The organism is Phormidesmis sp. 146-20, from assembly GCF_052939475.1.
The window spans coordinates 114136-170966 of sequence record NZ_JBJPHT010000001.1; the positions used below are offsets into that span (position 1 = coordinate 114136).

Annotated in this window: 57 protein-coding genes and 1 tRNA gene (2 of these 58 only partly in view); 23 read left to right on the top strand and 35 right to left on the bottom strand. The window is 49.2% G+C overall.

What is annotated here, in order from left to right:
* Both ACKFKH_RS00540 and ACKFKH_RS00545 read right to left on the bottom strand, forming a co-directional pair.
* Positions 1-1390: the 5' portion of a type I secretion system permease/ATPase gene (locus ACKFKH_RS00540; protein ID WP_446856263.1), read on the bottom strand. It extends 1145 nt beyond the left edge of the window; 1390 of the gene's 2535 nt are visible here — the first part of the coding sequence; it begins with the start codon at positions 1388-1390; the stop codon falls past the left edge of the window.
* Positions 1391-1642: 252 nt separating this feature from the next.
* On the bottom strand, positions 1643-2401 hold the full coding sequence (locus tag ACKFKH_RS00545; protein ID WP_446856264.1) for a peptidylprolyl isomerase: 759 nt from the start codon (positions 2399-2401) through the stop codon (positions 1643-1645).
* Between the two features lie 352 nt (positions 2402-2753).
* On the opposite strand from ACKFKH_RS00545, the gene ACKFKH_RS00550 reads away from it, so the two are divergent.
* From ACKFKH_RS00550 to ACKFKH_RS00565, 4 genes are all read left to right on the top strand, one after another.
* Positions 2754-3389 (top strand): peroxiredoxin, encoded by a 636-nt coding sequence (locus ACKFKH_RS00550; protein WP_446856265.1) that lies wholly within the window; start codon positions 2754-2756, stop codon positions 3387-3389.
* 183 nt (positions 3390-3572) lie between these two features.
* The gene (locus tag ACKFKH_RS00555) at positions 3573-4109 is read left to right on the top strand and encodes a hypothetical protein (protein WP_446856266.1); all 537 of its coding nucleotides are present in this window, start codon (positions 3573-3575) and stop codon (positions 4107-4109) included.
* An 845-nt stretch (positions 4110-4954) separates the two neighbouring features.
* Positions 4955-5935 (top strand): cysteine synthase A, encoded by a 981-nt coding sequence (locus ACKFKH_RS00560; RefSeq protein WP_446856267.1) that lies wholly within the window; start codon positions 4955-4957, stop codon positions 5933-5935.
* The gene (locus tag ACKFKH_RS00565; protein ID WP_446856268.1) at positions 5932-6339 is read left to right on the top strand and encodes a (2Fe-2S) ferredoxin domain-containing protein; all 408 of its coding nucleotides are present in this window, start codon (positions 5932-5934) and stop codon (positions 6337-6339) included. Before ACKFKH_RS00560 ends, ACKFKH_RS00565 begins: the two co-directional genes overlap by 4 nt.
* Before the next feature lie 22 nt (positions 6340-6361).
* Here ACKFKH_RS00565 and ACKFKH_RS00570 read toward each other — a convergent pair whose 3' ends face one another.
* The 5 genes from ACKFKH_RS00570 to ACKFKH_RS00590 all read right to left on the bottom strand — a co-directional run bounded on the left by ACKFKH_RS00570 (position 6362) and on the right by ACKFKH_RS00590 (position 9846).
* Complete coding sequence (locus ACKFKH_RS00570) at positions 6362-6772, bottom strand: hypothetical protein (protein ID WP_446856269.1); 411 nt, start codon at positions 6770-6772, stop codon at positions 6362-6364.
* A gap of 221 nt (positions 6773-6993) precedes the next feature.
* Positions 6994-8886, bottom strand: coding sequence for a 1-deoxy-D-xylulose-5-phosphate synthase (gene dxs / locus ACKFKH_RS00575; protein WP_446856270.1), 1893 nt, complete (start codon positions 8884-8886; stop codon positions 6994-6996).
* A gap of 284 nt (positions 8887-9170) precedes the next feature.
* A complete protein-coding gene (locus ACKFKH_RS00580) occupies positions 9171-9356 on the bottom strand; it encodes a type II toxin-antitoxin system RelE family toxin (protein ID WP_446856575.1) in 186 nt (61 codons plus the stop codon).
* A gap of 74 nt (positions 9357-9430) precedes the next feature.
* Positions 9431-9646, bottom strand: a complete 216-nt coding sequence (locus ACKFKH_RS00585; protein WP_446856271.1) for a hypothetical protein — start codon at positions 9644-9646, stop codon at positions 9431-9433.
* A complete protein-coding gene (locus tag ACKFKH_RS00590; RefSeq protein ID WP_446856272.1) occupies positions 9628-9846 on the bottom strand; it encodes a type II toxin-antitoxin system Phd/YefM family antitoxin in 219 nt (72 codons plus the stop codon). Before ACKFKH_RS00590 ends, ACKFKH_RS00585 begins: the two co-directional genes overlap by 19 nt.
* Before the next feature lie 157 nt (positions 9847-10003).
* On the opposite strand from ACKFKH_RS00590, the gene ACKFKH_RS00595 reads away from it, so the two are divergent.
* The 4 genes from ACKFKH_RS00595 to ACKFKH_RS00610 all read left to right on the top strand — a co-directional run bounded on the left by ACKFKH_RS00595 (position 10004) and on the right by ACKFKH_RS00610 (position 11491).
* Positions 10004-10315 carry a hypothetical protein gene (locus ACKFKH_RS00595; protein ID WP_446856273.1) on the top strand — a complete coding sequence of 104 codons (312 nt, stop codon included), beginning with the start codon at positions 10004-10006 and terminating at the stop codon, positions 10313-10315.
* Positions 10305-10667, top strand: a complete 363-nt coding sequence (locus ACKFKH_RS00600) for a type II toxin-antitoxin system PemK/MazF family toxin (protein WP_446856274.1) — start codon at positions 10305-10307, stop codon at positions 10665-10667. Before ACKFKH_RS00595 ends, ACKFKH_RS00600 begins: the two co-directional genes overlap by 11 nt.
* 268 nt (positions 10668-10935) lie before the next feature.
* Complete coding sequence (locus tag ACKFKH_RS00605) at positions 10936-11229, top strand: type II toxin-antitoxin system Phd/YefM family antitoxin (RefSeq protein WP_446856275.1); 294 nt, start codon at positions 10936-10938, stop codon at positions 11227-11229.
* Complete coding sequence (locus ACKFKH_RS00610) at positions 11222-11491, top strand: type II toxin-antitoxin system RelE family toxin (protein ID WP_446856276.1); 270 nt, start codon at positions 11222-11224, stop codon at positions 11489-11491. Before ACKFKH_RS00605 ends, ACKFKH_RS00610 begins: the two co-directional genes overlap by 8 nt.
* A gap of 251 nt (positions 11492-11742) precedes the next feature.
* Here the strand turns inward: ACKFKH_RS00610 and ACKFKH_RS00615 are convergent, their stop codons facing one another.
* The 8 genes from ACKFKH_RS00615 to ACKFKH_RS00650 form a co-directional block, all read right to left on the bottom strand.
* Positions 11743-12210 (bottom strand): hypothetical protein, encoded by a 468-nt coding sequence (locus ACKFKH_RS00615; RefSeq protein WP_446856277.1) that lies wholly within the window; start codon positions 12208-12210, stop codon positions 11743-11745.
* The gene (locus ACKFKH_RS00620) at positions 12207-12524 is read right to left on the bottom strand and encodes a hypothetical protein (protein ID WP_446856278.1); all 318 of its coding nucleotides are present in this window, start codon (positions 12522-12524) and stop codon (positions 12207-12209) included. The genes ACKFKH_RS00615 and ACKFKH_RS00620 overlap by 4 nt, the downstream gene beginning before the upstream one ends.
* Before the next feature lie 28 nt (positions 12525-12552).
* A complete protein-coding gene (locus tag ACKFKH_RS00625; protein WP_446856279.1) occupies positions 12553-13008 on the bottom strand; it encodes a hypothetical protein in 456 nt (151 codons plus the stop codon).
* Positions 13009-13155: 147 nt separating this feature from the next.
* Complete coding sequence (locus tag ACKFKH_RS00630; RefSeq protein ID WP_446856280.1) at positions 13156-14589, bottom strand: NACHT domain-containing protein; 1434 nt, start codon at positions 14587-14589, stop codon at positions 13156-13158.
* Positions 14590-14973, bottom strand: a complete 384-nt coding sequence (locus ACKFKH_RS00635) for a hypothetical protein (RefSeq protein ID WP_446856281.1) — start codon at positions 14971-14973, stop codon at positions 14590-14592. It lies immediately after the preceding gene.
* 323 nt (positions 14974-15296) lie between these two features.
* Positions 15297-15680: a DUF4346 domain-containing protein gene (locus ACKFKH_RS00640; RefSeq protein ID WP_446856282.1), complete on the bottom strand. Its 384-nt coding sequence runs from the start codon at positions 15678-15680 to the stop codon at positions 15297-15299.
* A 50-nt stretch (positions 15681-15730) separates the two neighbouring features.
* Positions 15731-16942, bottom strand: coding sequence for a GNAT family N-acetyltransferase (locus ACKFKH_RS00645; protein WP_446856283.1), 1212 nt, complete (start codon positions 16940-16942; stop codon positions 15731-15733).
* A gap of 360 nt (positions 16943-17302) precedes the next feature.
* A complete protein-coding gene (locus ACKFKH_RS00650; RefSeq protein ID WP_446856284.1) occupies positions 17303-18049 on the bottom strand; it encodes a RibD family protein in 747 nt (248 codons plus the stop codon).
* Between the two features lie 319 nt (positions 18050-18368).
* On the opposite strand from ACKFKH_RS00650, the gene ACKFKH_RS00655 reads away from it, so the two are divergent.
* Positions 18369-20366: a sensor histidine kinase gene (locus tag ACKFKH_RS00655; protein WP_446856285.1), complete on the top strand. Its 1998-nt coding sequence runs from the start codon at positions 18369-18371 to the stop codon at positions 20364-20366.
* A 148-nt stretch (positions 20367-20514) separates the two neighbouring features.
* Here ACKFKH_RS00655 and ACKFKH_RS00660 read toward each other — a convergent pair.
* Together ACKFKH_RS00660 and waaF are read right to left on the bottom strand one after the other, a co-directional pair.
* Positions 20515-20599 (bottom strand) — tRNA-Ser (locus ACKFKH_RS00660).
* 12 nt (positions 20600-20611) lie between these two features.
* A complete protein-coding gene (waaF, locus tag ACKFKH_RS00665) occupies positions 20612-21718 on the bottom strand; it encodes a lipopolysaccharide heptosyltransferase II (protein ID WP_446856286.1) in 1107 nt (368 codons plus the stop codon).
* Between the two features lie 561 nt (positions 21719-22279).
* On the opposite strand from waaF, the gene tatC reads away from it, so the two are divergent.
* Positions 22280-23101 (top strand): twin-arginine translocase subunit TatC, encoded by an 822-nt coding sequence (gene tatC / locus ACKFKH_RS00670; protein ID WP_446856287.1) that lies wholly within the window; start codon positions 22280-22282, stop codon positions 23099-23101.
* Between the two features lie 70 nt (positions 23102-23171).
* Here tatC and hemJ read toward each other — a convergent pair whose 3' ends face one another.
* The 3 genes from hemJ to ispE all read right to left on the bottom strand — a co-directional run bounded on the left by hemJ (position 23172) and on the right by ispE (position 25564).
* A complete protein-coding gene (gene hemJ / locus ACKFKH_RS00675; RefSeq protein ID WP_446856288.1) occupies positions 23172-23765 on the bottom strand; it encodes a protoporphyrinogen oxidase HemJ in 594 nt (197 codons plus the stop codon).
* 513 nt (positions 23766-24278) lie between these two features.
* The gene (locus ACKFKH_RS00680; protein ID WP_446856289.1) at positions 24279-24590 is read right to left on the bottom strand and encodes a DUF3082 domain-containing protein; all 312 of its coding nucleotides are present in this window, start codon (positions 24588-24590) and stop codon (positions 24279-24281) included.
* A gap of 32 nt (positions 24591-24622) precedes the next feature.
* Positions 24623-25564, bottom strand: coding sequence for a 4-(cytidine 5'-diphospho)-2-C-methyl-D-erythritol kinase (gene ispE / locus ACKFKH_RS00685; RefSeq protein WP_446856290.1), 942 nt, complete (start codon positions 25562-25564; stop codon positions 24623-24625).
* A 144-nt stretch (positions 25565-25708) separates the two neighbouring features.
* On the opposite strand from ispE, the gene ACKFKH_RS00690 reads away from it, so the two are divergent.
* Positions 25709-26353: a Uma2 family endonuclease gene (locus ACKFKH_RS00690; RefSeq protein WP_446856291.1), complete on the top strand. Its 645-nt coding sequence runs from the start codon at positions 25709-25711 to the stop codon at positions 26351-26353.
* Here the strand turns inward: ACKFKH_RS00690 and rsmA are convergent.
* Entirely contained in the window at positions 26334-27176 is an 843-nt protein-coding gene (rsmA, locus tag ACKFKH_RS00695) for a 16S rRNA (adenine(1518)-N(6)/adenine(1519)-N(6))-dimethyltransferase RsmA (protein WP_446856292.1), read from the bottom strand. The genes ACKFKH_RS00690 and rsmA overlap by 20 nt on opposite strands.
* A gap of 4 nt (positions 27177-27180) precedes the next feature.
* Positions 27181-28257: a phosphoribosylformylglycinamidine cyclo-ligase gene (purM, locus tag ACKFKH_RS00700; RefSeq protein WP_446856293.1), complete on the bottom strand. Its 1077-nt coding sequence runs from the start codon at positions 28255-28257 to the stop codon at positions 27181-27183.
* Between the two features lie 385 nt (positions 28258-28642).
* Between purM and ACKFKH_RS00705 the strand changes: the two genes are divergently transcribed.
* Entirely contained in the window at positions 28643-29707 is a 1065-nt protein-coding gene (locus ACKFKH_RS00705; RefSeq protein WP_446856294.1) for a septal ring lytic transglycosylase RlpA family protein, read from the top strand.
* Between the two features lie 461 nt (positions 29708-30168).
* On the opposite strand, the gene ACKFKH_RS00710 is transcribed toward ACKFKH_RS00705, so the two are convergent.
* The 3 genes from ACKFKH_RS00710 to ACKFKH_RS00720 all read right to left on the bottom strand — a co-directional run bounded on the left by ACKFKH_RS00710 (position 30169) and on the right by ACKFKH_RS00720 (position 34000).
* Positions 30169-31347, bottom strand: coding sequence for a class I SAM-dependent methyltransferase (locus ACKFKH_RS00710; RefSeq protein ID WP_446856295.1), 1179 nt, complete (start codon positions 31345-31347; stop codon positions 30169-30171).
* Positions 31348-31639: 292 nt separating this feature from the next.
* Positions 31640-31834, bottom strand: coding sequence for a hypothetical protein (locus ACKFKH_RS00715; protein WP_446856296.1), 195 nt, complete (start codon positions 31832-31834; stop codon positions 31640-31642).
* A 981-nt stretch (positions 31835-32815) separates the two neighbouring features.
* Complete coding sequence (locus ACKFKH_RS00720) at positions 32816-34000, bottom strand: NAD(P)H-quinone oxidoreductase subunit H (RefSeq protein WP_446856297.1); 1185 nt, start codon at positions 33998-34000, stop codon at positions 32816-32818.
* 230 nt (positions 34001-34230) lie between these two features.
* Here ACKFKH_RS00720 and ACKFKH_RS00725 point away from each other — a divergent pair, with 230 nt between their 5' ends.
* Positions 34231-36111 (top strand): M48 family metalloprotease, encoded by a 1881-nt coding sequence (locus ACKFKH_RS00725; protein ID WP_446856298.1) that lies wholly within the window; start codon positions 34231-34233, stop codon positions 36109-36111.
* The gene (gene rsmH, locus ACKFKH_RS00730; RefSeq protein ID WP_446856299.1) at positions 36108-36986 is read left to right on the top strand and encodes a 16S rRNA (cytosine(1402)-N(4))-methyltransferase RsmH; all 879 of its coding nucleotides are present in this window, start codon (positions 36108-36110) and stop codon (positions 36984-36986) included. The genes ACKFKH_RS00725 and rsmH overlap by 4 nt, the downstream gene beginning before the upstream one ends.
* 3 nt (positions 36987-36989) lie before the next feature.
* Here rsmH and ACKFKH_RS00735 read toward each other — a convergent pair whose 3' ends face one another.
* The 5 genes from ACKFKH_RS00735 to ACKFKH_RS00755 form a co-directional block, all read right to left on the bottom strand.
* Positions 36990-37214, bottom strand: a complete 225-nt coding sequence (locus ACKFKH_RS00735; RefSeq protein ID WP_446856300.1) for a DUF6887 family protein — start codon at positions 37212-37214, stop codon at positions 36990-36992.
* Complete coding sequence (locus ACKFKH_RS00740; RefSeq protein WP_446856576.1) at positions 37183-37386, bottom strand: DUF6888 family protein; 204 nt, start codon at positions 37384-37386, stop codon at positions 37183-37185. The genes ACKFKH_RS00735 and ACKFKH_RS00740 overlap by 32 nt, the downstream gene beginning before the upstream one ends.
* A gap of 65 nt (positions 37387-37451) precedes the next feature.
* On the bottom strand, positions 37452-40595 hold the full coding sequence (locus tag ACKFKH_RS00745) for an ATP-binding protein (protein WP_446856301.1): 3144 nt from the start codon (positions 40593-40595) through the stop codon (positions 37452-37454).
* A 120-nt stretch (positions 40596-40715) separates the two neighbouring features.
* Positions 40716-41126, bottom strand: a complete 411-nt coding sequence (locus ACKFKH_RS00750; RefSeq protein ID WP_446856302.1) for a response regulator — start codon at positions 41124-41126, stop codon at positions 40716-40718.
* A 147-nt stretch (positions 41127-41273) separates the two neighbouring features.
* The gene (locus ACKFKH_RS00755) at positions 41274-42842 is read right to left on the bottom strand and encodes a sensor histidine kinase (RefSeq protein WP_446856303.1); all 1569 of its coding nucleotides are present in this window, start codon (positions 42840-42842) and stop codon (positions 41274-41276) included.
* 539 nt (positions 42843-43381) lie between these two features.
* On the opposite strand from ACKFKH_RS00755, the gene ACKFKH_RS00760 reads away from it, so the two are divergent.
* From ACKFKH_RS00760 to ftsZ, 5 genes are all read left to right on the top strand, one after another.
* Positions 43382-44101, top strand: coding sequence for a response regulator (locus ACKFKH_RS00760; protein ID WP_446856304.1), 720 nt, complete (start codon positions 43382-43384; stop codon positions 44099-44101).
* A gap of 80 nt (positions 44102-44181) precedes the next feature.
* Positions 44182-45852 carry a phospholipase D-like domain-containing protein gene (locus ACKFKH_RS00765; RefSeq protein ID WP_446856305.1) on the top strand — a complete coding sequence of 557 codons (1671 nt, stop codon included), beginning with the start codon at positions 44182-44184 and terminating at the stop codon, positions 45850-45852.
* A 265-nt stretch (positions 45853-46117) separates the two neighbouring features.
* Positions 46118-46453 (top strand): DUF4168 domain-containing protein, encoded by a 336-nt coding sequence (locus ACKFKH_RS00770; protein WP_446856306.1) that lies wholly within the window; start codon positions 46118-46120, stop codon positions 46451-46453.
* A gap of 923 nt (positions 46454-47376) precedes the next feature.
* A complete protein-coding gene (locus tag ACKFKH_RS00775) occupies positions 47377-48213 on the top strand; it encodes a cell division protein FtsQ/DivIB (protein WP_446856307.1) in 837 nt (278 codons plus the stop codon).
* Positions 48214-48425: 212 nt separating this feature from the next.
* On the top strand, positions 48426-49724 hold the full coding sequence (gene ftsZ / locus ACKFKH_RS00780) for a cell division protein FtsZ (protein ID WP_446856308.1): 1299 nt from the start codon (positions 48426-48428) through the stop codon (positions 49722-49724).
* A gap of 6 nt (positions 49725-49730) precedes the next feature.
* Here the strand turns inward: ftsZ and ACKFKH_RS00785 are convergent, their stop codons facing one another.
* From ACKFKH_RS00785 to ACKFKH_RS00805, 5 genes are all read right to left on the bottom strand, one after another.
* Positions 49731-50984: a molybdopterin molybdotransferase MoeA gene (locus ACKFKH_RS00785; RefSeq protein ID WP_446856309.1), complete on the bottom strand. Its 1254-nt coding sequence runs from the start codon at positions 50982-50984 to the stop codon at positions 49731-49733.
* A gap of 65 nt (positions 50985-51049) precedes the next feature.
* A complete protein-coding gene (locus ACKFKH_RS00790; protein WP_446856310.1) occupies positions 51050-51730 on the bottom strand; it encodes an SAM-dependent methyltransferase in 681 nt (226 codons plus the stop codon).
* A gap of 68 nt (positions 51731-51798) precedes the next feature.
* Positions 51799-52020 carry a type II toxin-antitoxin system HicB family antitoxin gene (locus tag ACKFKH_RS00795; RefSeq protein WP_446856311.1) on the bottom strand — a complete coding sequence of 74 codons (222 nt, stop codon included), beginning with the start codon at positions 52018-52020 and terminating at the stop codon, positions 51799-51801.
* Positions 52017-53138 carry a type II toxin-antitoxin system HicA family toxin gene (locus ACKFKH_RS00800; RefSeq protein WP_446856312.1) on the bottom strand — a complete coding sequence of 374 codons (1122 nt, stop codon included), beginning with the start codon at positions 53136-53138 and terminating at the stop codon, positions 52017-52019. The genes ACKFKH_RS00795 and ACKFKH_RS00800 overlap by 4 nt, the downstream gene beginning before the upstream one ends.
* Positions 53139-53256: 118 nt before the next feature.
* A complete protein-coding gene (locus ACKFKH_RS00805) occupies positions 53257-53496 on the bottom strand; it encodes a helix-turn-helix domain-containing protein (RefSeq protein ID WP_446856313.1) in 240 nt (79 codons plus the stop codon).
* A gap of 351 nt (positions 53497-53847) precedes the next feature.
* Between ACKFKH_RS00805 and ACKFKH_RS00810 the strand changes: the two genes are divergently transcribed.
* The 4 genes from ACKFKH_RS00810 to ACKFKH_RS00825 form a co-directional block, all read left to right on the top strand.
* Positions 53848-54084: a hypothetical protein gene (locus tag ACKFKH_RS00810; RefSeq protein WP_446856314.1), complete on the top strand. Its 237-nt coding sequence runs from the start codon at positions 53848-53850 to the stop codon at positions 54082-54084.
* Between the two features lie 181 nt (positions 54085-54265).
* Positions 54266-54460: a 50S ribosomal protein L33 gene (rpmG, locus tag ACKFKH_RS00815; RefSeq protein ID WP_446856315.1), complete on the top strand. Its 195-nt coding sequence runs from the start codon at positions 54266-54268 to the stop codon at positions 54458-54460.
* An 86-nt stretch (positions 54461-54546) separates the two neighbouring features.
* Positions 54547-54762, top strand: coding sequence for a 30S ribosomal protein S18 (gene rpsR / locus ACKFKH_RS00820; RefSeq protein WP_446856316.1), 216 nt, complete (start codon positions 54547-54549; stop codon positions 54760-54762).
* 98 nt (positions 54763-54860) lie between these two features.
* Positions 54861-56831, top strand: partial view of a ribonuclease catalytic domain-containing protein gene (locus tag ACKFKH_RS00825; protein ID WP_446856317.1) — the 5' portion only. Its footprint extends 54 nt past the window's final position; only the first 1971 of its 2025 coding nucleotides appear in the window; its start codon is at positions 54861-54863; its stop codon lies beyond the right edge, outside the window.

Below are 56831 nucleotides of genomic sequence, written 5' to 3' on the forward strand. Positions count from 1 at the left end.
TATCGGCACTGCGATTAAACGTCTCATTTAGCAGGTTTCGCAAAATTGGAGTAACGAAAAGCGTCAAGATTGCGTAGAAAGGCAAGACGGCCAACGCCACACCCGTCAGCGGAACGCTGTAGAAAAACATCAGCGCCAGGTAGACGACTGCAAAGATGCTGTCCAAAATCACTGTCAGCGCCGTCCCCGTCAGGAATTGCCGAATATTTTCTAACTCCTGAACTCGCGCCACCGTATCGCCCACGCGCCGAGACTCAAAATAAGCCAGAGGCAGCCGCATCAGGTGACGAAATAGCTGGGCCGAGAGGCTGAGATCCAACCGTCGTGCCGTGTGCGTAAAAATAAACAGCCGCAAAATTCCCAGCAGCGCTTCAAACACAGCCACACTTAGCAGTGCGATCGCCATCACATCCAGCGTGGCAATGCTGCCCTGTACCATCACCTTATCGATGACGACTTGAGTAATCAGCGGTGTCGCCAGACCTAACAGTTGCAGCGTAAATGAGGCAAACAGCACTTCGCCCAGCAGTCCGCGATAGTTCCAAACAGCCGGGAGAAACCAGCTTAGATTAAATCGCTCCTGTTTTTGAATCGCTTCGGCTTGCCAGAGTTGACCATCCCAGGCTTGCTGGACAGTCGATCGATGTACGCTTTCGCAATTCATCGTCGGGTTGAGCGGATCAGAGAGAATCAGGCGATCGCCCCGTACGCCATACGCCACAACCCAGTGAGGTTCCCCTGTGCCTCCCGGCTGCCAGAGCATCAGAGCCGGAAATCCTAACAGCCGCAGACTTTGCCAATTGGTTTCGATGCGGCGGAGTTGCAGTCCCAATTTCTCAGCCATATCGATGAGATCAGTTGGGCGCTGTCCTCTTATTTGCCGCTGTACCCACTCCAATTGGACGGAATTTTGCAGATGATTGGCCACCATCGTTAGAGCAGCCGCTCCTGTATTGACGGCCGAGACAAAGGGAAAGCCCGTCACAACCTGGGGAGAATTGTCCGTTTGAGGTTGATAGCGGCTGCGCTGAATCGCCCAAAAGCGATCGATCTCCGGCGACGATAAAGAAGCCCAACTGGTCGCACTCCACTGCACCACCTCAACATCATTACTGGCGGCTCTGGCCTTCCAACCTGGCAGTTCTAGCAAATCGCCCACCCATTCTCCAGGCTGCAAGAGGAGCGATCGTCCTTCGTCCGCTACTAATCTGACTTTCCCCGCCAGAACGATTAGTTGAATATCAGGCGTTTCTTCTGACCACAAAAGTTCTCCCAGCTTACAGCGACGAATTTCAGCCTTGGTCTTAAACTGAACCTGCTGTTCGGGGTTGAGAAAGCTCAGGGGCGGAGTTTCCCAGGGTAAATTGGCGGCAACATCGTTGGTAATCATTTGGCAAGGAGGGGGGCTGGGGGAAGTGAGGAGGGAGGAGGGAGGAGGGAGGAGTGAAAAGGGTTTGAGAGTTAGGTTTCAGATTTTGACATTTCAGCTTTGGGGTGAGTTGCAGGCTTTAAGAGGTGGAGTTTTGAGAATTGGGGTGCTGAATGAAGATTGAGTTTTGAGAGTTAGGTCTGGATTGGGTTCAGAGAATTGAATTCTGAAAGATAACATTCATCTCTTCTCCTCACTCCTCACCCCTCACCTCTACTCAACTTGAAGCTTGACGGCCATTTTTTGGATTTTTTCTGCCAGCCAGCGCTCAAACAGTTCGTTTTGCAAAACTTGCTTGAGTTGGGCGTTGTCTAAAGTGGCGGGTAACACTTGCTCAACTCTAAACAGGGCCCATCGGTTCTCGATCGCAATTGGCCCCACCAAGTCACCAGGATTAGAAGAATCGATCGCCGCTCGAATATTGTCAGGCATTGTGCCGCGACTGACCGGCCCCATCATGCCATTAGACACGCGATCGTCGGCGATCGAGTGTTCTTGGGCGAGTTGCTCAAAGCTGGTGCCTTCTTGAATCTGGATCTTTAGCTCATCGGCTAACTCTTGATTTTCGACAATGATGCGAGAGAGAACGACGCGATCGAGAAACACTTTGCGTTCGATAAAATATTCCTGGAGTTTTGGCTCTGTGATGACGCTTTTAAGCTTTTCTGACTTAAAATTTGAGGTAATTTGATTGTGAAATGTAGAATAGTCAGACCCGTTGCGGTTGAGCCACTCTTGAAACACACCAGGGTCAGTCAATTGCTGCTGAATCCGAAAATCAATCACCGCTTGCTCAACCACTGCCGGATTAATTTCTAAATCTTCTCGGTTGGCAAGTTCTTGCTCTAGCACGTATTGCCGCAAGATGTCTCCCAAAAATCCCTGAAGTTTGCCAGAAGTCTGAAGATATTTCAAACATTCTCTCAGGCTTATCGGTTGCTCATCAACGGTGAGAAAGGCTTTGGCATCCATGAATTTTTACTACGCAGTTTCCAAGTCTGATAATATCTTGACCGAGATCTCCGCTTCCTTTATCAGGTTTTTGTGAATCTCTCTGAGAATTAACGTAAACCTCTGTGATTAAACTTGAAAATGGTTGGTTTCGATTCAGCATTTTCAATGAATTCGCACAGGCGTTCAGGCTAGTCTAGCGATTTCTACGGGGACGATCGGCTAAGTTTTGCTTAACAGTTTCATATTTCCCTAGTTCTTGAGTTAAATTACGGAGTCAGGAATTTTGGATAATTGATCTGCACTCCGACCGGAAAACCGGGGTTTTGTGGCATGATCTTTAAGTAACTTGCGATCATTAGGAACATCAGTTATGGCTCTGCGACTAGGGGACACCGTTCCCAATTTCACACAAGACTCTTCTCAAGGTACGATCGACTTCTACGGCTGGGCGGGCGATAGCTGGGTGATTCTCTTTTCTCACCCCAAAGACTACACCCCTGTTTGCACGACTGAATTGGGCGTTGTAGCTAATCTCAAACCCGAATTCGACAAGCGGAATGTCAAAGCGATCGCCCTGAGCGTTGATGATGTTGAATCCCACAAAGGCTGGATTGGCGATATCGAAGACACCCAAAGCGCTCAACTCAACTACCCGATTTTGGCTGACCCCGATCGTAAAGTGTCTGACCTCTACGACATGATCCACCCTAACGCTAACAACACGCTGACGGTGCGATCGGTCTTCATCATCGATCCTCAAAAGAAACTGCGCCTCACCTTCACCTACCCTGCTAGCACTGGTCGCAACTTTGCCGAAATTTTGCGCGTGATCGATTCGCTGCAACTAACGGACAATCACAGTGTGGCGACCCCTGCAAACTGGACAGATGGCGGCGACTGCGTAGTGGTGCCTTCGATCCCCACCGAAGAAGCCAGACAAAAGTTCCCTAAAGGAGTCACGGAAGTCAGACCTTATTTGCGGATGACTCCTCAGCCCAACAAGTAGGCTAAAAGTAGGCTGAACAGTCTGCAAATCATTTCTGCGATCAAAAAGTAACGATTTGTTTACAGGGTGGCGTTGTCCATCCTGTTTTTGTGTGGCTGTTCTGTAAAGAGTGATTACGTCGATCGTGTTGCTTTTGGGAATTTTAATCAGTCCGCCTATCCAATCTTCTGCAAACTCAGGCTCATGAAAAAATTTCTCGTTTTGCTCTATCTTCTCTCTTTAGGATTCTTAACGACTGCCTGTGGAGCGGGGGTCAAATCTGAAGAATTTAAATCTCAGACGGGTAAATTCTCTGTTACGTCGCCGATCGCTCTCAAAGAGGAAACCAAAACCCTCGATACAATGGCGGGCAAAATCAACCTGCACATGTTCACCGCGACTGAAAAAAACAAAGCCTATTTTGTGGCCTACGCCGACTATCCCGAACAGCTTCTCAAAGTGAGCAATCCTGAAAAGATGCTGGATGGGGCTAGAGATGGGGCAGTCAGTAACGTCAATGGCAAACTGGTTGATGAGAAAAAAGTGTCGATCGATGGCTCTCCTGGCCGAGAATTAACGATCGAAGCCAAAGGCAGCAATGGGCAAGATGGCACCGTCAAAGCGCGGGTATTTTTGGTCAAAAATCGCCTTTATCAAGCGATGGTCGTCGCTCCCAAAGAGGAAGTGAATGCAACGGAGATGGATGCGTTTTTACAATCCTTTAAGCTGTCTCAAAAGTAGGATGGTCTTTTGACGGCTCCCCGTCCTGAAGTTCGGGGATTCTTGGATCATCGGGAGTCCTGCGACTTTACCCTCACCAAAATTCACTGCGATGCGCCCCACCGCTGTATCGATAGAGAAAATTCTTGCTGCTCCCTAGGAGCCAAAACTTTCTCAGGCATCACCACCCCTTGCGAGACAGGTTCCTCCGCTCAAGGCGCGAGCCTCTGCCTGTGTTGTGGACTAGCACAAGCATACCAAAGTCGCCCTAAAAGTGCGAGGCTTGTATCCCATTTTCTTGGTCAGTTGCCTGAAGACCTTGGTGGTGAAATCTGGCACGAAAAAATAAACCAGGATTGGTACATCGAATGGCAAGATTGGAACTAAAGCTCGGTTGGATCAATGCCAAGCTGCCGTAGTCGCTCCTTAAGTTGTTCGACTTGCTGTTCTGCTTGTTGTCTTGCCAAAGTTTCTTGTCGTAAAGCTTGAGCAAGTTCGCTGGGAATTAGTAATTTTTCGTGGGTATCTTCTCGGTAGAAGGCGATTAAATGCCCGTCTACTTCTAATCGAAGTTGTAGCGGTTTGCTGCGACCGTCTGTGATGGGTGCGTATTGTTCTTGTTAGCCGATAGCCTCTTAATCTTTCTTCGATCCATTCACCTTTGGGGTCATCGTGGTTTTCTGTCCGAATAGGAAGAATCGCTGGTGACTTCTGTTTTACGATCGAGCGATCGCATCCAACCCACTCCCTGATTCTCAGAACAATTACGAAAATCAAATTTATTCATCCCTCATCCCTCCTCGCGAAGCGGAACAAGTTCTCCCTCATCCCTCGTAAAATGAGATAACAAGCAGGAAGCGATCGAAATGGATATCAAACAAGGATTTGTCGGTGCGGTGGGCAATACGCCTCTGATTCGGATTAACAGCTTTAGCGATGAAACAGGCTGCGAAATTTTGGGCAAGGCTGAATTTCTCAATCCGGGCGGCTCGGTGAAGGATCGCGCTGCACTTTACATCATTAAGGATGCTGAGGAAAAAGGCTTGCTCAAACCAGGTGGCACCGTGGTCGAAGGCACAGCGGGCAATACGGGCATCGGACTCACTCACATCTGTAACGCTAGAGGCTACAAATGTCTGATTATCATTCCTGAAACTCAGTCTCAAGAAAAAATTGATCTGCTGCGAACGCTGGGAGCCGAAGTGAGAACTGTTCCCGCAGTGCCCTACAAAGATCCCAACAACTACGTCAAACTGTCCGGCAGAATCGCATCCGAACTGGAGAACGCCATCTGGGCCAATCAGTTTGAAAATCTAGCCAATCGTCGCGCTCACTACGAAACCACGGGGCCAGAAATTTGGGCGCAAACGGGCGGCAAGCTGAATGCCTGGGTGTCTTCAACGGGGACGGGCGGCACTTATGCAGGTGTTTCTACCTTCTTGAAAGAACAGAATCCCGACGTGAAGTGCATTTTGGCTGATCCCTTTGGCAGTGGACTTTATAGCTACGTCAAATCGGGCGAAATCCATCTGGAGGGCAGTTCTGTCACCGAAGGGATTGGCAACAGTCGGATCACTGGAAACATGCAAGGTGCCCCGACGGATGATGCAATGCGAGTAGACGATCGTGAAGCCCTGCGAGTGGTTTATCAGCTTTTGCGAAAAGACGGACTCTATATGGGTGGCTCAACTGGAATCAATGTGGGAGCGGCAGTTGCGCTTGCTAAACAAATGGGGACGGGGCATACGATCGTAACCCTCTTGTGCGACCGCGGCAGCTTGTATCAATCCAAACTCTTTAATCGAGAGTGGTTAGAGTCCAAAGGCTTGCTGCTGGATGAGTTTTGAAGTCTGCTGAAATCGAGGATTATTCTGGCATTTTGGTCGATCGCCGCTTCCAAGATCTAGGATCAGAGAGTCGCCTCAAGCCTTGCATGACTCCACCCCTCCCTCCGCCCTCCGCCCTCCGCCCTTCTCACCAATCCGTCCGCATCTGTCAGCACAATTCTTGCCGAAAGTCAGGGTCAGCGAAGGTGCTTGCTGCATTTAGGGCAAATCCGGTTGAAGGGGTGGAAGTGGTCACCTGTGGCTGCTTTGGTCAGTGTGGTAATGGGCCGATGGTGCTGGTGTTTCCAGAGCAGGTTTGGTACAGTCGAGTCCATCCAGATGAGGTGAAAGCGATCGTCGATCGGCATCTCAAAAACGGCACCCCCATTTCAGCTTTGCTCTATCGAAAGTTTCATCCAGCGTAGGAGACTTAGGAAAAGCACCTAATCATTCTTCATAGGCTTCGACTCGCCATTCTTGCAAAAACAAGGCTGACCAAAGCACAAAACTCAACAGCGATAGACCAGCGATCGCATCCAACCAGATCAAAACATGCATCTTTAATGTCATCGGCATCACGGCTGGAAACAAGTAATGACCGGGACTTGAAAGGCTGGTAATTGAATATATAAGTAAAAAAGCATAGGCTGCCCAGAAGAAGTTTTTTGTATAAAACCAGTAACCCAAAAATCCAATTGGAGTCATTAAAGCAACTGTGAGAACAACGCCGATCGCGGTGAACCATTCGGGGCCAGGATACTGGTTTAGATAAATCGCATTGTCTGAGTAGTGAATAGTTGTAGAGACGACATTAATTATTAGTAGAATTAGCAGCGTCGATCGAGCAGTTAAGTTCATGATTCGACCAGTGAATTGGACTTCTATCTTAGTAGAAGATTTTGAGCTGAGAATCTTGTCTGAAAGTCCCTCAGAATTGGCAGCTTGGGGGCAGAAGCTTGACAACGCAGCAAAGAAGCTTTATTGAACTCACACTGAACTTAAACTAAAAAAATGAGTGGCTAGTGATCTTCAATTCAATCACCCACCACTCAGCATTGAGAAAAAATTAAGAAAAACTACTACAAACTAACTGGTGTCGGCTGTTTGCTAAACAGTTTGAGAACTTGGTCGGCCATTTGAGGAGGCGTTAAGTTTAACTCTGCCTTTGACTGCTCTGGAGTCGCATGGTCAACCAGCAGATCAGGAACGCCAATCCGCTTGACAGGCACCGTCATCTCCGCATCCATCAAAGCTTCGACTACCGCAGACCCAAACCCGCCTGGTAGACAACCTTCTTCTAGCGTGACCACTCGCCCAATTTGCTGGGCCAACGGCAAGATCAGATCAGTATCCAACGGTTTGGCAAAACGAGCATTGACGACGGTGGCTTGAATGCCGTGTTCGCTCAAAATCTCGGCAACCTGCATTGAGGGATACACCATCGAACCGTAGCCCAACAGCAACACATCATCCCCGTGACGCAGAATTTCAGCTTTACCGATCGCCAACTCTTCCCAGCCTTCTTCCATTAGGGGCACGCCGTATCCGTTGCCTCTGGGATAGCGCATGGCGATCGGGCCGTCGGTGTAGTTGATTCCGGTGACAATCATGCGTTGCAGTTCGGCTTCGTCTTTAGGAGCCATCAGCACCATGTTAGGAATGAGCCGCAAATAGGCAATGTCGTACATCCCCTGGTGAGTCGGGCCATCTGACCCCACAATTCCTGCACGATCCATGCAGAAGAAGACAGGCAGTTTTTGAATGCAGACATCGTGAATGATTTGATCAAACGCCCGCTGCAAAAAGGTTGAATAAATCGTCGCAACCGGACGCATTCCTTCACAGGCCAGACCCGCCGCCAGTGTGACGGCATGTTGTTCGGCGATGCCCACGTCGATGTATTGTTTTGGGACTCGCTTTTGAAAAATATCTAACCCGGTGCCTGTCGCCATCGCTGCTGTAATGCCGATCACTCTCGGATCGTTTTCAGCAAGCTTGCTCAAGGTTTCGCCAAAGACTTTGGAGTATCCAGGCGGTTTGGGCTTGTTAGAAGGAGCCGCTTTGCCCGTTGTTAGGTTAAAAGGCGTTTGAGCATGGTAGCCGACTTGATCCTGTTCGGCGATCGCATATCCCTTTCCTTTCACCGTCGCCACATGCACTAAAACAGGGCCAGGATGCTGATGAGCCTCTTTGAAGGTGCTGATCAATTCCTCTAGATTGTGACCATCGATCGGGCCCATGTAGGTGAAGCCCAATTCTTCAAACACGGCCCCGACTTTGGGCACTGCCAGCCGTTTCATGCCTTCTTTGAGGCGCGACAGTTCGGGGGAGAAGGGCAGATTTTTCACCTGTTCTTCGAGATTGTCGCTGAGAAACTGCACAGGCGGACTGAGGCGCATTTTGTTGAGGTAGCGAGGAATCGCCCCCACATTGGGAGAAATTGACATCTCGTTATCATTCAACACGACGAGCAGATTGGTTTTGGGCAAATGTCCCGCGTGGTTGATGGCTTCGAGGGCCATGCCTCCTGTTAGAGCGCCATCCCCGATCACGGCAACGGTTTTGAACTTCTCCCCTCTAGCATCTCGCGCCAGAGCCATCCCTAACGCCGCAGAAATACTGGTCGAAGCGTGACCCGCGCCAAAGTGGTCAAACTTGCTTTCTCCTCGCTTTAGATAACCTGCGATGCCGTCTTTTTGTCGCAGCGTGTGAAAGTCAGCATATCGCCCAGTGAGGAGCTTGTGGGGATAGGCCTGATGTCCAACATCCCAGATCACTTTGTCGCGATCGAGATCCAACGTTTGATATAGGGCTAGTGTTAGCTCGACGACACCCAATCCAGGGCCGAGATGGCCCCCGATCGCTGCAACGGTTTGCAGATGTTTTTCACGAATCTGCCGTGCAATTTGCTGAAGCTGATAGATCGACAGACCATGCAACTGGTTTGGGTGGGTCAATTCACTCAGATGCATACCGGGCTTTCCTTAGGATGATGTGATCGGTGATTTTGTCTACCCTTATCACTGTAGACGAAAGGAGGGGAGGATCTAGAGTGGTGGTATGCAATTTGCAATAGTTTCTCTGTAAAAGGGATGAGGGATGGTTGGGTTTGAGCTGAGGAAAGGTAGGTTGCCCTGATCTAGTGAAAGCGTTGACCTGAACGATCGCGGATTATCGCTACACAGAGTGTTCTCCGGTGCGTTGGAGAAACCTGCGATCGGTGGCGTAGTTGAGGAGGTAGACACCGAGGAGAAGTTTACAAGTAGATTTCTCTTCGATGCCCAATCTGATGCACCGTAATGATCTCAGTTGTTTCACTGAAAGAATACAAGACTCGGTAATCTCCAACTCTCAGTTTGAAAAGACTGCTCAAATCTCCAGTCAAGGCAGTGGGGCGAATTTCAATGAAGTGATCGCTCACCCAGTCAATCTTGCGAAGAATGCGCTCTTGGTTCTTTTGGCTGAGTTGTTATAGTCCAGACAGCGCTTCAGAAGTCAGTTCGACTGAGTAGACCATTACCAATTTAGTCCAAGCTTTTTGGCAACTTCACTCATTGGAATACCGCGTTCTCCTGCTTGGGTGCGTTTCAACGATTCGATCAGTTGTTGCTTTACTTCGGGTCGAATTTCTCTTCCTTCGTCTGGATCGTCAAGGAATTCCTCTAAGACTTCTACGACAGTTTCTCGGATCAATGCTTTGAGTTCGTCAGTGGTCAGATCTTTGACTTGCATAGACGTAGACGAGCAGCATTTTCGTGGGATTGGAACAGGTAAACGGTTTCGAGAAGACTTTCTAATTCTGCGGTGAAAATGAGAGAAACACTCTCAGCCCCTTGACGAGTAATTTCGATCGCTTCTCCAGTTGCGATCGCGGCTTCACAGAGTTGTTCGAGGTTTTGACTCGCTTCGATATAGGAGATCTTTTTACCCATGTCGCTTCTCCAATCTGGTATCTCACTGTAGAGCGGAACAAAGCTGGGTCACGATCGCCGTCAGGTTACGCTTATTTCCACAGCCACGCGATGAGAAGAACAAAGTCTAACTCTGGTGAGGTCGTTTACAATAGGTGTAGCGTCATCGCAGAGTTCTATGCTGAACATCCCAATTTCAGATCAGTTATTACCATTGATTGAGGAACAAGCAGCAATGGCAGGCTTTTCAACGGTTAGTGAATACATTCAGGATTTGATTCTGCGGGAACAGCAACGGATAGAATTCTTAAAAATTGGAGAAGCTAGCGATCGCGCGACTGCTGAATTGACAGATCCCATTGAACTGATGCGATTGCCGTTAGAAGAACGTCGGGAAGCGCTGGAAATTCAAGCAGCCATGATGGTTCAACATTACGAGCAGGATGAGGATTGGAGAACATTTACGGCAGGAGATATCGTTGAGTACTAGGGCAGTGCCTCAACGGAGTGGGGTGTGGCTGGTGAATTTAGATCCGACGATTGGAACTGAAATCCGCAAGATTCGCCCAGCGATCGTGGTGAGTTCAAATAAAATTGGACGGTTGCCGATTAAGTTGGTTGCTCCGGTGACGGACTGGAAAGAAGTGTTCGTCAAAAATGCTTGGCACATTCGATTGGAACCCAATGCAGTTAATGGGTTGGCGAAGTTGTCTGCGGTGGATACTTTACAACTTCGAGGCCTGGATGAGCAGCGATTCTTACGCAGGATAGGGGAGATCGAGGATGAGGTGATGATTTGCATCGCTGCTGCGATCGCGCTTGTGGTGGAGTACCAACCCTAGCCTAGCGAGATCGCAGCCACGCGATGAGAAGGACGCGCTGCTTCGCAGATACCGAAAGGGTCGCCACCCCAACGCAAAACCAGAGAACCCAGTTGATTTGGCGCTGTGAGGCTGGGCGAGTTTGTGGTTTAGGCAAGCCGTTCATACCAGTCATCTTGGGGGGAGGGTTGCCAATTGTGGGGATAGAGGGGAGAGCAGGAGCGGTTTGGCGGTCTTCGTAACTCCATAAAGATTCGGGCTATAATTTGGTGCTAGAGAGGCGAAGAAGATGACTAAAGTAGAAGCGACTCAGGCACAGCAAAACTTTCCAGAACTCATGTCTCGTGTCAGAACAGGCAAGGAGAGAATTGTCATTGAGCAACAGGGTCAGGGAATGGTTGCCATGATTAGCTATGAGGATTTTAAGCGGCTGCAAGCGTTGGAAGAAGATGCTAAGGATGTGGCAGAGGTTGAGCGACGACTGGCAGCGAAGGAAGAATCCATTAGTCTGGGAACGGTGATTGAGGGCTACAATCGCTTGCATGATACAGACTTGACGATCGAGCATATTGTGAATGACTGACCGCTATGCGCTGCAAGTGACGAAATCGGCCGAGAAAGAACTGTACGATTTGCAGCTTAAACAATTTAGACAAGTCGTGAAGAAGATCTTTTCGTTACAAGTTGAGCCACGACCGCAGGATTGTAAACAACTCAAAGGAAATCCTGGAATTTTTCGGGTGGATCAAGGGGAATATCGAATTCTGTACACGATCGAGAATGACACGGTTGAGGTGTTCCGCGTGGGTAAGCGCAACGATGATGAGGTATACGAGAATCTATAACTCTGCGCTCTCAGAATCGCACTTATTTCCGCAACCATGCGATGAGAAGAACGCGCTGCTTTGCCGATACCGCAAGGGTCGCCACCCCAACGCAGAACCAGAGAACCCTTTTGATTTTGCCTTGGGAGGGTAGAGTAAATCACATTCTTCACTTTTCCATCTGGGCGAAGTATCTTGTAGGAGTTTGTGGATGAAGCGATCTTCAACCGCCGATGCGCTGAAGGAACATACGATCGCTAGATGCTCAGGATTTATTCAATAGTAGGAAGAATATATTTCTTTGTGAATTCTTCTGGTGTGAGGCATTCAAAGTCGCCTGTACTCAAGGCTAGCGCGCGAATCAACTTATGGTTTGAGGACACGAAGCATTGAGCTTGACCCGCCTTAGCACTTAAATAAACTCCTATATCTTCACGGGGAATGATGCCTAGCGATTCCAGTTCGATAAAATCTTGCGAGTTCAGTAGAACGTAGCGAACATTGAGATTTTGCCAAATGCGGGCGAGCAGTTCGCTTCCCCAATCCTTATTTTTTAAGCGTTTTGAAACTCGTGAGACTTGCTCGGTGAGTTCTTGAGAAATGATGACTTCTACAATTGATAATTGATTTTCGCCAAATCCTAACCAGTTCAAAACTTGCGCTTCATAACTCTGTGGATCGAGCAGTCCAATAATATAAACGTTGGTGTCTAGAAATACACGATCGATCGCTTGAGTCATTGTGAAGATGCCTGGAATCGCTCTGCGGCAATCTCTTGTTTAATGTCTTGCACGAGGTTGATGATGTCGCTATGGGTGCTGTATTCTGCTTCGGTGAATGCTTGTTGAGCGTGCGATCGCAATTCATCGATCGACATTAAGCGTTGTTGACGATGAGCTTGGATGCTGACAAGCTGTTCAAACGCTTCAATGCTGAGTAGAACTGCTTTTTCTTGTCCGTTGGCAATGAGGGTGATAATTTCACTGGTTGCAGCCCGATCGACGAGTTCGCTGAGAGGGAGTTTTGTATCAATTTCGACTTTTGTATGGGTCATCACAGCAGTCCTGTCTTTAGTGTTCATTCTACAACTCCATGTTGGCTAAGTGGTCTTGTAGAAGTTTGTGCATGAAGCGGTAGCGACCGCCGATGCGCTGGAGAAACATTCGCTCTGTGGCGTAGTTGAGGAAGCGGGCGTAGTTCCAGGGGATGGCGCGGGTGCGGAAGAGGATAAGGCGGAGCGAGAAGTGCTGAATGCAAGCTTGCCCGCCGCCTGCTTGGAAGCTAAACCAAATCAGGCACGCAAGAGAACTCGCAAGAACTCTTGCTGTTTCGGCTTTACTCAGGACTTGGCTGATGAAGTGAGACAAGAAGCCTTGAATGAGCAAGGCAAGGACAAGAGAAACACCCGTGATGAGGATGACATTCTTAGCACAACTAAACATTCCTTGATTGGGACGGGTGCGAGTTGCGATTTCACTTTTTGATGCACCAATCAGCCCACCAATCGGTCCAATAATCAGCCCAATAACCAGCCCCAAAATTTTCCCGCCAATCGACTCACTCGGCTCAAGAAAAAACCTATCACTCGGCTCAAAAAACCACCTACCAATCTGTTCACTAGTCAGATTAACAATCTGCTTACCAATCTGCCTACCAATCGGTTCACCAATCGATTCACCAATCCGTCAACCAACCAACCCAAAAAAATACCCCACTATCAACCCCGAAACCGACTGCATGTAGAATTCTTTCCGAGCAACGCTTGACATCGAAATTCTGATTTCTTCGATCAGTTCAATTCTATCCAGCTCATCAATCAGCCCAACAATCAGCGCCAAATTTATCCCACCAAACGGCATACCAATCAAATGAAAAATCAGCTCAACAATCAGCCCAACAATCAGCACCAAAATCAGCCCAACAATCAGCACCAAAATCAACTCAGAAATCAGCCACAACATCAGCCCAACAATCAGCCCAGCAATCAGCCGATACGCCCACTTCCGGCGAGAGGTTCTCAACCAGGTTGGCTGCATTTTCTCAATCAAAAGCTCTGTCTCATCATCGTGCTTTAGCTGCTGCGCCAACCTGACCAGCCATTGACGAGTTTGCTGTGTAGTCGGTTCTTTTCCCTCATAAAACCTGGATTTGACCTCTCGATGCAGCATCTTTTCAACATAGGCAGCCAGCAAAAAAGTCAGCCGTTCTTGAGTAGACAGTAGTGCCTGCCATTGTGCTGCAAGCTCTTTTCGATAAGCCACCAGCGTAATACTCAACAGCAACGGCTGACGCACCAGATCCAGCAGTTCAGCATCCCGACTCAACACGTCCCACAGCGCCGATCGATCAACTCTCTCCAAGTAACTTTCAATCTGCGGATCACTCAGTTCTTGCAGATAAATCGCGCCGTTGAGATTCAGCCTTTCGGGATAGAGTTCATACTCCTCACCCCGACTGCACACGACGATCGACCTCGGTTGCTCCTCACCGCCCAGAAACTGATTGATCGCCGTCACACACGCAGTCTGAAGATCCGATCGCACTTCATCCAGCCCATCCAACAGCGGCAAGACTTTTTGTTCAGCAATCCACTTTGCCCCAAGCTTTGAGCCGATGCCTTTTGTGGTGAGTTCGGCGATCGCCCAATCTTTGATACTCAGCTTCGGATCTTTCCAAGACGACAAGTTGAGCAAAAACGGCATTGGTTCGCTCGGATCGTCTAACGCCTTTCTCACTAACGCTCTGGCAAGCTCCAGTAAAGTTGTCGTTTTTCCTGCTCCCGGTTTTCCCAAGATCAACAGCTTGCCTGCAATTTCGGCGCGATCGAAGACCGCTAAAATCTCTGTCTCCGGCGAAATCGTCTCGGTCGTCTGTCCGCTTTTGACCTCCATATCCCAAAGCCGATGCACCTGTTCTGGTTGCGTCTGCTTACCTAAATTGATCAAAATCTGGTTGTGCAGCGAAGTCGCTAACCGTCCCTCAATCTCTTTCTCAAATGCTTTCAGCCAGGTCGTTTCGCGATCGGGACGCTTTCTCGATCGATCTCCTCCAACGTAGATATCTCGTGCATTCTCAACGTTGATCTGATCGCGTCCTTCGTTTTTATAGCGCCGCGTCATCTACGAACCACCAATCTTAGGATCGCCAGTAATACTCTCGATGTTGATCTGATCGCGTCCTTGATTAATGTACTGTCGCTCCGCCGTGTTTTGCACATTGGTAATCTGCTCGGCGAGTTGTTGCAGCATTTGAGCAAAAGCAACGTCTTCCATCTCATCGTCCAAATAGACCGAAAGTTTGTTTAAGGCTTCGGGCGATCGCTCCTCTTCAATCTTGACGATCGCAGCTTCCGCCTTCTTATTTCCCTTAAATCGGTTTTTAATCGTCGATCGCAATTGCTCGATCGCCCCTCCGACCGCTTTCTTTGCGATCTCTCCCGCCCCAGATTTGACAAACTCATCGAAAGCCAGTTTTGCGATGATGGCCCCAGTGAAAGTTTCCATAGGTCACAGATAGTTAATTACACTCCCGTTGTAACTAATTCTTCCTGTCCTGTCTGCGAACTTCCGTAATATTGCAGAATTAATTGCAGTATTAGGCAACGTGCAACTTTCTGATCAACGTCCTCCTTTTGAAGAGGGATCTCTAGACTTTACCCAAAGAGAGCCGAGCCGTCTGGACAGGGACGCAGGGCGTGGCGGTGAGGCGATCGGGGGAAAGCCTACGAGCAGCAACGCTACGCCATCACCCGTTAGACGCAAAGGGCGGACGCGCTGCAAGAGTGCTCAACACCGCAGTGAAGAAACTTCATCGAACTTATGGCTGTCTAATCTTGAACATAGTCCTGTCCGTTGAGCATTGCAATCTCGGCTCGGACAAATTCTCGACCCAAATAAGCCGCATGATCGAGTCGAGTCACCAGACAGTCAGGCTTTTCAAAGAGTTCAATACAGAGTTCTTTAGCCGTTCTGCCCTTAAAAATGGTGGTGGCTTGACGCTCAACTTTTCCAGTACAAGGAAGCGGTTCCCCCGTTTCAGGATCGCAAGCCAACCCTTTGTTGTTAATGAAATTGGTGTAGTGTTTGGCGCAGATTAATTGAGCCTCTCGATCGACGTAAATAATAAAGTATCCGTTTTCGTCGAGTTGGATAAACCGTTGAGAAAGCTTGTCGTCTAAAGCCGTGGTGTCGGCAGTTGCTGAGTTTATCATTGACCGATTGAAACCGTAATTCTGGTGTTCTTCCTTACATTTTACGAGGCTTAAACCTCAAACTGAATGGTTTCTTGTTTGAATGGCAAATCTTGATTGATCGCGTCAATTTCTTGCTGCTCTAAATTGTTGACTTGATGAATATGCGATCGCAAGATCTGTGACAATCGACTGTTATAAAACCGATGCAGTGAATAGTTAGCAGATGCCGGAAAGCCTCGCCGCTTTTTGTGTCGTCCGCCCGCCCCAGGGTCAAATAGTTGAATGTCATTCTGAATCGCCCACTCGATCGGCGCATAATAACAGGCATCAAAATGCAAACAATCAATTTCTTGAAGTGACCCCCAATAGCGACCATACAGCCGATCACCCTTCGTCAAACAAAACGACATGCCCACGGGATGCAAATCATCCATTTCGCTATAAGCCGCAAAGAAAACAACCCGCTCAGAGTAGCTGGAATGTAGCTGTTCAAAGAATTTTTTGGTCAGATATTTACTGCCCCACCAGCCAAATTTGTCACAGGTATCACTGTAGAAGTTGTACATCAGCGGAAAGAGCGATCGCGGAATTTCTTCGCCTCTCAACGCTTTGAGATAAAGTCCCGCTGTACCGACGGCTTTGCGTTCTCGCTTGATGTTGCGACGCTGATTGGCATTAAAAGCTTTTAAGTAGTCATCAAAGGTTTGAAAGCCTTGATTTTGCCAGATGTAACCGTGGTGTAGCCAACTGCTGAAACCGTGTCGCTCCATCACCAGTCGCCATTCGGGGTCAACATACAAAAAGTTGCAGCCAGAAATTTGATTGTGATTGCAGAAGTGATCGATCGCATTCACCATGATCCCCGTCAGTTCATCTTCATCTTCTCCAGGGGCGATCAAAAAGCGGTAGCCTTCGGCAGGTGTGAAGGGAGACATTCCTAACAGCTTTGGATAGTATTCAATGCCCAAGCGAGCCGCAACATCCGCCCACTGGTGATCAAACACAAACTCACCGTAGCTGTGACCCTTAATGTAGAGCGGAGCCGCAGCAATGAGGGAGCGATCGCGCCACACCGTCAAATGATTGGGCAACCAACCCGATCGAGCCGTTGTGCTTCCCGAAGTCTCCATATTGTGTAGCCATGTCCATTCGAGAAACGGCGTTTTGAGCGGCATGGCCAGCGCGTCCCACTCTGCTTGGGGAATTTCACCAATTTTGTTAATCCAGGCAACCGAAAATCGAGGCTTGAGTTGTTCGACCATAGCCAGAGTTGGACACATCACAGACTCTAATGTAAACGAATCTTTAGAAGAAGGAGAGGAGTAAGGAGCGAGGAGTGAGGAGAAGGGATGAGGGAGAAGGGAGTCTGGGCGTTGCTCAGGGGATGAATTGCCCCAAAGCGGCGGGAACCCCAAGGTTCAAAGTCCCCCATTTTGGGGGATTTAGGGGGCGAAAAGATGGACACTTCCCACGGATTCATCCCTCCAATCAGCAACGCTAGAGTCTGAATTTAAGAAATCTGGCGAATGCAGTTAGTTTCGCACCGGCCTTCGGCGACGCAGCTATCCCAAAACCTCCCTTGGTGAGCTAAAACACGCTCACAGTCCGCGAAGGCAGACTTCGTTCTTATAGGCGCGGTTTTAACCGTCAGCTTCAATCTTAACTTTGTAGTGAAGAAAAACTTCCTGGTCGCTCGATCGAACGTTCAGCAGTTCTAATTGGGGGGCGATCGCGGCCAAAAATCCGGCTCCGGCGACGGGGGTTGGGGATTGGGTGCCTCCCAAGATTAGGGGGCAGACGGTCAGGTGAAGTTCGTTGATCAGGTTGGCGGCAAATAGGGCCCCGACGAGATCTCCACCGCCCAAAATGGCGAGACGCTGTAATCCCAGATCAAACAAGTGAGCGAAGGCAATTGTCCAATCAATTTCAGAATCGCCGACTCCTTGCGGGTCACTCGAAGAGATCGCCAGTATTTGCTCAAATCCAGCTTGCTCACCCCAACGCCTTTTTCCGGTCTCGGTCGTCAACAACCAATGGGGCACTGGCTGAGAAAAAAATCGGCAGGTGGGATCAAGATTGACCGATCGCGAACACACAATCTGTACAGGCTGCGGAGGCTTTCCTAGATGCTGACGATGCGCCAACAGGTCAAGCTGGGAAACCTTGAGTGTCGTGCCATAGGCGCGGAGCGTTCCGGCTCCAAACAAAACGGCATCGACCTGGGCAATCTGCTGTTCGAGGTGTACTTTGTCGATCGCTGACCCAAATCGGGCCGGAGCGCGACTGACATCCGCAATTTTACCGTCGGCACTCATGGCCAAAATGACGCTGGCATGGGGCAAACCAGCACGATCGCGCGGCAGCGGTTTTAAGGAACGGTCAGGCATTAATTTGCTCAAGAAAGACAATTTGGTCACGTTTCACGGATTTTACAAAGCAGAGGTGAACTTATAAGCGTAAGTCGTTAAAATCCCAATCAGAGATGGCTTTCTAGCGTAATTTTTTGTAAACTCATCTCAACAGGTGATTCCTTAAGATTTGGCTCGATCGCTGCACCCTTTCCTCAATTCTGGAATATCTTGTTTCTAAATCTTTTTGATCTGCCTTGCTCTGTGAACGGCAATTTATTAGCGCTTAGTTCTCCAACAGTGTGCAGACCGCTTCTCAAGTTGTGACTGTTTGGTCGTGGTCAGGTTAAAAGCTTCTATGGCTAAGGCACGTCAATCTTCTTTTCGCCGCATCCTGCTGTCGCGACTTCTACTTTTGAGCATTCCGGTGCTGCTGACGGGTGAAATTGTCGCTTATCGTAAAGCGCGATCGGGCTTGCTAGAGACAGCCCGCTACAATCTGGCCGAAAACGCCGCCCGCAAAGGAGGAAATCTGGCAACGACGATCGCCGCCCTTCGCGCCAATTTGACCACGGCGACTCAGGCTTCTGTTTTGCAGTCCGGCTCTCCGACCAAAATTCAGCGCTTTTTAGAACAGTTGCAGAAGACTTCAGCGATCGCCACTCACTGCATTCAATTAACCAATCTGCAAACTCAAAAAATAGAAGCCAGCACCTGTGGAAGTCAACCCATTTTTCGAGCTTCTACAGCCTGGACTGATCCGCAAACGGAGGCGCAGTCGGTTCAGTTGGCGCTGACACAACCGTTAAAAAACTCGATCGACAACAATCAGCTTAATCTTTTGTTGAGCGCTCCGGTTTATGCCGAAAAATCTGGTGAAACCGTCCAACTCCAGTATGCGCTGACGATGCAGACAGCCCTTTATCAGCAGGAACCTGCTCCCGGACGGATGGCAGGTCACACGGTGGTTATTGAGCAAGATGGGCAGATTTTGGCTCACCCGATCGCCGAGCGCGTGGGGCGCAACATTCGAGAAGAGGCGGATGCGGATCGACTTCAAAGTCTGGTCAGAGGTGCGATCTCTTCGAGTTACCCGCAAGGGGTCGCGGGCAATCAAGATTCACTCCACCTGTTCTCGTTTGAGAAAGATGGGGCCGAGTGGCTGGCGGGCTATAGTCCCGTGAAAATTGCGATTAGCGGCTCAGAAACGCGCACCTGGGTTGTTTTGGCAGCGACTCCTCTCGACAAAGCGCTCTATAGTCTAGAAGGCATTCAGCAGGTTCTCTTAATTCTCACGGCTGGACTGCTGATGGCGATTTTGTTGGCGACGCTGTATCTCTCGCGAGAGTTGGCTTTGCCCATCGAACAACTCAGCGACTATGCCCTGCGGATTCGTCAGCGCTACTCGGTCGATCGCACCCCAAAAAACTTCAAAGTTAGAGAACTCAACCACCTGGCCGAAGCCTTAGACAACATGGTCGAGCGCCTCGAAGAACGGGCAGAAGAATTAGAATCGGCCTGGCAAGAAGCTCAAGCAGCCAATCAGCTAAAAAGTGAATTTTTGGCCACCACGTCCCACGAGTTACGCACGCCTCTGAATGCAATTATTGGCTGTGTGCGACTGATTCGAGATGGGTGCTGCGACGATCGTGAAGAAGAATTAGAATTTCTGCAACAGGCGGACGATGCTGCGCTACACCTGCTAAAAATCATCAACGATCTGCTAGACATCGCCAAAATCGAAGCGGGCAAAGTCGAACTCAATTTGCAGCCAATCCAAATCCAAGAACTCTGTCGTCAATGCCTAAAAATGGTGCAGCCAGGGGCAGAGATGAAGCGACTGAAGCTGTCTATCGAGTCCGATCACCGCATGGATAGCGTGCTTTTAGACGAACGGCGAGTCCGGCAAATGGTGATCAATCTGCTCTCAAACGCGGTCAAATTTACCCCCGAAGGCGGCCAGGTGAAACTGGCGATCGGACTCGGCTTTGGGCACCAGTTAGCGCAAGACACTCGCCCCGATCACAGCCCCGTCAATCCCCATACGTCCTATTTGCGGCTCGAAGTTCAGGATTCTGGCATTGGTATTCCTCAAGATCGCTGGCACCTGCTGTTTCGTCCTTTTCAGCAGATCGACTCATCACTGACGCGCAAGCACGAAGGCACGGGTCTAGGACTCGCCCTCACCAAACGCCTCGCCGAACTGCACGGCGGCACCCTTTCATTTCAGTCTGCACCCAACAAAGGCAGCACGTTTCGCATCTGGCTTCCCCTACTCGAATCCAATCCCTCAACCGACCTTTCTGATCGACAAGTGGATGAGGTGAGCGATCGCTTGAGCATCCCCAACGGGTAATTGAAAACGCTTTGGCGAGGACTAGGAAAGTTCCATGATTTGCTCGAAGGCGCGCAACTGGCGACTCATGCCTAAGCCCTGTCTGCGTTCTACCGACTTCTGCCTAATGGATAGAGAATTGATGGGGGAATTGAACTAAACAAAACAACGGAGAGGGAGGGATTTGAACCCTCGGAACCTTTCGGTTCATCCGATTTCAAGTCGGACGCGATCGACCACTCTGCCACCTCTCCAGCAGGCCGACTCTATCTTACCGCAGGCGAGTGATTTGGAGTAGGGGGCAGAAATAATTGTTCGTTGAGTAGAGAAGTGGTGGCCTCGACGATCGCTTCGGGGGTGACTTGACGCAGACAATCGTGATGACCTTCGGGACAACTGCTTTTGTAGCAATACTTGCAGGGCACGTCGTGAAACAGCAACCGATGGGGAACCTGCCAGGGCGTATGTTGCGGATTGGTCAAAGCATAGAGGTCAACAACTGGAGTGCCCACCGCAGCGGCAATGTGAACGGGGCCGGTGTTGTTAGAAACTAGAATCGGCGCGATCGCAATCAAAGCCGCCAGTTCTCCCAACGTGAGGCGAGTGAGAGAATGAGACGGCGCACGCATCATTGATTGAATATTCGCAATTAATTCGGCTTCCCAATCGCTACCTGTAAAAATAATTTGATAACTCAGTTGCGAGAGTCGATCGGCAACGGCGGCAAACCCTTCGGGAGGATAGCGACGAGACGCGGCCGTAGCACCAGGATGAATGACAACCCAGGCGCGATCGATTTGTAGATTTAATGTTTGCAACGTTTTGAGAACGGTAGTGCGATCACTTTCTACAATGCTTAATGACAGACGTTCATCAACCGTTTGGCAACCGATTTGGGAGACAAGATCCAACTGACGACGCACTTCATGACGAATGCCGGAATCGGGTTCGGGGTCTTTGATCCAGTCGGTCAGAAGTTGGTAGGGGTTTTCGTGACAGTGCGCCAGCCGTAAGGGAATGTCTGCCATGTAGCTTAAGAAAGCCGACGGCAAAGGGTTCTGACTGTACACGGTGAAAATTACTGCGCCATCAAATTTGAGCGATCGCAGATGTTCGATCATTTCAAATTCTGGTTGACTACTCGTGCGTGGAGCGGTCGCTTTGAGCCAGGGAGAATCGTACACAATCCATTCGTCTAGTTCTGGAATAAAGGGAGCGATCGCCGCGCCAGCCGAGGAAGTGAGCAACGTGAGCCGCCGTCCGGGAACCGATTCCTTAAGGGCTTTGAGAGCGGGAGTCGTCATCAAAACATCGCCGATCGTATCCAACCGAATGCAGAGCAGATTTTTGGCGTGGCTCCAGGAATGGTTCATAACAGGGATCAATCAAGGTGAACGCGGTCAATCTAACGTGAATTCGATCAATTCGATCAATTGATTTACTATTTACTACTGTTATAAGTTCGGGAACGCCCCTTGTATCTTAAGAGTGTGGCAGGGTGGTTTCACTGTCGGCAGAGGAATCGTGAAAGGCTGATTACCTTGTCTCAAGTTGAGCAATATCTGGTGAAGCTCAAACGAGCTTTCAGTACTTTCGGCTTTTCTCCTTGGACAATGAAACCCCTGCCATTCTAGGGACTTTGAGATCAAAAAATTCTGGAATTCAAAACGGGTTTGAGCTTCAAAGTCCCCCAAATTTGAGGGATTTAGGGGGCTGCAACCCATTGAAACGAAGCCAAAATCAACTGACCAAGCACATTTAGAGAATCTCAGGTTGATAAACTCGCGTTCCTTGGGGTTGTAATCAGGGTTGTGATCAGCTTTTGAAAACTGACCCCTTGGATCTCAAAGAGGTTGCGCTTCATTCCTCAAAACGGTTCCCCCCGATCGCTGACCTCGATACAATAAGGACAAACCTGTGGACAGAAGCCGACCATGACTGCCCCTTCGGAACTCGAAACCGCAACGCCGCTAGACATCACGCCCACGGATGGCACTTCTAATGAGTTGAGCCATTCATCGGATGAGCCTGAGACAATTGCCCCTGATGACGTGATCGAAGATGTGGAAATGTCGCTCTTTGATCATCTAGAAGAACTGCGGCAGCGCATCTTTTATTCTCTGATTGCGATCGCTGTTTTCGTAATTGGCTGTTTTGCGTTTGTCAAACCGATCGTGCAGTTGCTTGAAGTTCCCGCGCAGGGGGTGAAGTTTCTTCAGCTTGCACCGGGAGAATACTTTTTTGTCTCGATTAAAGTAGCAGGTTACACCGGATTGGTCTTGTCGGCTCCGTTCATTTTGTATCAGGTTGTCGCCTTTGTCTTGCCCGGTTTGACACGAAAAGAAAAGCGATTTTTGGCTCCCGTTGTTTTTGGTTCCAGCATTCTATTTGTGGGCGGACTGGCGTTTGCTTACGTTGCTTTGATTCCCGCCGCGCTGAACTTCTTTATTACTTACGGTGCCGATGTCGTTGAACAAGCTTGGTCAATCGATCGCTATTTCGAGTTTGTTCTCTTATTAATGTTCAGCACTGGACTGGCGTTTCAGATTCCTGTCGTCCAGGCGCTTTTAGGATTTTTGGGCATCGTCTCCTCTGAGAAAATGCTGTCAGGCTGGAAGTACGTTCTGCTAGGTGCCGCAATTTTGGGCGCTGTGATCACGCCTTCCACCGATCCGCTGACTCAAAGTTTGTTAGGTGGAGCCGTTCTCGTCCTCTACTTTGGCGGAGTCGGCATTGTCAAACTGTTGGGTAAATAGTCAAATTCCCCCAGATTGGGGGATCTAGGGGGCGAAAGTCACAACCGTAATGGAAAAATTCGTCGATGCGTTAAGCGCCGACTTCTGAACCTGATTCTGAAATTGCGCCTTCGGCCGCTAACTTTTCTTTAGCCAATCGACGCTTGCGTGCATAAAGCTGAATGAAGGCTGCCATTGCGATCGTCATCCCAAAAATTAACCAGGCTGTGGCATCCGTCGGCACGTCGTTCTTGAAGATGGCCAACATCACAATGATCACAAACAGCACGGTGGGAAATTCGTTAAACCAGCGAAACTGTTGACCTGTCATGTTACAGGTGTCTGCTGCCAGCTTTTTCATGATTCTCAGACAAAGGTGATCGTAAACCAGCAGTGCTGCCACGAGCGCAAGTTTAATGTGAAGCCACGGTTGTTTGAGAACGTCAGGTTCGGTATGGACCAGCCCGATCGCCATGACGATCGTCAAGATCAGCGCCGGAGTCATGATGATCCGATAGAGGCGCTTCTCCATAATTTGGTACTGGTTTTTGAGAATGCTACGGGCGGGTTCGGGTTGCTCGTTGGCTTCTGCATGATAGACAAACAAGCGAGGCAGATAAAACAAACCAGCAAACCAGCAAACAATCCCAACAATATGAAACGCCTTGAACCAGAGATAAGCCATGAATTAATTCCTTTGCAATTTGGAAAGAATTTAAACCGTCTACCAATCTCCATTTTCAATCATTCAGGGGCATGATGTTCGAGGTGCTTAACAATCTAAAATTCAAGGTATTTAATAGCAGAAAAATGTGCAGCACAAATTAGAGAAAGGCTGTGGAAAACTTTAATGCTTTAACAAGATTGGTCACCCAAATCAGGTTAAAAGAATTTTAGGCCGCGATCGCTTCAAGTTACCCGCAAAGGGTCGCCAGAAGGCTGCGTTTGTACTACTTTCAGCCGATTTTGACAGGTTAAATTATGGCGTGTCGATCGTTCAACTTGTCAATCCCACGAAGCACGCTAACTTTCTTCTACTCCAACCTAACTCAACGAGAGAATCAACGTTTCAGCTTTTCTACTTTGAAAAATTAAGATGATGGCTCTGGTTTCTCAAGAAATCTCAACCTTCAGATTTAACCTGTGGAAAACTCGCCTAAAACTGTGGAAAACTTTTGAACGATCGCCAAAACTCTGCTTAACCGTTCACCGAATTTTTCGATCGTCCCAGCCAAGTTTGAATGCCTAAGCCAAACAATCCCAATGCCGCCAATCCAAAAACTCCCGTCCCCAGAGCGCTCATTCCTACGACCAGCGTTCTCACCGCAACGGCAATATTCGCAGTCGCCACCGTGTGATATTGAATAGGCTTGCTGGCAAAGGAGAGGGCGATCGAGCTAGTCATGTTGTAAAACACAAAAGCTATTCCGCCTGCAACGAGCGATCCGCCAAAACAACGCAAAGGACTGGGAGGCGCGACGACTTCGGGTGAGGGAGTTGGGTCAGACATACATTTAGGTTTCTTGTGAGTTTCTCGAACAACTAGTGGTTGGATAAGCGAACACCGGATGGACAGAATTTTGTCACCCATAAGTCTAAATCAGGATCTGCGATCGCAGATCGCATTTCACCCTTAACCTGTTCTGCCTGTTCAACTGATTCGACTAAGGCAAAGACGGTGGAACCAGAGCCAGACATCATCGTACCGAGAACATTCAAGCTTTGAAAACGATCGCGCAATGCCTGTACTTGCGGATATTCGGGTAAGACGACTTTTTCGAGGTCATTGTGCAGCAGTTTGGCGATTTGGGTTTGGTCTTGGTGAGCGATCGCTGCCAGCATTCCTCCCGCGTTTTGTTTTCGCACTTCGAGATCACCCGAACTTTTGGGATAAGTTGCGCCAAACCGTTGACGATAGGTTTTATAAGCCCACGGAGTTGAGACGGGCAGATTTCGATACTTGGCTAACACAACATAGATATGGTTGAGGTCTGGGAGCGGGTCAATTTTTTCGCCTCGTCCGGTTGCCAGCGCCGTTCCTCCCGTAATGCAGAAGGGAATATCAGACCCCAACGTTGCGCCCAAATCCTGTAATTCTGATTGAGTCAGTCCCAAACTCCACATCAGATCGAGACCGACGATCACCGCTGCCGCGTTGGCCGAGCCGCCCGCCAGACCTGCCCCCATCGGAATGCGCTTTTGAATGGTGATCTCAACGCCGCCATATTTTGAGAAGGAATCGGGAAACTCTCGCTGCATCAGGGCGGCCGCTTTGTAAGCCAGATTGGTTTGATCTTGGGGCACTTCTGGATTGTCGCAGTGAAGCTGGATTTGATCCGTCCCGATCGCTCTCACTGTCACCAAATCTGCCAGTTCAATACTTTGCAGCACCATCACCAGTTCGTGAAAGCCGTCGAAGAGATCGCCCACAATCTGCAAGTAAAGATTAATTTTGGCGGGAGCAATCAGAGAATAAGAACGCATATACTATTTAGAGCCACTTTAGAGTAACGCCTTTCGCAACCCTGATCATAAGTTAAGCAGGCAACGGAAGCTGAAGTGTGATGTTTCTTAGCGGTTACGATCAGTTCTAGAAGACAAATTGCTGAAAGACGTTAGGAGGACGAAATGGTTCAAGCTGAAGCAGAAAATTTGGTACAGGCTGCTCCCAAACGCATGACCTTTGATGAGTTTATCGAGTGGTATCCCGAAAACTCAGAGTATCGCTACGAATTACACGAAGGATTGGTGGTCGAAATGCCAAAGCCAAGAGGCAAACATTCACAAATCGGAGGGTTTACGAGTGCTGAGTTGGTGGTTGAAATTCGTCGATTGAGCTTGCCTTACTTTATGCCGACAGATTGCATTGTTAAACCAGACGAAGAAGAGTCGGGCTATGAACCGGATGTGATTGTTTTGAACAGTAGCGCCCTGGCATCTGATCCCCGTTGGGAAAAGTCATCTACGATTACGCGAGGTGAATCTGCCCGTCTAGTTGTGGAAGTCGTCAGCACTAATTGGCAGGATGATTATTTGAGGAAGGTTCAGGCGTATGAGTCAATGGGCATCCCTGAATATTGGATCATTGACTATTTGGGATTGGGCGGTCGTCGCTATATCGGCTCTCCCAAGCAGCCGACGATTTCGGTTTATCAGTGGGTTGACGGTGAGTATGAAGTGCAGCAGTTTCGCAATCAAGACCGCATTCTCTCAGCCGTTTTTCCAGAATTAACGCTCACTGCCGAGCAGATTTTTAATCCACCGGGGTCGTAGTTTGGGGGACGTGATTGAGAATGCAATCGCTCAACTTCACCCACTTTTCGACACTCAGATCTTCGGCTCTGGCTTGGGGATTTACGTCTAATGATTCGAGAATTTCGGTTAGCTGATCAGGGTCGATCGTACTCTTCAAATTATTCTTCAACATCTTGCGCTTGCTCAAAAATCCGGCTCTGATCAGATTTTCTAAATGTCGAGGACTCTGGGCAGGATGAGCGATCGCACGAGGACGCAGCCGGATCACCGCAGAATCCACTTTGGGCGGCGGCTGAAAAGCTTTGGCAGGCACATCACAAATAAATTCACAGTCTGCCAAATATTGGACTCGCACCGACAACGCACCAAAATGCGTCGAGTCAGGATTGGCACACAGCCGCAGCGCCACTTCTTTTTGTACCAGCAGCACGATCGCGTCCAGGCGCTCTGGATTGGGATGAGCGATCGTTCCCAGCAATTTTTCCAGAATCGGGCCAGTAATGTTGTAAGGAATATTAGCGACGACTTTGTTGGGTCGTTGAAACTCCGGAAAAGGTTCGAGCAGATTGTCTACATCTAACGCCAAAAAGTCCCCTTGTAGCAGTAGAAAGTGATTGATTTGTCCCAATTTCTTAGACAGAAGTTGACATAAGTCGCGATCGATTTCTACTGCGACAACTGCTTGCGCTTGCGTTAATAATTGCCGCGTCAAAATGCCTGTACCGGGGCCAATTTCCAGGACACGATCGGATTGAGTCAACTCCGCAGAACTGACGATTTTGGCCAGGGCTTTTTCGCTCCGCAGCCAATGCTGACCAAATTGTTTACGAGTTTTGGTCACAGATTTATTCAGGCAGTCCGACTAAGTTTTTTGTACCGGGAATAACGGTGCCGATCGTCGAAGCTTTGATATTTTGCGAGGTGAAAAATTGAATCGTTTCAGACTCGCGATCGGGCGGCACGATCACCACAAATCCTATTCCCATATTAAAGGTATTAAACATCTCTTTGGGTTTGACTTTTCCAGCCATTGCCAACCAGTGAAAAATCGGCAAAACGTCCCATCCAAACAGATCAATTTCAACAGCCTGATCGCTTGCCAAACAGCGCGGCAAATTTTCGGGCAGACCGCCTCCCGTGATATGCGCCATGCTACGAATCGGAAGGCCGCTCTTTAACGCTGCCAAAATCGGCTTGACATAAATCTGAGTCGGAGTCAGTAAAGCTTCTCCCAAAGTTCTGCCATTCAGATCGTGAGGTCGATCGCTCCAATTGAACCCGCGATCCTCGACAATCTTCCGCACCAGCGAAAACCCGTTACTGTGAACTCCGGTACTGGGAAGGGCGATCGCTACGTCGCCAAGTTGCACTCGTGAGCCGTCTAAAATTTGACCTTTCTCCACGATGCCCACACAGAAGCCAGCCAGATCATACTCATTGGCTTGATAGAAACCAGGCATCTCAGCCGTTTCGCCTCCAAGTAGCGCACAGCCAGACTGCTCACAGCCCTGAGCGATGCCTTCGACCACTTGCGCCAGTTGTTCGGGTTCCAGATGTCCCGTTGCTAAGTAATCGAGAAAAAAGAGCGGCTCGGCTCCACAAGTCAGCACATCGTTGACGCACATCGCCACTAAATCAATGCCCACCGTGTCATGACGATCGAGCGTGTGAGCCAGTTTCAGCTTGGTGCCGACTCCATCCGTTCCAGACACGAGGACGGGTTCACGATAGCCAGTCGGGAGTTGAAACAATCCACTAAAGCCACCAATCCCGCCCAGCACTTCAGAACGATAGGTGCGCTTGACCAGACTGCCAATGCGATCGACAAACGCCCGTCCCGCCTCAACATCAACCCCAGCTTCCCGATAATCCATGAATTCTAACTCTGCGATCGCAATTTCTACTGAGGGTGAAACGATCAAAGAGAAAGCAACCTGCCTCTCCTCACACCTGCCTCCTCACGCCTGACTTCTAAGTAGGCATAAGCCCTCAGCATAACCCACAACCACTATGAAATTAATGTGAAGTTTTCATGAAGTTCCCATTGTGTAGTTTTGGTAAATAATGGCTACAACGTTCTGACAGCAATCACTTGAGGGTAATTAACGAATTTGAAGATAATGTAAAGTTTTTTTCCATACCGATAGCACCCTGATCCCCTGGGTAAAAACTTCATGCTAGTCTGTTGCAGTTCTGTAACCAGGAGTGAACACGGAACGAGTACGAGTTACACGAGCCATCTTGCGCTTCCGCAAACCGCTTATCGAACTCTCAACTCGATAGCAAGTGACCCTCACACATGGAGATATGAATCAAAAACTAATTAGCGGCCTTACTGCGACCCTGTTGATGACAACAACCTTTGGTGCGACCCACGGCTGTAATGCCGAGTCCACTCAAGCAGTAAGCCAAGGCTCCGAAGCAAACCATCAGGGCGCTTCTAACCCACCCGACTCAGCCTCTCCTACGGGCGATGTTGTAAAAGTGGGTGAGCAACAAACCTCGCAAACTCAAGCCAGAGAGGACAGTATCGCCAAAATCCATTCTCACGAGGTTCAAGGCAAAAAAGCCGCAACCCTCTACGTTCGCAATATTCCAGTGTTGACCTTTGTGGGGTCTCAAACTGCCGCTAACGGCGTAAAAATGGGAGCTTCACAAAGAGATCTAGCCGCCAAAGTCAAGTCTGGTTCCAGTAGCGAATCGACTTCAGAGCCGCGCCAGAATTCTGATACGCAGTCCGATCCCGTTTTGAGAGCTACGGCGATCGCTGCCAAACTCAACCAGCTTTATCGAGATGGGGTCGATGCAAAGCAAATCACCGTGAGTTGGAAGGACTCTAAGAACGGCGATCGTTACGTCATCAAAGCAAACCAGACGACGATCGTATCCGTCAACGCCAATACCATCCTGCCTGACACGACTCACAATGCCGAGCAAGATGCCCTTCAGGTCACCAACCGTCTCCGTCGCATTATTGGCAATGCCTCTCCCTTGAGAGAAGTTCAAAATAAGCCCGCTCCCAGAGTGCAAGAAATCTCTTTGGGGCCCGTCAAGTTTCGCGTCAACGGCTGGGCCTCGTGGTATGGCCCTGGTTTTAACGGAAATGCCAGCGCCAGTGGTGAAATCTTTAACGAGAATGCGATGACAGCGGCTCACCGCTCTTTACCCTTTGGCACTCAAGTCCAGGTGACCAATCTAGACAACGGTCGATCGGTGATTGTGCGAATTAACGATCGCGGCCCCTATGCTGGCGATCGAGTCATTGACCTTTCTGCGGGTGCGGCCCGTATTTTAGGGTTGATCAGCACCGGGATTGCCCCCGTTCGGTTAGAAGTGTTGGAGCCACGCAAACCGATCGCAGCCGGAAATTAGACCTCTTAGAAATAAAGCCTGACGGTCGATCGCGCCTCTACAAGCAGAGCCTACCTTCGTAGACTGGGGAAGCCTTCTAACCCACGAAGATGATTTTGTTTTGATAGACGCGATCTGAATCGCCAGGCTTATTTTCTGGATTACCTCAAAAATTCTCTTATCTTAAAGTCCCCTAGAATTGGCAGATTGGGAGGCAAAAGCTTGACATCGAAGCGAAGAACTGGATCTTCTTCGAGTTAACTGCAAGGGGCCGAGCTCACGTTGAATCAAAACTGTTCTGGATTAACGTGAATTCGATGAGGTTTTTTTGCTTCGTTCTTCAGCGCTTCTGCCCCCCAACCCCCCAAAATTGGGGGACTTTTAGACAAGATCTTGGGTTCAAAGTCCCTCACTCGTGGGGGATTTAGGGGGCTGCCTGGATTCACAACCGCAGCGAAAGATTTCATCGAATTCACGTTGGATTAGAACTGTTTTAAGCCTTGTAACGATCGCTCACTTGCCTCTAGCCCTTTACCCTGGATCAAAACGCCGAAAGTGCCCAATCCCATCGGATTCATGTTCATCAACTGATGGATTGCGTCACGGCGTAGAAGGACAGTTTGCAGATCTTGAGCGGTGTTGGCTTCGGTTTGACTGAGTTCGGCTAGTCGATCGCCCAAGCCCAGTGCCATCAAAAATAATCCTTGTTGTGTAAATCCCAAATTCTCTAACCCACAGCGTTCGCCCTGACGCTCTAATGCGGTGAAGTCAACGTGAGTGGTGATGTCTTGCTCTCCGAGGTGAATGTAGGGGTCGTTGTGGTGACTGTGTTGGTAGTAGCACTGCAAAGTGCCCTGCGATCGCCTGGGATTGTAATATCTTGCTGCGGTGTGCCCATAGTCGATCGTTAATACATACCCTCGAAGCAGGCGATCGCTGACGGTGCGTAACCAATCCAACGCTGCCAAATTGACTTCAGTGCGGTAGCCATCTTCATAAGAGAGAATGTCAACGTCAATGCAATCAAAGTAGTCAATCAGTTCGGAAGTTGAAGGTTCATCAATAATCTCAACAAGTTCTCCATCGCGAACGCCAACGTAAATTTCTTGTAGTTTTCGATCTGCGATCGTGACTTGATGAACCGGAAAGGCATCTACTAGCTCATTAGAAAAAAAACAGCCTGTGATCGAGGCAGCAGGAATTTCTGTCAGCGATCGCCAATCAATTTGTAAACCCAAAGACTGCCAGGATTGCAATCGCTGTTTTTGTTCGGCGATTAATGCGGGTGATTTTTCGATGATTACATAATTGAGACACGTAGAGCAATCGGAATGACAACGCTGTAAATAATTTAGAACATCGGCTGTAAGTAAGCCCTGCCCTGCGCCCATCTCAACCAGTGTGAAAGGGTTTGGCTGTCCGAGAATCTGCCACATTTCGGCAAATTGTTTTGCTAGCAGTTCCCCAAAGTCTTTAGCTAAATGGGGCGAGGTAAAAAAATCACCCTGCGCCCCAATATTGGCATTATTTGCAGCGTAGTAACCAGACTGCGGATGGTACAAAACGAGTTCCATGTACTCAGCAAATGAGAGTCTCTGATGAGCGCTTTCTAGAATTCGCTGAATCACTCGATCGCGGAGAACAACACTCCGATCATTCATGAAATCACTCAAAGTTAGGAGAAGTTGAACGGTAGAGGCTCTAAGCTAATTTTGACTTTGCCTATTGCGTAATTAGTTCTAATGAACTAGACTACTTGTACTAAAGCTAGTTTTCTGTGAGAAAAAAATGATTGGACGCTTGCTCACCTGCTGAGTGTCGAGAGTACGATCGTCAGTCAGATTGAACCTGCAAACTCATTAAAAACTTGTCACTTTAGATCAGACAATTTCAGCAGTTAGAACCTCTACAACAAGGCTTTGCTCGTCTAATTCTTTAGCTGCCGCAATTCACTCAAGCTGAAGCGACTGCTTCCTTATTCAAGGTCTCAAACGCAATCATAAACTCTGCATTGGGACGAGTTTGCTTTAAAACTTTCACATAACAATCTGCATCGTTGCGACGACGAAAGCGAATTACGGCCTGACGTTGCAAATCGGGCAGCAATTGATAGACAACCCAGGGAGTTAACTGCTCTTGGTAGTTCATAGTACAAAAGGGAAAATGGGGTGTATGAGGACAAACCTTAGCCGAGACAATTGAAGTGGTTTTCAGGAGTAGAGCACTATCTGTAGCGGTTTGCTTTAGTGCTACTACTAGAGATAGCGGTTTATTCTGGAAATGTCAACTCCTTTCTGAGCCAAAGATTTGAGGCGGAGATCAGACGATCGAAACAGCGTAGAACTATTCACGACGCAGCCTGCTGTAATTTTGGAGAGGCTTAAAAAGTTGCGGAAACCAGAAACTGCATCGTTGAACTCCGAATAAAATCCATCGTGCAGTCAGAGGTACGATCAGAAAACTTATCGTCGCTAACGTCTATCAAAAATTGGGCCAGTCAATTGCTCGACCCTCCTGGCTGTTTTTGTATATCGTCAACACAGACCAAAAGGGACGCAACTGAAAGCACCATTTTCATGAGCCAACGCCACGTTATACCGCCTCATTCAAATCTTTTGCAAAGTCACAAAAGGAAAATAGATTAGGTCAAACCTCTGCACGTCAAAGCGGCTGACTGCTGGCGGTAATAAAGTTGCTCCAGCAAGCTTGACCGGACTTTATCCTATCGTAAAACGGCTCAGTTCGTGTGAAATTTGTTTTTCTTTATTGATTGTGTTGCAAACCGCAACAAAGCCCTCAAACCTGCAATGCACCTTAACTTTGACACTCTAACACCGTGATCCCAAAAAAAATGTAGAGACGGAACAAAATCGCATCTCTACATGCAAGCAAAAAGTTAAGAGAACGAACAAAGGAGTCTTAGCGATCGTGAATTGAATAAGATCGATGATTGCCTGGTCGCTTCGCCCCCTAAATCCCCCATTCTGGGGGACTTTGAGAAAGAAGGAATTCTAGAATCTAAGGCAGTTTCGCGGTTCAAAGTCCCCCAAATTTGGGGGATTTAGGGGGCAGAAGCCGAATCAAACGAAGCGAAACCGCGAGAATTACAGGTTGTTTAATTCACGATCCTCAGCGATCGACCGACCCCATGATGATGTCGATGCTGCCCAAAATCGTCACAATGTCCGCAACCTTCATTCCTTTCAACAAATGAGGCAAGATTTGCACATTGTTGAAGTCAGCCGCCCGAATCTTCCAGCGCCAAGGGAATACGTTGTCGTCGCCCATGATGAAGATGCCTAGTTCACCTTTGCCACTCTCCACTCGAACGTAGTGTTCGCCCTTGGGAATTTTGAAAGTGGGGGCAATCTTCTTGCCAATGTACTGATAATCAAACCCATTCCATTCTGACTTGGGGCCTTCAGCCATTCTCTTAGCTTCCAGGTTCTCAAAGGGGCCGCCGGGTAGACCTGCGATCGCCTGACGAATAATCTTCACCGACTCCCGCATTTCACGAATTCGCACAATGTATCGGGCATAGCAGTCTCCTGCCGTTTCCCAGTGCACATCCCAATCAAAATCGTCGTAGCATTCGTAGTGATCGACTTTTCGCAAGTCCCACTTGACTCCAGAAGCTCTCAGCATGGGGCCAGACAGTCCCCAGTTAATGGCTTCTTCACGGTTAATCGTGCCAACCCCCTCCACTCGTTTGCGGAAAATCGGGTTGTCTGTAATCAGGCGCTCATACTCATCCACCTTGGGCATAAAGTAGTCGCAGAAGTCCAGACATTTGTCCACCCAGCCATAGGGTAAATCGACAGCCACACCCCCGATGCGGAAGTAATTGTTGTTGACCATGCGATAGCCTGTAGCGGCTTCCCACAGATCGTAGATGAGTTCGCGTTCGCGGAAGATGTAGAAGAACGGTGTTTGTGCGCCCACGTCTGCCATAAAGGGGCCAAGCCAGAGCAGGTGATTGGCGATGCGGTTGAGTTCCAGCATGATCACGCGGATGTAGCTGGCACGCTTGGGAACGGCGATCCCCGCAAGCTTTTCGGGAGCGTTGACGGTGATGGCTTCGTTAAACATGCCTGCTGCGTAGTCCCATCGGCTGACGTAGGGCACGTACATAATGTTGGTGCGATTTTCGGCGATTTTCTCCATGCCTCGGTGCAGATAGCCGATCACGGGTTCGCAGTCGATCACATTTTCGCCGTCCAGGGTCACAATCAGGCGCATCACTCCATGCATAGACGGGTGGTGCGGCCCCATATTGAGAACCATCGGTTCGGTCTTGGTTTCAAGCATTGCCATCGTTGAACAGTCTCCCCTTGCGATCGAGTTGGTTCAGTTTTAGCGATCGGTGCAGATGGAGCGAGACGCAATCGATCCCAAACACCCAAAGCCTTGTGCTGCTATTTGTTTCGCTTTCTTAATTATAGAGATGAATCGTCCGGAGAGTTGTCTACGGTTGACTGAAGTCATTATCACCCTTACCCAGGGGAACGATAGGTTCATTTCTATACCGTTGGGAGCAAAAACGGATGACGCACGAACAGTTTGATGCGCTGGTAGAAAAGCTAGAACGATTTGCCCACCAGGAGCCTGCCAGCTATCGATTTCGAGTAGGACTGTTGGCCGCCCTAGGCTATGCTTATCTGATTTTGATTTTGGTGGGGCTGTTGGGGCTGGTTGCATTGCTCGTGTCGATCGTGTTGTTTAGCCATCAAGTCAATGCCTTAATGATCAAGTTGGGGGCGTTGCTGTTGATTCCGGTGTGGGTAATTGTGCGATCGCTCTGGGTGTCTTTTCCGCCGCCTCAAGGCATCAGTTTATCTCGTCAGCAGGTGCCTCAGTTGTTTGCGCTGGTGGATGAGTTGACGACCAAGCTGCAAGCGCCTCAATTTCACCACATTTTGCTCGATCGCAACTTTAACGCGGCCGTCGTCCAGGTGCCCAAGTTGGGGGTTTTTGGCTGGCATCAAAACTATCTGCTAGTTGGATTGCCTCTCATGCAGGCGCTTTCTGTCGAGCAGTTTCGAGCGGTTGTGGCTCACGAATTGGGGCATCTTTCGGGCAATCATTCGCGCTTTGCGGGGTGGATCTATCGAGTCAGAAAGACCTGGATGCAGATTTTTGAGCGGTTTCAAGACAGTCAGCATGGAAGCTCGGTGCTGTTTGATCGCTTCTTTAATTGGTATGCGCCGTTCTTTGGGGCTTATTCTTTTGTGTTGGCAAGAATGAACGAATATGAAGCCGATCGCTGTGCCGTTGAGGTAGCTGGAAACCAGCATATTGCGGAAGCCTTGATTGCGGTAGAAGTGAAGTCCAAATTTCTAGAAACGTCTTTTTGGGCAGAGGTCTACAAGCAGGCAGAGGATCAGGCTGATCCCCCGGCGATCGTTTACAGCAATCTGAGAACGGCGCTGCGAGATCCAATCCCTACCGAAAGGAGTTCTCAATGGCTCCAGCAGGCTCTAATTGAGAAAACCAGCAATGCCGATACTCATCCCTGTCTGGGCGATCGACTCAAAGCAGTGGGCTATCTGGCTTCTGAAAAAACGTTGCCCAATCCGGTTCAGGTCAGTGCGGCGGATCAATTGCTGGGTGAAATGGCTCAACAGTATGCCGCTCAGTTTGACAAAGATTGGTCGATCGAAGTTTCAACTCCCTGGCGACAGCGCTATGCGTCTCTACAAGAGTCTCGTCAGCAGCTAGAAGATTTGGAGCAGAGAGCCAGAATTGAGACGCTTCCTCTTGAAGAGTTTTGGACTCAGACCGTCTTGACGCTCGAAATCAAGGGCAAAGAGATCGCTCTGCCCATGTTACAAAAGATTTTGCAGCGGGATGACACTTACTGGGCGGCTCACTACACGTTGGGGCAGTTGCTCTTAGAGGAACAGAATGAATCGGGCGTAGCGCATCTGGAAACGGCGATCGCTCAAAATTCTAATGTGGCGGTCGATGCTTATCAGTCTCTCTACACGTTCTTTTGGAGACGGGGCGACACAGAGCGAGCAAAGGCTTATCAGACTCGACTTGAGCAGCATTATGAATTGATGACCAAAGCGCAACGGGAACGATCGGGAGTTTCGGAAAGCGATCGTTTGGTGTCCCAGTCTCTCTCGCCGTCGGAGGTGGAGGCGTTGTGCGAAACGTTGGCGGCTCATCCCCACGTCAAAGAGGCTTATCTGGTGCAAAAAGAGGTGACTTACTTTCCTGAACGGACGTTCTGCGTGTTGGGAATTGTGCAAGAGAAAAATTTTATGGGATCAGGAAAACTCACCGCCGAGCAGTTTGATCAGTTGGTCAATGCACTACAGTTTCCGGTTCAAGCCTGGATTGTCATTCTGAATCAGAGCGGGAACGGTAAGCTAGAAAAGCGGTTCCGACAGGTTGACAAAGCCTTGATTTATTCAAAATGAAGGATGACGTTGTAGAAATTGCCTTTGCCCATATTCCGGTTTTGAGTCAGGAAGTGGTCGAAGGCTTGGCGATTCGATCGCAGGGTCACTACCTGGATGCGACGGTGGGCGGCGGCGGGCACAGTGCCTTAATTTTGGCGACGGCGGAGGTCAGGGTGATGGCGATCGACCAGGATGATCAGGCTCTGACGGCTGCCCAAGAAAAGTTAGCTGAGTTTGGCGATCGTGTTCAGTTTCAGCAGAGTAACTTTGCCAAGTTTGATCCTGGTGACCTGAAGTTCGATGGAATTTTGGCAGACTTGGGCGTAAGTTCGGCTCAATTTGATATTGGCGATCGCGGCTTTAGTTTTCGGCACACGGCCCCGTTGGATATGAGAATGGATCGCCGTCAAGATCTCACGGCTGCCGACGCGATCAATCATTGGGAAGAAGCAAAACTAGCAGAGATTTTTTACACCTTTGGCGAAGAAAGACTGTCTCGGAGAATTGCCCGAAGAATTGTTGAGAAACGTCCGTTTCAGACAACAACGGAGTTAGCGGAAGCGATCGCTTATTCAGTACCGCCCAAATACCGTTATGGTCGAATTCATCCTGCAACTCGCGTGTTTCAAGCGCTACGAATTGCCGTTAATCAAGAACTTTTAGTCTTAGAAACCTTCATCGACAAAGCTCAAAGTTGGTTAAAACCAGAAGGTAGAATTGCCATTATTAGCTTTCATAGTTTAGAAGATCGAATTGTTAAACATCGCTTTAAAGAATCACCATTGCTCAAAGTTTTAACTAAGAAACCAATCATTGCTCAAGATTCAGAAGTCAAGCAAAATCCGAGGGCGCGATCGGCAAAACTCAGAATCGCTGAGCAACGAGTAGAGTGAACTTCAAGCAGACTGATCCTGCCGACCTTCGCGTTCTTCAACCATCTTTTTAAACACTTCAAACTGTTGTTCTGCCTCTTCCATCGTCTTGGGCGGCTCAAACCAAACTGCCTCAGAATCAGGCGTGCGGCGTTCGTACAAGGCATCGATAGCATCTAAATCGTCTCGATGAGACAGAATATAAGCTTTCAATTCTTTACGAGACATGCTTGCGAAATCTGGCTTCATTCAAACCTCCAGCGACCATTGCGATAAACGATGATTTCAAGCTCACTGCCAGCAAAAAATATACGTATCCTTCTCGGTCATTAAAGCGAAATAGATGAATGTCTCTGTAACCGTTAGACAATAGTTGGCAAAGAATCAGGCAGGTAATGGCTTGTGAATGAGTGGGGAAAATGGGTTACTCCTCAAGTTTGACACAAGTATTGTCGCAGATCGTTGGCTTGTTTGGATTTAGAAAAATTACGATCGCTCCCACCCTTCAAGAAATCTGGGTAGCTCAACTTTAAAGGTGGTTCCTCCTCCTAATTGGCTCTCAACAAAGATCGAACCTTTCATCATTTGAACGAGCCATTTTGTAATTGCTAAACCTAATCCAGTGCCGGGATGTCTGCGCGTGATGGTTTGGTCTAACTGTTTAAATTCTTCAAAAATTTTTGCAATGTTTTCTGGAGCAATGCCAATTCCAGTATCTTGAACGACGATCGCAACCTGCTGATTTTCAACCTCCAAAACTTCAACTCGAACAGTACCCACGTCGGTAAATTTGATGGCATTAGAAATCAAGTTAACTAAGATTTGCCTCAGTCGAGAACTATCATTAATAATCCAAGAATTGGTCAGATGAAGTTCTGTTTCTAAAGCGAGATTTTTTTGTTGAGCAAGCGATCGTAGTTCTGAAGTCGTCGCAATTATTAACTCGGGTAAACTGAGCCGTTCAAGTTTAAGCTCTAGTCGGCCGGCTTCAATTTTTGATAAGTCTAGAATGTCGTTAATCAACGCTAATAAGTTTTTGCCATTATTGAGAATGCGATCGACCATCTCGACTTGAGCCGGAGATAGCTGACGCTGACGTAACAACAGTTGAGAAAAGCCCATAATTGCATTCATGGGTGTTCGCAATTCGTGGGACATGGTGGCGATGAACTGTGACTTAAGTTGAGCCGCTTCGACTAATTTAAGATTTTGTAATTGAATCTGTTGACGCTGATTTTCTAACGCCTGATTTTGCTGCGCCAGAATTGAATTTTGAATCGCTAACTGTTCTTCTCGTTCTTCTAAGGCATTAATTAATTGAGCATTATTAAGGGCGATCGCCGCCTGCTCTCCAAACGCCACCAGCAAGCGAGTATCTTCTTCATCAAAGGCGGAGGTTTCGTCCCAGTTGCCTACCGCAATCACCCCCAATCTTCCGGCTTGAGCAGATTCGATCGTGACGGCGCAGAGAGAAGCGGGGAGGAGGGAGGAGGGAGAAGGGAAGAGGGAGGAGGGAAGAGGGAGGAGGGTTGGGCGAATGACGTGGGTTTCTCCGGTGAGGAAGACGTGTCCTAAGAGTCCCTCGCCGGGTTGGAAGGCTTCATTGATCGGAAAATCGTCGCGATCGAGTCCTGTGGTGGCGGTCAACTCTAGCTGTTGAGTTTGAGCATTTTGCAGGACAATTAAGCCAAATTTGGCACCGGGGATCGCTTCACAGACCGCATCGATCATGACTTGCAGGAGTCCAGGCAGATTGGTCAGACGCTGATTGAGCAAATCGGTAAGCTGCTGGAGCGTTCGCAGTTGTTGTTGTTGCTCGTTGAGGACGACGATCGCTTGTCTGAGACTTTGTTCGGCACTTTGGGTCGCTTGATAGAGACGGGCATTTTCGATGGCGAGCGCGGCCCGGCGGGCTAAATCTTCGGCAAGCGCTAGATCAGACTCGGTATAACGGCGGGACTCAGCCGCAGAAAAGGTAATCGCTCCCAAAATTTGCTGTCTCATTAACAGCGGCACCACCATCACCGACTCAAACCCAAAGGTTCGCAGCAGATCATAATGCTCGGTGTCTTGCGCCAGGCTTTTGAGATAAGTGTCAGAAATTTCGGGATGAAAGCTGGATCGCCCCGTTCTCAACACTTCAGGAATGCTGTCAGTAGAGTTAAAGTTGATCGGGTAGCGCTGCCTAAACTCCCGAAACGCAACAATCTTCTCAGGATCAGTGTGATAGAGCGCAGCCAGGTGAGGCTGTTCGTTTTGAATGGTGTGAATTATGCACCAGTCAGCCAGATAAGGAACCGCAAGCTGGGCCAGATTTTTGAGAATTGTAGCGGCATCCAGCGAACTGGCAAGCAAAATGCTGGCATCGGCCAAAAAACGCTGGGATTCCTCAACACGTTTGCGATCGGTAATATCTACAAAGGCCCCCACACAGCCTCTTGAATTGCCATACTCGTCAAATAAAGGAGCGACTTCTGAAAGAATTTTGGTTGTCTTGCCGTTTGATTGAACGAGATCAAGTTCTAAGCCAGAGAGTGGAATTCCAGTCATCGCCGCCCGCTGCATTGGCAATTCAAGTGGCAACAATTCTCGACCATTTTGCAAAATTTTATAAGGCAATTGATCGCCATCTGGCTGACTTTTTGAAGCGTTTTGTTGAGGCGAAATTCCTAATTGTTGGCTCAAATTTGCATTAACTTTAATCTTTTGGCAAGTGGGATCGTCTGCAATTCCAATGCCGATCGGAATGACATCCAGCAGCGTTTGCAGTTCGGTAACGCGATGTTGTAAATCTCGATTGAGTTGAATAATCTTTTCTTCGGCTTGCTTGCGTTGAGTGATGTCGCTGATGATCCCCGACATGCGAAAAATTCTGCCTGATCCGTCCTTTTGGGCCTTGCCGCGCGAGGTGCAATAAAGATAGCTGCCCGAAGAATGCTGTAAGCGAAACTCAACATCAAAGGGAGTACCCTGTTCTAAATGAGCCACGATCGCTCGCAGCACTTGATCTTGATCTTCAGGATGAATTAGCCGAAAAAAAGCGCTTTGAGCGGCTCCTAATTCTTCTCGTGATATTCCGACAATTTCAAAAAGACGATCGTTACAAAAAACCTCGTTTTGGTAAATGTACCAATCCCAAATTCCATCGTTTGACCCTTCTAAAACTAGTCGATAGCGTTCTTCACTTTCTCTAAGTTTTTGAGTGGCTTGGGCGGCTTGAAGTTCGGCCCGATTGACCCGAACAGCACTTCGCAAACTTCGCGCCAAAGTATCAGATGAAAGTGCATTTTTAGACAGATAATCATTTGCGCCTGCCTTCATCAATTCCACGGCAAGCTGTTCGTCTCCTTGACCTGTGAGTACAATCAGCGCGACCCCTTGCGGGTAACTCGAAGAGATCGCAATCTTTTGTTGTCGAATCTGCTGTACCAGACTCAATCCATCGCCATCGGGCAACTGATAATCTAGCAGTACACAGTCAAAGTCTTCTTGTTGTAATTGTGCAATTGCTGCCTCATAACTATCGACCTCGATCGCTTGGGGAATGTTTGCCGCCCGCAACGATCTCTGAACTGACAGACGATCAATGCTGTCGTCATCAACAATCAGAATTTTGAGCGTCTCATTCATAGCAGTCAACGGGTAACAAGGGGCAATTAGCGATTAACTGAGTCCAGCACGATCGACTTTTCAGGCTTTTGAAGGTGAGCGATCGTCGCTAACAGCTAACTGCTTTTTAAGGCATTTCTTCTAGGGCATTTCACAGAGCATCCAATACTTGTTAAGCGCGGCCATCGACTCCAAAAATCGAGAAAACGTCACAGGTTTGAGAATGTAACCCGCCACATTGAGGTTATATGCCTCTACTTTATCGTTATCTTCGTTGGATGTAGTCAGGACGATGACAGGCGTATTTTTGAGGCGATCGTCGGCTCTCAGTTCGCGCAAAAATTCGATGCCGCCCATCTTGGGCATGTTCAAATCAAGCAAAATGAGTCGGCGATGAGGCGGAACGGTAGGCGGATCTCCTCGCAGCATGTCCAACGCTTCAAACCCATTATTGGCAACAAACAGAGGATTGGTGATGTTATGTTTCTTAAACGCTCGTTGAACGTTCATGACATCCACCTCGTCATCATCGACCAGCAGGATGTTTAACATTTTCTCTTCTGACATATTGACCCTTCGATCTCTATCTTCACAATTTGTATAGAATTTGGGATCACCCGTTAGAAAGGTTAGAGGGTAGAGGTTTGGGGGTGACTGTTAAACCAGGTTGTCAAGAAGATTACACAACTTAACAAGGAGTTAGCCGGGTAGAGTCTTGAGCCAAGTAAAGCGAAACGTCGCCCCCTTGCCGACTTCTGACTCCAGGGAGATGCGTCCTCCTTGACCCTCCACAATCTTTTTCACTAAAGAGAGACCGATCCCCGTGTTCTCTACTTTGTCGCGAGCCTGCAATGTTTGAAAGATTACAAATATCTTCTCGTGAAACTGAGGCGCAATGCCCACGCCATCATCCTGCACTGTGAATTCGTAAAACTTGCCCTGGTCGATCGCCTCGATTTTCACCTGTGCGGTCGGTTTACCGTGATGTTTGATCGCATTACTGATCAGGTTGGCAAACACTTGCTCAAGTCCGAGGCGATCAGTTCTCAAAGTAGGCATGGGCCCGATCTGAATCTTGAAGTTGGGTGGCGGGGCAATCAAATCGAGAATGCCATTGAGCAAGTCTTTGACAGAAACCACTTCCGGGTTGAGGGGGGCGCGTCCGACTCGTGAGTATTGTAGTAAGCCATCAATTAGACCTTCCATCCGGTGTACTCGCCCCCGCAACAAGTCCATTTGATGGCGCGTTTCATCCGTCAGCACCGTTTCTAAGTCTTCCTCGATCCACTGCGAAAGGCTAGAAATGGCTCTCAGGGGCGCTTTGAGATCGTGGGAAACGACGTAGGCAAACTGATCTAATTCTTGATTGCGCTTTTCTAGAATGGCGGCCGTGTGGGCCAAAATTGTGGTCGTTTGCGCCAATTCTTCGGCCCGTGTCGCAAGGCTAATCTCTGCCTGCTTGCGGGCTGTGATGTCGATACAAGACCCGATGTAGCCCGCAAACTCTCCATTGCCCAAAAATCGAGGAACGCCCCGATCGAGCAGATCCCGATACTCCCCATCCGATCGGCGCAGCCGATACTCCATTTCAAATGACTGTCTCGCCTCAAATGCCGCCTGATAGGTTTGCTCAACGTCAGAGCGATCGTCAGGATGCACGCCTTCTAGCCAACCGTTGCCGATTTCTTGGTCGAGCGATCGTCCGGTAAAGTCCAGCCAGCTTTGATTAAAGAAATTGCACAGCGCATCAGTTCCCGCAACCCAAAGTAAAACGGGTGCCGTGTCAGCCATCTTGCGAAACCGATCTTCACTTTCTTGAAGGGCTGCATGAGTTTTGGCTTGTTCTGCCTCCATGCGCTTGCGATCGCTGATATCGAGACAGGCTCCTACCCATTCCCGCAGGCTGCCATCTTCGTTGATCGCCGGAATTCCGCGCACCGCAAAGTCCCGATAAATGCCGTCTGCGCCTCGTAGTCGATATTCCACCTCATAGAGAATGCGATCGTTGAGAGCCTGAGTCCAAACTTGGGCCACGAGTTCACGATCGTCAGGATGCACGGCTTGAATCCAACCCCAGCCCAGAATTTCTGCTTCAGTTTGTCCGGTGTAGGCGCTCCAGGCAGGCATCGGGGTAACCACTCGTCCTTCGGGATCGGTATTCCAGACGATGAGAGGAGTCGCTAACACGGGCGATCGAAACCGTTCTTTGGGGTCTCCGATTACGGAATGAGAAGATCTACTTTCTGCTTGAAACTCTGCTTGAGACATCACTCTAAATCAAGCTTCTGGATAGGTCGTTTCTATTAAGCAGGATTGGGCAAGGGGTGTCTATTAATCTCAGGGTGTAATTGGTTACTGAAGGAAGAACGCCAGTGATTGAGTCAATAATCCTCTGCGTGCTTGATGCTTTCATTCTCTCCTAAGATAGAGGTTACTGTTGACTTCGCGCGTAGGGCTGAAAAGTAATTACATTGATTCGTGTCCGGCACTACAGAGTCTTAATCAGATCACCAGGAGGGAACAAGCCTAACAAATTTCTGCCTAAAGGAATATCTCAGAGGTCATACGTACGTATCTATTAGTTGTGCCTATGCTATTAAATAGATCCGGATGATTGCGATTGTCAAAGTCTCAGGTATTTCGCTTCTAAATTTCTAATCTCGACTCGTGTAATTCATCAAGAAGTGTCATCTCACCGGGTGCCATCCTAAAAAAGGTAGGATAGCCACCTCAATAGATTGCACAGTTGCAACTCTTTTATTTTTCATGTTTTGCTATTTTCTAAAAACTGTGGGAGCTGATTTCCAATGGATCATGACATTCGCATTACTCTTATTGAAGATCACGACCTGACGCGGGTTGGCATGAGAACTGCTTTACAACAGCGCCCTGGCTTTAAGGTGGTGGGCGAAGCCGCAAACGGCACAGAAGGTCTCAAATTATTAACCAACGCCAAACCTGATGTGGCGATCGTCGATATTGGCTTACCTGACATTGATGGGATTGAGCTAACGCGGCGATTTCGTCAGTCACAAACGCTGGAAGATGAACCCTATACCAAGGTGCTGATTCTGACGCTGCAAGACAACGAAGATGTGGTTTTGGCGGCGTTTGCGGCGGGGGCAGACTCTTACTGTATGAAAGATGTCAGCCTCGATCAACTCGTCGAAGCGCTGCGCGTCACCCAAGAAGGCAACTCCTGGATCGATCCGGCGATCGCCCGTGTTGTTTTGCGGCAAACTCGCGATACCCAGGACGGCAACGGCGCAACGGTGGAAAACACGGTGACGATCAGCGCTGCGGAGCCTGAATACAACCAGATCATCGAAGCTTATCCGCTGACTGAGCGAGAGTTAGAAGTCTTGCAGCTAATTGTGGATGGATGCAGCAACGCGACGATCGCTGAGAAACTCTACATCACAGTTGGGACGGTCAAAACCCACGTTCGCAACATTTTGAATAAGCTTTGCGCGGATGATCGAACTCAGGCGGCGGTGCGGGCCCTGCGATCGGGCTTGGTTGGGTAACGTTCCTTTAAGCAATTCAGGTAATGGTTCAGGCAGGCAGTGTATTTGTGGGTTAGAGAAAATAATCCCCACGGTGCCCTATGCGTCAAACTACCCGCAAAGATGGAATTTCAGTCAAAGCCTACGCCGGGACGACAGGAGTCATTTTGGCGATGAATGTCACCCCTGAGCAGCGAAAAGGTCTGTTGGGGTTTGCGATCGCGCGGGTCGATGGGCGATCGGGCAAGAAAGAATGGCTAACGGGAATGCTGCCCTTTCCTCATATGCAGATTCGTCCTGGGCAACTGATCCCCAGCAATCGTGCTCCGATTCAAAAGTTTCGCTGGTCAGACTATCGGGTGTATGCAGACACGACTTACGAGTACATTGTGCATCCGGTTTACGGCGATCCCGAAAAGCTCAAAGTCGAAGCAGGGCTGTCAGTGCGCGTCAAGACGGCCAGTTCTCTAAACGGGGATCACTGTATTTTATTCAATCGAGCCGCCGCCGCGAGTCAAGCCTTTGGTCGCAAATTTCCTCAAGTCGAAGCGGATTTAGAAGCCGCCCGCAAAGCCAAAAAACCTCGTCCGCCCCTGCCTCCCGAAGCGCTAGATTGGTTGAGTCGAGGCGTGCTGGAGCAAATTGTTGGGTTTATTGATCGAGCGATCGATGAAACCTGGGCGATCGACGTTGCTATCTACGAATACGAGCTTTCTGAAATTGTGCAAGCGATCGCGGCTGCTCACAAAAGAGGCGTAAAGGTGCGGGTTGTCTACCACGCAAAGCCCGACGACGAGCAAACCGAACTCAACGCCAAAAACTTGGAAGCTTTACCCGACGCAGCAAAACGGGCTAGAGTCACTCACAACATTTGTCACCACAAGTTCATTGTTCTCAGTCGCATAGAGTCAGAAAATCTAGAGTCAGAAAGTCGCACTAGTCAAGCCGTCTTGTGTGGGTCAACCAACTTCACCGAAAATGGCATTTATCGTCAGGCAAACGTCGTTCATATCGTCAATCGATCGGACACTGCCCAATCCTATCTCGACTTATTTGAAGGGCTATTTCGCGGAGACAAGCCTACGGCAACGCGCCGATACATCAATCAAAATAATGCGATCGAGACACACCATTCGCTCTTTGCTGGCTTTTCTCCTCGGACAGGTAAAAAAGATTTGCAAGCCTTTGTTGATCTGGTTAAAGCTGCCGATCGCGACGTTTTATTCTGTACGGCATTCGATTTATTTGACCCGTTAGAGCAGGCTTTTTTAGGCGAACCCAACGATCCAATTTTGCGCTACGGCTTGCAAAATAGTCGCTCAAAAATTTCAGGATTTCACGCCGATCGCACTGCCGAATTCACCGCCACCGCTATGCTCAACGAGGGATTAGAAGGGTTTCTCAAAGAGTCTACTCAAGGGCAAAAAGGCAATATTTTGATTCACACCAAGCTGATTATTGTCGATTTCACCTCAGACCAGCCGACGATCGTCAGCGGCTCTCACAATTTTTCTTCCAACGCTTCTCAGGGCAATGACGAAAATTTCTTAATTGTGCAGGGCAATGTTGATGTCGCCGACTGCTATGGCTGCGAACTGATGCGGCTCTATGACCACTATCGATTCCGTTTTCGGCTGCGCGGTCTAGAGGCCGAGGGCAAAACAATCAAGCCTCCGATGCTGACCCCAGACGATCGCTGGACAACTGACTACTTTACCCCTGGCACTTTAAAGATGACCGATCGGCTCCGATTTGCCGGAGAAGCGTCCTAAAATCGCCTAAACTCTCCAGAATTTTTCGCCACAGCCTCAGATCTGGAAACTCCAATAAATCCTCATTAGTGGAGGACTTGAAGCCGAAAATCTGCGCTTAAAGTTCCAGAGAACTCGACCCCTTTTGGGTAACTCGAAGAAATCGAATTCACGTTAAAATCGAGGCGCTTCACCTGGAAAAATTGGGATGCGATCGCTGATTCATTTCCTTCTCTTGCTCTTTGCCTGCTTCCTGTTGGCTTTTCCCGCTCTTGCTGACGGTTCTATGCCTGTCACACCCGAAGTTTTGGCTCCCAACTCTTCGCCGCCCAAGCCTGCCGGACTGGACGCAACCAGCATTCCTTCTGAGAAGGTCAACCAGTTCATCAGCGCCTATTTGCAGGTCGTTTCTCTCATTGATCGCCGCGAAGGAGAGCTACAGGGTGCAGAAACCGAGTCAGAATCTTTGCGAATTCAACGAGATATCGAAGCGGAAGCGATCGCCGACATCGAAAAGGCGGGTCTGTCTCGCCAGGAGTATCTGCAATTGCTGGGTTTAGCGAATGTTGATCCTGAATTTGGCGAACGAGTCGTTACCCTATTGCAAGAATCGACGACGTAGACTCGGACAAACTTTCTCAAAGAGGCAAGTCCAGAATCAGCAATGAGTGATTAAATGAAAAGACGGATTCGGGCTTTTGAGATGGCACCCAGAGATCGACGATCGGTTCAAAGTTGCCTTTCTGCCTGGACAAAAGTCGCCTAGATTGACACTCCCCATGCCTAAAGGCGAGGGAATTCTTGGCTCAACGAAACCACTTAACCTAGATTCCTTGCAGTCTCTAGACCAGAGGTGGGATTCTCCCCAAGCGTTAATTCGGGTATGCCCTACCCTATTCGCACGAGTGCGAGTCCTGTTTCGGTCTGAAGCCAATTCGCTTCAAAAGGCTGGTCGTCTAGCTCCTCTAAATCTTTTACCTACTGCGAGGAGGGAACTAGAACCATGCAGTAGAACCGCATAGATTTAATTGTCAAGGTGCAGCGTGTCTTTCGACAACCAGGTTTTTTAAGTGGTTGATTACCTTGCCACTAGAATGAGTGTACCAGATGAGTACACAGCATGACTGAAAAACAACTTCACGTTAGAGTCTCCGAGGAGGAAATGAAACCACTTGAGCGCTATGCTAAAAAGTCAAAGCGAACCAAGACAGACGTTGTACGTGAATTTCTGCGCTCCTTGCCGTGAGAGATTGGCGCTACCGCGCCGTCGCTATTCATCCCCATGCCCAAAGGCGAGGGGCTTTCCGCTCAATTTCGGTAATCGTCGTCTATCTTGATCGGCGCAATTCAAAGCTTTCAACCTCCCTTTTCTCAAGGCTTTTTCTCAAAGATTGACGGAGCCGAGAGAAGTCGCGAGTCCTAGCAGTTTGCCATTTCAACCCCTGTTGAGGACTTCTGCAAAAGCATTTCTGCATAAATATTCCTTCAAAAATAATCTTTTCAAAGTAATTCCGTCTGCCGAACCCAGTTTGTGAGTGAGCCAGGATGACCAGCATTGCCCCCGTTTCCCAGACTGAGTTGAGCCAACGACGGCAAAAACTACGCCGCCAGAGACGTGTGAGATTTTTTCAGGCCAGTTGGCGCAGTCTTGCTGTTTTTGGGCTGGCCACTGGGACGGTTTGGGCGGCGACTTTGCCTGCCTGGGTCATTCGCAAACCTGAACAGGTTACAATCAAGGGCAATCAATTTATTTCTGCACAAACTATTCGCACCCTGTTGCCGATCGCCTATCCTCAATCTCTTCTAAAAATTCAGCCTCAGGCCGTCTCGAATGCGCTCAAAGCCAAAGCTCCCATTGCCGAAGCGACCGTCGATCGCCAACTGTTTCCACCCAGTCTCACTGTGAGAATTCAGGAGCGGACTCCGGTTGCGGTTGCCCTTCCTCAAGCCGGGGCCACCAAAACTACCGACCCGGATCAGCCTGGATTATTAGATGAAAACGGCATCTGGATTCCCTTAGAAAGCTATACTTCTCTCAATCAAAGCCTAAAACTCCCCACGCTAAAAGTGACGGGAAAGCTCAGTCAATATCGTGCCAGTTGGTCACAGCTTTATCAGGCGATTCGTCGCAGCTCTGTCAAAGTTCTTGAAGTCAATCTGGACGATCCCAACAATTTGATTCTTAAGACAGAATTAGGAACCGTCCACTGTGGACTCTATGGTGCAAACTTTACAAGTCAGCTTAAAGCGCTCGATCGCTTGCGACGATTACCCAGCCGCGTCAACCTCAACCAGATTGCTTACATTGATTTGAGAAATCCAGAATCCCCCTCTGTTCAAATGATTACGCCAAAAAGTCCTGTAAAATTAAGTACCCCCTAGGGCATTCACCATGCGAATACTCATCACGCGAATACTATGCGAAAATTTGCAAATCTATCACTACAAAACGTAACTTGAGCCTGTCACCACCAATACGCTTTTGCTTTTATAACTATGGCAATATCGTTGGTTTCTCAAGTTAGATTATCCCAGCGATCTAGAGTTTTTCTAGGACTGGTTTTTTGTTCATAAATCATCGCCCGTACATTCCAATGACGCTTAACAATGAGTCAAATACCGTTCCAATGACGCTCGATAGCAGCCTAGAGCAGGGCTACGAAAATTCCCATGCCGAAGGACAATCTGGCTTTTCGTCGATCGCAGACAACTCAAACTCGTTTGGGAACTCCAGTCTCTATCTAAGCCAGAATTCCAGTCTCAAAGGAATGCCTGGAGAAGATTTAAGGAGTGGTGATATCGTGCCAGGAAGTATTGCGAAGATCAAGGTGATTGGCGTTGGCGGGGGCGGGGGCAATGCGGTCAACCGAATGATCGCCAGCGATGTCTCAGGAGTCGAGTTTTGGACGGTCAATACCGATGCTCAAGCGCTGGCTCAGGCAGCAGCCCCTAAGCGATTACAGGTGGGTCAAAAGCTGACAAGAGGATTGGGCGCAGGCGGAAATCCGGCGATCGGGCAAAAAGCCGCCGAAGAATCTCGCGATGAAATTGCCACGGCGCTCGAACATGCCGATTTGGTCTTTATCACCGCTGGCATGGGTGGGGGAACTGGGACGGGAGCCGCCCCGATCGTTGCCGAAGTCGCCAAAGAATTAGGGGCCCTGACGGTCGGAGTGGTGACTCGTCCTTTCACCTTTGAGGGTCGGCGGCGCACAGGTCAGGCCGAAGAAGGCATCGCTGCGCTGCAAAGTCGAGTCGATACGCTGATCATCATTCCTAATGACAAACTGCTGACGGTCATCTCTGAGCAAACCCCCGTCCAGGAAGCGTTTAGAACGGCGGATGACATTTTGCGTCAGGGCGTGCAGGGCATTTCTGACATTATTACGATTCCCGGTTTGGTCAACGTCGATTTTGCTGATGTGCGAGCGGTGATGGCGGATGCGGGGTCAGCCCTGATGGGGATTGGCATTGGGTCGGGCAAATCGCGGGCCAGAGAAGCAGCGATCGCCGCCATTTCTTCTCCTTTGCTAGAAGCGTCGATCGATGGCGCGAGAGGAGTCGTCTTTAACATTACGGGCGGGTCTGATCTGACGCTGCACGAGGTGAATGCTGCCGCAGAAATCATCTACGAAGTTGTCGATCCCAATGCCAATATTATTTTTGGTGCGGTGATTGACGAACGGCTTCAGGGTGAAGTGCGGATTACCGTGATCGCAACTGGATTTTCGCCCGAAACTCAACAACAACAAGCGCAAGCAAAACCCTCTGTCTTACCCAAGCGTCCTGCGCCCATCAATCCCACACCTTCTACGGCTCCTTCAGAACCGAAAGGTAAGCCGCCTGGTTTAGATATTCCTGAGTTTCTGCAACGCCGGAGACCTCCTAAGTGATCCCTGTTAAAGGGCGCTGATTTGCAGAACCTGGATCGTTTCTCCTGGTGAGACGTGGATTTGTCCGACTGGAATCATGCCAAGACAGTTGGTTCCAGCCAGGTTGATCAGGTTACCCGAACTGTGGCTACCAGGCGCGATCGCAAATTCATACTCCCCATCCCTCAACTGCAACTGCCCCCACAAATAAGACTCTCGCTTGCCGTCCGATCGTAGCTCCTGGCTTGTTTTTGCCTTGACAAAGATTGGCTCCCATCCCTGAGTGACTCCTGACAGTTTGCGAATCGCAGGCTGCACAAATCGCCAAAAGGTCACCAGCGCGGAAACGGGATTGCCAGGAAGTCCGAAATAGAACGTTTTGAGTTGAGATTCTGAATTCTCAAAAGTGGCGAAAGTCAACGGTTTACCCGGTTTGACGGCGACGGATCGAATATGAATTTCTGCGCCCAATTCTGCCAGGATGCGATCGACGTAATCATAATCCCCCACCGAAACGCCTCCCGACGAGAGAACGACATCCGCAGTCGAAAGGGCATGAGCGATCGCGTCTTTGAGATCATCGGGACGATCGGGCACAATTCCCAACGGCAGCGCTTCTGCGCCCATCTGAGTGCTCAAGGCGGCGAGTGCATACTGATTGGAGTCTACGATCTGCCCCGGCTGCAAAGGCTGACTCGGTGTAACCAATTCGCTGCCCGTCGATAAGATAGCCACTCGCGGACGACGAAACACCGACACCTGAGTACATTGAGCGGCAGCTAAAACGGCAATTTCGGGGGCCTGCAAGCGCAAACCTGCGGGTAAGAGGGGAGTGTGCGATCGATAAAATGCCCCCCGATGCCTGACAAAGGCCTGTGGTTCGGAGGGCGGTTTGAGGATTAGGATTTGTTCTCCTTCTCGTCTCGTTTCTTCCTGGATGACGATCGTATCTGCCCCTTGAGGCATCACTGATCCCGTCAGAATTCGTGCGGCTTGTCCTGACTGAACGGTTTTCTGAGGCTGATGTCCTGCTGGAATTTCTTCGACGATTTTCAGACTAGCTGGCTTCTCGGTACTACTAGCTTTCACATCCTCAAAGCGCACTGCATAGCCATCCATTGCAGAATTGTCCCAGTGGGGAAAATCGAGATGACTCGTCACATCCGCTGCCAGAATACGCTGTAAAGAGGCTTCTAAAGGGACAGTTTCAGAGTGGCGATCACGCTCAAAAGGCTGGACTAAACCCAAAATCAATTCTTCAGCTTGTTTGGCTGGCAACATAAGTTAAGGCACAAGGAATTTTTAGAACGGCAAATTCGCTGATCAACCTGTTGTGAAGATACAGGCTATCTCATCACCTTTAGCATTTTATTGCCGCCTCGCTGCAACTCATAAGGCACAGTTTGAATTTCGCATGTGTGCCCTTTGGCTTTTAGCATTTGAACGATCGCCGCTAGATGTTGAGACGGTTTCAGCCCTAGCGTCAATAGCGGGAAAATTCTCACTTCTTTGCAAACTCTCAGCATTTCGCAGATGCCTTCTAGATGAAATCGCTCGTCCAATTGGTCAGAGTACAAAAACAGGAAGTGAGAACAAAGCCCCAGATCATAGTCGTCGTCTCGGTATTTCAGAGTGGGTAACGCTGCGATCGTATATCGTCCTTCTGCCTTTCCCGGCTCATAATCGGCGCAAAACAATGCCATCGTGCGTTCTCGATTGCTTTTGAGTTGCTCAACCGAATCGTGATACGTCCAAATCCAGTCATCAGGCGAGTCTCTGATCTGTTGAATAATATTGTCCACAACGGCATCAAATCGACTTTTAATTTCAGCCGCCGTGAATGCGTAAAGCGGATCGATCGACTGAATTCGATAGCCTTGCTGTGTCCCTTCTGCGTTGAAACTAGCTGGCCCGTCTCCCACGCCTAGAATTGATTTCTGTAAATCATCTTCCGTCAGGTCAAACATCTGAATGTACTCATCGAGCGAGCGCCCAAACGGAACCACGCTCTCTAACTTCATTGCCATAAATTACGTCTCAGCTTGAGTAGATTAATGAAGTCGCTGGTTAGCGATCAGTGGCTTGAAAGCATGAGTCAGGATGCAAATTGATAGATGGCAGGGCGATATTTTGGGGTGGGAATGGGTTTGCCTTCTGCTTTCGCGGTTTCTAGCCAAGCTGCTTTTGCTATCAAGACTTCGTGAACGGCTTCTTCAACGGTTTCACCAAAGGCGGAACAGTATTTCAGGTCGGGAATGTCGGCGATATACCCTTCGTCTTCTTCACGGTAGAAGATGTTGATGTGATAGTCTTTCATGGCTCGTCTTCACCTGTCTTCGTTTCCAGTGTAAGGGCGTATTCTTCAATCAAGATGATAAATTGGTGAACTTGGTAGGGGATGGCTTTTCCTTTTTTGTTTTGAATGTTGACAATTTCGGGAATGTCAGGATGAGTAAAAATGTGATGACTGCCGCTAATTCGTGACAATGTGAAGCCAAATGCTTCGATGAGGGAAACGAGTTCATCGAATTGGATATTTTTGGAGCCAGCAAGGATTTTTTCCAGGAGTTTGCGTTTCTTTGACATGGCATTTTGGAAGCATTTGGCTATTCCTGTAATTCTCCCACGGTGAGCATTCGGGATTCGATCGCTTCCCAGGTTTTGGGCGACATCTCGCCAGCGTCTTTCTGCAATATTTCCTGCAACCAATTCCTCAATCAAGTTATGGTCGGCAATGTGTTGAGCGACGAGATACTCCTGAATGGTGAGGTGGGAAAACGAGAGGACATCTGCGGCACGTTCGACTAAGATTCCCTGCTGAATTTGGATTGCTTTTAAGACTTCTTTGCCATCTAAGTGTTTTGGCGCGTTGAGATTGCTCTCTAAAAACGTACAAATTTGCTGGACGACTTCACGTCTGGAGAAGAAAAGGCGATTCCTCACAAACCCCGCATAAGCAATCTCTCCCAACATCATTTCTTCGAGTGCCACGCTCAAATCTTTGTAGATCGGATCGCGTTGAATGCGCTTTTCGGCTGCCCACTTCTTCAGCAAAACATCTAGCACATCGCCATAGAGAACAGCCCTATTCTTGGGAAAGGCTTGCGAGTCGTCGAAAACGAGACACAACAGGGTCAACAACAGCGGCGTTTGAGCAAGTTCCTTGGTGGCTGAGTATTCAGGCTCCTGCAATCGCTCCCAACACTTCTCGGCTATGCCAAATTGCTTGTCCTGTTCGCTCTGAAACCAGTTGGTAATGAACTGCTGAATCTGAACATCGTCAAAATCCGCCATCTCCACATCTTTGAACTGGCGAAATCGACTGTGATAGGCGGCCGTTCGGCAAGAGGCAATGAAGCGATTCTGTTTGTGTTTGCTTTGAGCGTGAAACGCGATCGTTTGAGTTCCGAACACGATCGTTTGAGTTCCGAACACGATTATTTGAGTTCTGAGTGCGATCGTTCCTGTTTGAGGTGCAATTGTTCCTGTTTGAGGTGCGATCGGCTGAATTCAGAAGGCAGTAGCTTCGATTTACATAGAGTTCGTTCCCTGGTTAACTCTCATCATTCCGTGCATCTTCAAGAAACAGGCGAATAAATTCCTCAGCCGCCGCCGGATTGAGCCTTCGCAACGCCCGATAGATCTCAAACAAAGCTTCTGCCAACGGATCTCTGTCTTCACTGACCCAACGACTCATCACACCGCGATGAATTCCCATCGTGATTGCAAGTTGATTCTGGCTAATCCCATAGGTCGTTAGCACTTGTCTGAGGGCATTCCCTGCTTTTCCCATTCGCTGAACTGTGACAGAGCCTTTTGACTAAATAATGTTGTCAAATGACTTCATCAAAGATAGACTGTTGTCAGTTGACGCTACTGTTATCCACCCTTTGTTAACGTGAATTCGACAGTTTTTTCGCTTCGTTGTTCAGCCCTTCAGCCCCCCAACCCCCCAATTCTGGGGAACTTCAATCTAAGATTTCCGGCTCAAAGTCCCTCACTTGTGGGGGATTTAGGGGGCTTCCAAGATCTGTAACCGAAGCGAAAAGATTCATCGAGTTCACCCCCTGTTAAGAACCAGTCCGCGCCCTGGAAAAGCCTTCGGACTGGCTCACAGATCCACTTGTCATGGAACGTCATTATTATGCACTACAAACAACGCCTAGAGCCTTGGGCCGTGATGCGCCTGCTGCCAAACATGCAACGCATTACCCTTGCCCGTCACCGATCCCCCTCCAACGCCGACCATTATTGCCGCGCCCTCCAACGACTCGAACCCCAATCAAAATTCTGCGTCGTCTTCGACCCCATCCAAGAAGACCGATCGCACCCCAGGGAACCCGATCGCCGCAAAACCCTCTCCCAACTCAATGAATCTTGAACACAGCGAGAGGGCTTTTGAAACTCAAAGTCCCCCAGAATTGCGAGATTTAGGGGGCTTTTCGAGATTAGTAACTTCTTAGCTAGAAATCCCCTTAAACGTCTGATTGTCCAAGTCCGTCACCGTATGTGATAATAGTCCTTCGTGTCTAAATCAAATTTCTCCATCTGGGCTGTCCACTATGGCTAAGAATAAGGGCGTAAGAATCATCATTACGCTGGAATGTACCGAATGTCGCACCAATCCTGACAAACGTTCTCCCGGTGTCTCCCGTTACACCACCATGAAGAACCGTCGCAACACCACTGCCCGCCTAGAACTCAAAAAGTTTTGCCCCCACTGCAACAAGCACACCGACCACAAAGAAATCAAATAGACTGCCGTTAGCAACAAGCTGGTAACTTTTTGCCCGTAGTCACGTTTGGCTACTGACCACTGACCACCCTTACCTTTAGGATTCCTATGAGCTATTACCGTCGCCGCGTTTCACCCCTCAAGCCCGAAGAACCGATCGACTACAAAGATGTCGATTTATTGCGTAAATTCATCACCGAACGAGGCAAGATCCTTCCCCGTCGGATCACCGGCCTGACCGCCAAGCAGCAGCGCAATCTGACCACCGCGATCAAACGGGCCAGAATTGTTGCGTTACTTCCCTTCATCAATCAAGAAGGGTAATTCGTGGGGTGTTAAGGTGTAGGGTGTGAAACGCTTTCGCCGATATCAGGCACCCAGATTGCAGTTGACACTTTAACCCCCATAGTGAATAGACTTCGATGGAGAAGGGCACCCTAGTCGAATTTCGTTTAAATGGAGAGCGCCGCCTCGCCGTTGCCGATCGTCCAGAAGGTAAAAAACACTGGATTGTGATCGACGATCGGGGCCAACCCCACACCCTCCACCCTCGCCAGATCACCTGCGAAGTCGCTGAAGAAACCTACAAGTTTTCCGACATTCCCAAATTTTTGCGGGAGATTCAGCCCTATCTCGACCCCTCTAGTCTAGAGGTTGCGTGGGAGATCCTCAGCGAAACGGGCGACACGACAGAGCCATCAGAAATGGCCATGCTGCTATTTTCTGACCAAACGGCACCATTGTGCTACGCAGCTTACTGTTTGCTCTCCGAAGATAAGCTTTACTTTAAGCAGAAGGGCGATCGCTACGAACCTCGTCCCGCCAGCCAGGTTGCCGAACTGAAGCACCAGATCGAGATGGAAGCCCAACGCCAGCGCGAGTGGCAAAGTTTTCTCGATCGCGTCCAAACCGTTCTTCAGGGCAATACGGCTGAATGGCAAGTGAGCGATCGATCCCGACTTGATGCCCTAGAGCGATTTGCTACCCTGGGAGAAGAGGCCTCCCATCGGACTCCTGCCCTCGAAACACTGGCAGCACTGAAACGGCCGGAAACCCCCCAGGCTGCATGGCAACTTCTCGTCGATTTGGGTTTGTGGAGTCCCCACGAGAATCTATTTCTGCGGCGTAGCCAGATCCCAACTCATTTTTCTACAAAGGTTCTGGAAGTGTCGCATAATCGTTTGGAGTTTCCACCTGCTGATCTCAACGCCGATCGCTTAGACCTGACTCACTTGAAGGTATATACAATCGACGACGAAAGCACCCGTGAGATTGACGACGGCTTAAGTCTCGAAGTTTTGCCTGACGGTCAGCATCGCCTGTGGATTCACATTGCCGACCCGACTCGCTGGCTGATGCCTGGAGACGATTTAGATCTAGAAGCGCGTCGTCGAATTACCACGATCTATCTGCCAACGGGAATGATCCCCATGTTTCCGTCAGAGTTGGCGACCGGCCCGATGAGCCTCAATCAAGGGAGAGTGTCTTGCGCGTTAAGCTTCAGCGTCATTTTAGATGAGTCTGGAGGCGTACAAGACTACAGCATTCACACCAGTCTGATCAAAGCCACCTATCGCCTGACCTACGATGATGTCGATGAGATGTTGCAGTGGGGCGTACAGGCCGAGTCTGAATTGGAAGCGATCGCCAAGTGGGCCAAACGTCGAGAAGCCTGGAGACAGTCTCAAGGAGCGATCAGCATCCACATGCCAGAGTCTTCGATCAAGGTGAGCAGCGAAAGTGACGAGATCACGATTCAACTGCTCGAAGATTCGAGGGCGCGTCAGTTGGTTGCAGAAATGATGATTTTAGCGGGAGAGGTGGCCGCTCGTTATGGTCGAGACCACAGCCTGCCGATGCCTTTTCGCGCCCAGCCCCAACCGGAGTTGCCGTCCGAAAGTGAGCTTTTGCAGCTACCTGCGGGCCCGGTTCGCTCTTGTGCAATTCGCCGCTGTATGCCTCGTAGCGAACTGTCGATCACGCCTGCGCGTCATGCCAGCTTGGGGTTAGACAACTACACTCAAGTCACGTCTCCAATTCGTCGCTACAGCGATTTGCTGACGCATTTTCAGATCAAGGCGCATTTAAGAGGGGCCGACCTGCCATTTTCGCCCGACGAGGTAAAGGACTTGATGCTCACCATCAGCAGCACCGTCCAGGAAGCTTCACTAGTAGAGCGACAAACTAATCGCTACTGGGGACTAGAGTTTCTGCGTCGTCACTCTGATGAAGTCTGGCAAGCCTTGATGCTGAGATGGCTGAGAGAGCACGAAAATTTGGGGCTTGTCTTACTAGAAGATTTGGGTCTGGAGCTACCGATCCGATTTGGTCGATCGATAGAGCCAGGTGATCGCCTCGATCTCAGAGTCAGTCACGTTGACCCCAGACAAGAC

Excerpts from the sequence above, each read along its gene's own strand:
- ACKFKH_RS00545 (WP_446856264.1), bottom strand. The coding sequence starts at position 2,401 with ATGGATGCCAAAGCCTTTCTCACCGTTGATGAGCAACCGATAAGCCTG.
- ACKFKH_RS00550 (WP_446856265.1), top strand. The coding sequence starts at position 2,754 with ATGGCTCTGCGACTAGGGGACACCGTTCCCAATTTCACACAAGACTCT.
- ACKFKH_RS00555 (WP_446856266.1), top strand. The coding sequence starts at position 3,573 with ATGAAAAAATTTCTCGTTTTGCTCTATCTTCTCTCTTTAGGATTCTTA.
- ACKFKH_RS00560 (WP_446856267.1), top strand. The coding sequence starts at position 4,955 with ATGGATATCAAACAAGGATTTGTCGGTGCGGTGGGCAATACGCCTCTG.
- ACKFKH_RS00570 (WP_446856269.1), bottom strand. The coding sequence starts at position 6,772 with ATGAACTTAACTGCTCGATCGACGCTGCTAATTCTACTAATAATTAAT.
- dxs (WP_446856270.1), bottom strand. The coding sequence starts at position 8,886 with ATGCATCTGAGTGAATTGACCCACCCAAACCAGTTGCATGGTCTGTCG.
- ACKFKH_RS00585 (WP_446856271.1), bottom strand. The coding sequence starts at position 9,646 with ATGCAAGTCAAAGATCTGACCACTGACGAACTCAAAGCATTGATCCGA.
- ACKFKH_RS00590 (WP_446856272.1), bottom strand. The coding sequence starts at position 9,846 with ATGGGTAAAAAGATCTCCTATATCGAAGCGAGTCAAAACCTCGAACAA.
- ACKFKH_RS00595 (WP_446856273.1), top strand. The coding sequence starts at position 10,004 with ATGCTGAACATCCCAATTTCAGATCAGTTATTACCATTGATTGAGGAA.
- ACKFKH_RS00605 (WP_446856275.1), top strand. The coding sequence starts at position 10,936 with ATGACTAAAGTAGAAGCGACTCAGGCACAGCAAAACTTTCCAGAACTC.
- ACKFKH_RS00610 (WP_446856276.1), top strand. The coding sequence starts at position 11,222 with ATGACTGACCGCTATGCGCTGCAAGTGACGAAATCGGCCGAGAAAGAA.
- ACKFKH_RS00615 (WP_446856277.1), bottom strand. The coding sequence starts at position 12,210 with ATGACTCAAGCGATCGATCGTGTATTTCTAGACACCAACGTTTATATT.
- ACKFKH_RS00620 (WP_446856278.1), bottom strand. The coding sequence starts at position 12,524 with ATGACCCATACAAAAGTCGAAATTGATACAAAACTCCCTCTCAGCGAA.
- ACKFKH_RS00630 (WP_446856280.1), bottom strand. The coding sequence starts at position 14,589 with ATGACGCGGCGCTATAAAAACGAAGGACGCGATCAGATCAACGTTGAG.
- ACKFKH_RS00635 (WP_446856281.1), bottom strand. The coding sequence starts at position 14,973 with ATGGAAACTTTCACTGGGGCCATCATCGCAAAACTGGCTTTCGATGAG.
- ACKFKH_RS00640 (WP_446856282.1), bottom strand. The coding sequence starts at position 15,680 with ATGATAAACTCAGCAACTGCCGACACCACGGCTTTAGACGACAAGCTT.
- ACKFKH_RS00645 (WP_446856283.1), bottom strand. The coding sequence starts at position 16,942 with ATGTGTCCAACTCTGGCTATGGTCGAACAACTCAAGCCTCGATTTTCG.
- ACKFKH_RS00650 (WP_446856284.1), bottom strand. The coding sequence starts at position 18,049 with ATGCCTGACCGTTCCTTAAAACCGCTGCCGCGCGATCGTGCTGGTTTG.
- ACKFKH_RS00655 (WP_446856285.1), top strand. The coding sequence starts at position 18,369 with ATGGCTAAGGCACGTCAATCTTCTTTTCGCCGCATCCTGCTGTCGCGA.
- waaF (WP_446856286.1), bottom strand. The coding sequence starts at position 21,718 with ATGAACCATTCCTGGAGCCACGCCAAAAATCTGCTCTGCATTCGGTTG.
- tatC (WP_446856287.1), top strand. The coding sequence starts at position 22,280 with ATGACTGCCCCTTCGGAACTCGAAACCGCAACGCCGCTAGACATCACG.
- hemJ (WP_446856288.1), bottom strand. The coding sequence starts at position 23,765 with ATGGCTTATCTCTGGTTCAAGGCGTTTCATATTGTTGGGATTGTTTGC.
- ACKFKH_RS00680 (WP_446856289.1), bottom strand. The coding sequence starts at position 24,590 with ATGTCTGACCCAACTCCCTCACCCGAAGTCGTCGCGCCTCCCAGTCCT.
- ispE (WP_446856290.1), bottom strand. The coding sequence starts at position 25,564 with ATGCGTTCTTATTCTCTGATTGCTCCCGCCAAAATTAATCTTTACTTG.
- ACKFKH_RS00690 (WP_446856291.1), top strand. The coding sequence starts at position 25,709 with ATGGTTCAAGCTGAAGCAGAAAATTTGGTACAGGCTGCTCCCAAACGC.
- ACKFKH_RS00705 (WP_446856294.1), top strand. The coding sequence starts at position 28,643 with ATGAATCAAAAACTAATTAGCGGCCTTACTGCGACCCTGTTGATGACA.
- ACKFKH_RS00710 (WP_446856295.1), bottom strand. The coding sequence starts at position 31,347 with ATGAATGATCGGAGTGTTGTTCTCCGCGATCGAGTGATTCAGCGAATT.
- ACKFKH_RS00715 (WP_446856296.1), bottom strand. The coding sequence starts at position 31,834 with ATGAACTACCAAGAGCAGTTAACTCCCTGGGTTGTCTATCAATTGCTG.
- ACKFKH_RS00720 (WP_446856297.1), bottom strand. The coding sequence starts at position 34,000 with ATGGCAATGCTTGAAACCAAGACCGAACCGATGGTTCTCAATATGGGG.
- ACKFKH_RS00725 (WP_446856298.1), top strand. The coding sequence starts at position 34,231 with ATGACGCACGAACAGTTTGATGCGCTGGTAGAAAAGCTAGAACGATTT.
- rsmH (WP_446856299.1), top strand. The coding sequence starts at position 36,108 with ATGAAGGATGACGTTGTAGAAATTGCCTTTGCCCATATTCCGGTTTTG.
- ACKFKH_RS00735 (WP_446856300.1), bottom strand. The coding sequence starts at position 37,214 with ATGAAGCCAGATTTCGCAAGCATGTCTCGTAAAGAATTGAAAGCTTAT.
- ACKFKH_RS00745 (WP_446856301.1), bottom strand. The coding sequence starts at position 40,595 with ATGAATGAGACGCTCAAAATTCTGATTGTTGATGACGACAGCATTGAT.
- ACKFKH_RS00750 (WP_446856302.1), bottom strand. The coding sequence starts at position 41,126 with ATGTTAAACATCCTGCTGGTCGATGATGACGAGGTGGATGTCATGAAC.
- ACKFKH_RS00755 (WP_446856303.1), bottom strand. The coding sequence starts at position 42,842 with ATGTCTCAAGCAGAGTTTCAAGCAGAAAGTAGATCTTCTCATTCCGTA.
- ACKFKH_RS00760 (WP_446856304.1), top strand. The coding sequence starts at position 43,382 with ATGGATCATGACATTCGCATTACTCTTATTGAAGATCACGACCTGACG.
- ACKFKH_RS00765 (WP_446856305.1), top strand. The coding sequence starts at position 44,182 with ATGCGTCAAACTACCCGCAAAGATGGAATTTCAGTCAAAGCCTACGCC.
- ACKFKH_RS00770 (WP_446856306.1), top strand. The coding sequence starts at position 46,118 with ATGCCTGTCACACCCGAAGTTTTGGCTCCCAACTCTTCGCCGCCCAAG.
- ACKFKH_RS00775 (WP_446856307.1), top strand. The coding sequence starts at position 47,377 with ATGACCAGCATTGCCCCCGTTTCCCAGACTGAGTTGAGCCAACGACGG.
- ftsZ (WP_446856308.1), top strand. The coding sequence starts at position 48,426 with ATGACGCTTAACAATGAGTCAAATACCGTTCCAATGACGCTCGATAGC.
- ACKFKH_RS00785 (WP_446856309.1), bottom strand. The coding sequence starts at position 50,984 with ATGTTGCCAGCCAAACAAGCTGAAGAATTGATTTTGGGTTTAGTCCAG.
- ACKFKH_RS00790 (WP_446856310.1), bottom strand. The coding sequence starts at position 51,730 with ATGGCAATGAAGTTAGAGAGCGTGGTTCCGTTTGGGCGCTCGCTCGAT.
- ACKFKH_RS00795 (WP_446856311.1), bottom strand. The coding sequence starts at position 52,020 with ATGAAAGACTATCACATCAACATCTTCTACCGTGAAGAAGACGAAGGG.
- ACKFKH_RS00805 (WP_446856313.1), bottom strand. The coding sequence starts at position 53,496 with ATGGGAAAAGCAGGGAATGCCCTCAGACAAGTGCTAACGACCTATGGG.
- ACKFKH_RS00810 (WP_446856314.1), top strand. The coding sequence starts at position 53,848 with ATGCACTACAAACAACGCCTAGAGCCTTGGGCCGTGATGCGCCTGCTG.
- rpmG (WP_446856315.1), top strand. The coding sequence starts at position 54,266 with ATGGCTAAGAATAAGGGCGTAAGAATCATCATTACGCTGGAATGTACC.
- rpsR (WP_446856316.1), top strand. The coding sequence starts at position 54,547 with ATGAGCTATTACCGTCGCCGCGTTTCACCCCTCAAGCCCGAAGAACCG.